Consider the following 57,432-nt stretch of genomic DNA (forward strand, 5'->3'; position numbering starts at 1 on the left):
CCTGCCCGGCTGCCCCCGCTCCCCGCCGGCCCAGAGCCGAGCGAGGGAGAGCACCACGTGACCATCGCGCCAGCCGATCCGGCCTCAGCGCCGAACACGGCCGAGTCCGAAGCCACCGGACCCGCGAGCGACGGACCCGGCACCGCACTGCTGCGGACCCTGACCGACCTCACCGCCGACCTGCCCGACACCGACCCGGGGCGCGTCGCCGCCGCCGCCCTGCGCGGCCGCAACGCCCGGTCGGACGAGGCGGAGCTGCGCTCGCTGGCCACCGAGGCCGCCGCGGGCCTCATCTCCGAGGACCCCGCGTACTCCCGGCTCGCCGCCCGCCTGCTCACCCGGACCATCGCGGACGAGGCCGCCGGCCAGGGCGCCACCTCGTTCTCCGCGTCCGTCGCCGCGGGCCACCGCGAGGGCCTGATCGCGGACCGCACCGCCGCGTTCGTGACGCTGCACGCGGCCGCCCTGAACGCGCTGGTGGAACGGTCCCTCGCGGACGGCGCCGACGACCGCTTCGGCTACTTCGGGCTGCGCACCCTGCACAGCCGCTACCTGCTGCGCCACCCGATCACCCGCCAGGTCGTCGAGACCCCCCAGCACTTCATGCTCCGGGTCGCCGCCGGGCTCGCCGAGGACGACTCCCAGCGGGCCCTGGACGAGGTCGCCGCGCTGTACGGGCTGATGAGCCGGCTGGACTACCTGCCGTCCTCGCCGACGCTCTTCAACTCCGGCACCCGCCACCCGCAGATGTCCTCCTGCTACCTGCTGGACTCGCCGCTGGACGAGCTGGACTCGATCTACGACCGCTACCACCAGGTGGCGCGCCTGTCGAAGCACGCGGGCGGCATCGGCCTCTCGTACTCCCGCATCCGCGCCCGGGGTTCGCTGATCCGCGGCACCAACGGGCACTCCAACGGCATCGTGCCGTTCCTGAAGACGCTGGACGCCTCCGTCGCCGCCGTGAACCAGGGCGGCCGGCGCAAGGGCGCCGCCGCCGTCTACCTGGAGACCTGGCACGCGGACATCGAGGAGTTCCTGGAGCTCCGCGACAACACGGGCGAGGACCAGCGGCGCACGCACAACCTGAACCTGGCGCACTGGATCCCGGACGAGTTCATGCGCCGGGTCGACGCGGACTCCGACTGGTCGCTGTTCTCCCCGGCCGACGTACCCGAGCTGACCGACCTGTGGGGCGACGCGTTCGACGCCGCGTACCGGGCGGCCGAGGCGAAGGGCCTGGCCCGCAAGACCATGCCGGCCCGCGAGCTGTACGGCCGGATGATGCGCACCCTCGCGCAGACCGGCCAGGGCTGGATGACGTTCAAGGACGCCTCCAACCGCACCGCGAACCAGACCGCCGAGCCGGGCAGGGTCGTGCACTCCTCGAACCTGTGCACGGAGATCCTGGAGGTCACCGACGACGGCGAGACGGCCGTCTGCAACCTCGGCTCGGTCAACCTCGGGGCGTTCGTCGAGGGCGGCTCGATCGACTGGGAGCGGCTGGACGCCACCGTCCGCACCGCGGTGACCTTCCTCGACCGGGTCGTCGACATCAACTTCTACCCGACCGAGCAGGCCGGCCGGTCCAACGCCCGCTGGCGGCCGGTGGGTCTGGGCGCCATGGGCCTCCAGGACGTGTTCTTCCAGCTGCGGCTGCCCTTCGACTCCCCCGAGGCCCGCGCGCTCTCCACGAAGATCGCCGAGCGCATCATGCTGGCCGCGTACGAGGCCTCCTGCGACCTGGCCGGGCGGTCCGGCCCGCTGCCCGCCTGGTCCGAGACCCGGGCCGCGCGCGGGGTGCTGCACCCGGACCACTACGACGCGGAGCTGAACTGGCCGGAGCGCTGGGACGCGCTGCGGGCCAGGATCGCGACGACCGGGATGCGCAACTCGCTGCTCCTGGCCATCGCCCCGACCGCGACGATCGCCTCGATCGCGGGGGTCTACGAGTGCATCGAGCCCCAGGTCTCCAACCTCTTCAAGCGGGAGACCCTGAGCGGGGAGTTCCTCCAGGTCAACGGCTATCTGGTGGACGAGCTGAAGCGGCTCGGCGTGTGGGACGCGCGGACGCGTGAGGCGCTGCGCGAGTCGAACGGCTCGGTGCAGGGATTCGCGTGGATCCCGGCGGACGTGCGGGCGCTGTACCGCACCGCGTGGGAGATCCCGCAGCGCGGCCTGATCGACATGGCGGCGGCCCGTACGCCGTTCCTCGACCAGAGCCAGTCGCTGAACCTGTTCCTGGAGACGCCGACCATCGGGAAGCTCTCCTCGATGTACGCGTACGCCTGGAAGCAGGGGCTGAAGACGACGTACTACCTGCGGTCGCGTCCGGCGACCCGGATCGCCCGTGCCGCGTCCGGGACCGCGTCGGCCGCCGCCCCCATCCCCGTACAGCAGGCGCAGGCGCCCGACGCGGACGCCATCGCCTGCTCCCTGGAAAACCCCGAGTCCTGCGAGGCCTGCCAGTAATGACGTCCAACAACGAGAAGAACCTGCTGGACCCGGGCTTCGAGCTGACCCTGCGTCCCATGCGCTACCCGGACTTCTACGAGCGCTACCGGGACGCGATCAAGAACACCTGGCACGTCGAGGAGGTGGACCTCCACTCCGACGTGGCGGACCTCGCCAGGATGACGCCCGCCGAGCAGCACCTGATCGGACGTCTGGTGGCGTTCTTCGCGACCGGTGACTCGATCGTCGCCAACAACCTGGTGCTGACGCTGTACAAGCACATCAACTCCCCGGAGGCGCGGCTGTACCTGTCGCGGCAGCTGTTCGAGGAGGCCGTGCACGTCCAGTTCTATCTGACACTGCTCGACACCTATCTGCCCGACCCGGACGACCGCGCGGCGGCGTTCGCGGCGGTGGAGAACATCCCCTCGATCCGCGAGAAGGCGCAGTTCTGCTTCCGCTGGATGGACTCGGTGGAGAAGATCGACCGGCTGGAGTCGAAGTCCGACCGCCGCCGCTTCCTGCTGAACCTGATCTGCTTCGCGGCGTGCATTGAGGGGCTGTTCTTCTACGGCGCCTTCGCGTACGTGTACTGGTTCCGCTCGCGCGGGCTGCTGCACGGCCTCGCCACCGGGACCAACTGGGTCTTCCGCGACGAGACCATGCACATGAACTTCGCGTTCGAGGTCGTGGACACGGTCCGCAAGGAGGAGCCGGAGCTCTTCGACGACGCCCTCCAGCAGCAGGTCACCGACATGCTGAAGGAGGCCGTCGAGGCGGAGCTGCAGTTCGGCCGCGACCTGTGCGGCGACGGGCTGCCCGGCATGAACACCGAGTCCATGCGCGAGTACCTGGAGTGCGTCGCCGACCAGCGGCTCACCCGGCTCGGCTTCCCGGCGGTGTACGGCTCGCAGAACCCGTTCTCGTTCATGGAGCTCCAGGGCGTCCAGGAGCTCACGAACTTCTTCGAGCGGCGGCCGTCCGCCTACCAGGTGGCCGTCGAGGGTACGGTCGGCTTCGACGACGACTTCTAGGCGGAAGGGCTAGGGCGTGTCCGTAAAGTCCCGTCGTACGCCCGAAGGGCGTGGCCCGCGGCGTCTGGTGCGTGCTCTCGGCGTGCCGGCCGCGATCCCTCGTACTGGACGTACTTGGGATCTCGGCCGGTGCGGCGAGAGTGGGTGCCAGGCGTCGTGGGCCAGACGGGACTTTGCGGACACGCCCTAGATCCTCGCCCAGCTCCTGACGTACGGACGCCGTGCGGCCCCCACCGGCCGCGCGGCGTTTGCCGTTTGCGGTGGGCGGGTGCTCCGGTCCTGTTCCGCTTCGCGCAGCTCGCGGTCGATGCGGCGCTCGCGGGCCATGCCGGCCAGCGCGGGCAGCAGGACGAGGGCGAAAAGAGCGGAAATGCCGAGGAAGTTCAGGAATGTGTTCATGCCTCTACTGTCCTCGTTCCGGAGAAGATGCGGCAGTGGCAGGACTGTCACACAGCATCGAATTACTGCCACACTGGTTCCATGCTGAACAATGTCGCCGCCCTGATGCTCGACGATGTCCACCCCTTCGAACTCGGCGTGCTCTGCGAGGTGTTCGGCCTCGACCGCAGCGACGAGGGCCTGCCGGTGCACGATTTCGCCGTGGTCTCCGCCGAGGGGCCCCGGCTGCGGACGCACGCCGGCTTCACCATCAGCACCCCGTACGGCCTGGACCGGCTGGAGGAGGCCGACCTCGTCGCCGTACCGGCCGGCAGCCGCTTCGGCGAGCGCGAGTTCCCCGAGGAGGTACTGGTCGCCCTGCGCCGGGCCGTGGAGCGGGGGGCCAGGGTGCTCAGCGTCTGCTCGGGGGCGTACCTGCTCGGCGCGGCCGGGCTGCTGGACGGCCGCCGCTGCACCACGCACTGGCGGCACGCCGACGACCTGGCCCGCCGCTTCCCCGAGGCCGTCGTCGAGCCGGACGTGCTGTACGTGGAGGACGGGCCGGTCACCACGTCGGCGGGGACGGCGGCGGGGATCGACGCCTGCCTGCACCTGGTCCGCCAGGCGTACGGGCCGGCCGCCGCCAACACCATCGCCCGCAGGATGGTGGTGCCGCCGCACCGGGACGGCGGGCAGGCGCAGTACATCGAGCGCCCGCTGCCGCGCACCCGCTGCGACACGGTCGGGGACACACTGGCCTGGATGGAGCGCCACCTCGACCAGGAGATGACCGTCGAACAGCTCGCCGCCCAGGCGCACATGTCACCACGCACCTTCGCCCGCCGCTTCCAGCAGGAGACCGGCACCACGCCCTACCGCTGGCTGCTGCGCCAGCGCGTCCTGCTGGCCCAGCACCTGCTGGAGACATCCGACGAAACCATCGACGTCATCGCCGACCGGACCGGCTTCGGGAACGCCGCCGCGCTGCGTCACCAGTTCGTAAGGGCGCTGGACACCACGCCGCAGGCGTACCGCCGCACCTTCCGGGGGCCGTCGGCCGTCGTCGAGGCGGCCTGACACCACGGGGGCTCATCCGATCATTCGTCCAACCGGTCGCGCGGCCTGTCCATGGACCGGGCCCTCGCACGCGCGTCAGGGTCGATGCCATGGACATGCAGAAGGCAAGACGAAGGACCGTCTGGGCCGTGGTGGCCGCGCTCGCCGCCACCCTGCTGCCCTGGCAGACCGCCGCGGCCGACGAGGCACCGGCCGCGCCGCCGGAGGTGCTGCCCACCCTGCGCCAGTGGCAGCCGGACAACGGGGAGTTCGTCCTCAGCGACCGGGCCCGGATCGTGCTGGACGGCGTGCGCGAGCGGCGTACGGCCGACGACGCGGCCCGGTTCGCCGGTGAGCTGGCGGGGAAGGCCCAGGTCTTCCGGGGCCGGGCCCGCGCCGGGGACATCGTGCTGCGCCAGGACGCCTCGCTGAAGGGCGCGCTCGGGGCGGAGGGCTACCGGCTGGAGGTCGGCGACCGGGTCACGGTCACCGCGGCCGCCTCGGCGGGCGTGTTCTACGGCTCGCGCACCGTGCTGCAACTGCTCAACGACGACGGGCGGGCCGCGCGCGGCTCGGCGACCGACGTGCCCGCGTACCGGGAACGCGGGGTCGGGGTCTGCGCCTGCTACATCAACGTCTCGCTGCCCTGGTTCGAGCGGCTGATGAAGGACATGGCGTCCCAGAAGCTCAACCAGCTCTGGATCGAGGCGAAGGTCAGGAGCGACACCGACCCGGAGTCGGCGTTCTGGGGGTACTACACCAAGCCGCAGATCCGCTCGCTCGTCGCGATGGCAGGAAGTACCACATCGACCTGGTGCCGGAGATCAACTCCCCCGGCCACATGGACACCTATCTGGAGAACCACCCCGAACTCCAGCTGAAGGACAAGGACGGCGTCGCCTCCCCGCCCCGGCTGGACATCTCCCGGCCCGAGGCGCTGACGTACTACACGTCCATGGTCGACGAGGCCCTGAAGGTGTGGGACACCCGCACCTGGCACATGGGCGCCGACGAGTACATGATCGGCTCCTCCTACCCGGACTACCCGCAGCTCCAGGCGGCGGCGACCGCGAAGTTCGGCGCGACGGCCACCCCGGACGACCTGTTCGTCGACTTCATCAACCAGGTCAACGCCCATGTGAAGGCCCAGGGCCGCTCGCTGCGGATCTGGAACGACGGGCTGACGGGCCGCAACCCTGCTCGGCGGACTCGCGCACGCAGCGCTGGCAGCTGGACGCCGGGCACGGGACGGTCGTCCTGCGCAACGCGATCTCGCAACTGCGGCTGACCGAGCGGTCGTCGGACGGCGCCGCGGTCCAGACGACGGACGGGACGCCGCTGCGGGCCGTGTCGTGAGCAGCACCGCGTCGTGGGCACACAGTGGGGCCCGCCGGTCGAACCGGCGGGCCCCACCTCGTGGGTCAGATACCGCAGTTGGGCGCCGACCAGTAGTGGCTGGGGCCCTGGTTCACGTGGACGTGGTCGTTGTGGTCCGGGTAGCCCGGGCCGAGGATCCCGTTGAACCCGTGGTTGCGGGCCTCCTTGGCGAGGGTGCAGAACGCGATCCCGCCGAGGTCCGCCGCGTCCCCGTACAGATGGCGGCTGTTGGACGCGCCGCCGACCGCGCTGTTGCAGGACGTCGAGCGGAAACCGCTGTTGATGGTGATCGGCCGGTCACCGAGCGCGTGGCGCAGGGCCTCCAGCTTCCACATGGTGCTCAGCGCGTTTGCCTTGGCCGTGGCCGCCGGGACCGCGCCGCCGGACCAGGTGCTGTTGCAGCGGTTCAGCTCGGCGTACGTGAAGTGCGCCGGGGTGCAGTCGTTGTCCTGGAGGGCGTAGATCTTGGCCTGGGTGGCCGGACCCGCGATGCCGTCGGCGGCCAGGCCGTAGGCCGCCTGGAAGCGCTTGACGGCGGCGGTGGTGGCGGGCCCGTACGAGCCGTCGATGGCGAGGACCGAGTTGTACCCGGGGTATCCGGCGACCCGGATCTGGAGCTGGGTGACGTCGTTGCCGGTGGCACCCGGGCTCAGGGTGCGGGTCCAGGTGTAGCAGCCGTCGGCCTGTGCGGTGCCGGCGGTCACCACGGCCCCGCCCAGAGCAAAAGCCATGGTCATGACAAGACCGAGCAGGAGTCGTGCGGAACGTCTGATCACGGGGGCTCCCTACCGCTGTCGAAGTGGTGGGCACGAGCCTGTCGGACGAGCAAGGGGCGCGTCAACTACGCGTGTAGAAATGGCAGTTGGATTCCCGGAAAACAAGCGCGGACCCGTCCCGGCGTACCGGGACGGACCCGCGCGACCGCGCGTGGCGCCGGGTCAGTCGTTCGGGACGACCTCGTAGCGCGGGGTGTTCTCCGCCATCTGCCGCAGCGCGTCCTTGCGCTCGCGCTTGGAGAGCCGGTCGATGTACAGGTAGCCGTACAGGTGGTCCGTCTCATGCTGGAGGCAGCGCGCGAAGTAGCCCGTGCCGCGCACCCGCACCGGGTTGCCCTTCGCGTCCTGCCCGCGCACCACCGCGTAGTCCGGGCGGGCCAGCTTGGCGTACGCCGTCGGCACGGAGAGGCAGCCCTCACCGGAGTCGTCCAGGACCCGCGCCTCGGGCGGCAGCTCCTCCAGGACCGGGTTGCAGATGGCGCCCACGTGCCGCACACCGTCGTCGTCCGGGCAGTCGTAGACGAAGACCTTGAGGTCCACGCCGATCTGGTTGGCGGCCAGGCCGACGCCCTCCGCCGTCCGCTGGCTCGCGAACATGTCGTCGATCAGCGAGGCCAGCTCGTCGTCGAACTCCGTGACGTCCTTGCACTCCTTGTGCAGGACCGGGTTGCCGACGACCGTGATCGGGCGGGAGGTGCCGCGCTCACGGTGTGCCGTCTCGCGCGCCTCACAGTCCTCGGTGTCGATGAGGAAGCCCTCCTCGTCGACGCTGACCTGCTCGTCCGTCTCCTGCTGCGCCATGTCCGCCGTACGCCTTCCTCAAAACCCGAATCGATGCGCGTACAGCCTACGGGCACCGGTCAGCAGACTTCTTCGAGATCCCGCCACTCGCGGCTGTCCGGGCTGTCCGCCACCCAGCCGTCCAGCAGCCCGCGCACCAGGCCGGCCGGTGCCGCGAGGCCGCACTCGCGCTCCGGCACCCACAGCTCACCGGCCGTGCGGTGGCCCAGCGGGCCCGGATGGCCCGGCTCGCTGTGGTCGTGCGGGTCCAGGTGCTCGCCGTCGCCCTCGTCGCTCTCCATCCGGCTCTCCGAACAGGAGCGGCACAGCAGCCGCACCGACGAGGACCAGTCCTCGGCGGCGAACCCGGCGTCGGAGGCCAGCTGCTCCAGCGCGTCCCGGTCCGCCTCGGTGGCCGCCTCCAGGAGGACCACCCAGGTGGGCACGGGCGACGGGGCCCACAGCTCGATCTCGTCGAACACCGGATAGGACGGGCCCGCCGCGGTGATCCGCTCGCCGTTCGGCACACCGTCGTGCAGCACGACCTCGCCCCAGCGGCGCCCGGAGGACGGCAGCGGGATCGACAGCACCTCTATCCGGGCCGGGTCCAGCCGGCGGCCCCAGACGACCTCGGCCTCGCCCTCCGGCGACAGCCGGACCGCCGCGCTGCCCAGCTCCATGCCGACCGGCTCGTTGCCCGCGGCCGGCGTCTGCCGGCCGCCGCCGGGCACCTTCAGCCCGTACGCCTGCCAGGCACGGCGCGCGAGCGGCCAGTCCTGCAGGGCGGTCGCGGCGATGCCCACGTTCCACCAGTCCGGGGCGCCGGACTCCTTGTCGAGCAGCGCGACGGCCCGCAGTCCGGCGGCCCGCGCCTGCTCCCAGTCGTGCCGGAACTTGTGCAGCAGCGCAAGGTTGAACCACGACTCGGAGAGCCAGGGCTCCAGGTCCGCCGCACGCGTCAGCAGCGCGCCCGCGTCCTCGTACCGGCCGTCGCCGATCAGCGTGAACGCGCGGTCCGTGGCCTGCCGCCAAGAGGCGGACGGCCGATGCCGTACCTTCCCGAAGATCCTCACGATTCCCGCCTGTCCCGACTGGACACCCTCGTTCTACCGCTCTCTTCGCATCCAACCATGCCGGGCCGGACGCCCGCTCATTACCCATCGGTTACCCAAGGGGGACGGGGGTCAGACCGCCCCTGGCCAAGACCCGGGCGAGCGATTCCACCACCTGCGGCTGGTAGTCGTGCCCGGTCCCGAGCCTGAGCTGTTCCAGCGCGCCCAGCGGCCCCGAGAGGCCTTCCCCGCACAGGTCGTCGTATGCGTTCACGGCCCGGACGATCCTGGCGGACAACGGCTGCTCGCGGTAGGGGTCGGCCTGCCGCTCCACCACGACGGCGACCCTGGCGTCCACCCCGGTCTGGCGGACCACCGCCCCGCCGAGCAGCGCGATCCGGCGCTGCTCGGCGGCCGGCAGCAGGGCCGTCGCCCCGTCCGGGACCGGGTCGACCAGTGAGAGCTGGCCGATGTCGTGCATCAGCGCCGCGCACTCCAGGACGGTCAGCTCGGACCCGGTCAGCCCCATCTCGCGCCCGACAGCCGTGCACAGCTCGGCCACCCGGCGGGCGTGGCCGTGCGGGGTGTACCCGGCGATTTCGGTGGAGCGGGCGAGCGAGGCGATGGTCTGCCGGTACGTGGTGCGCACGGCGGCGAACCGGCGGAAGGAGAGCTGGGTGAGCAGCAGCGGTACGCAGAGCACGGGCAGCGCCCACAGCCCGGCGGCGGCGACCCCGAGCGCCATGACCGCGCCGGTCGCGCAGACGGCCGAGCCGATGCCGGTGAGCGCCCGCAGCTCGTCGCGCAGGAACGGGCCGTACGGGGCCGGGGCGGCGCGCGAGCCGCGGGGCAGGGTGCGGGCGCGCAGCAGCAGGGCGGCGAGGACGGCGTCGCACAGGGCGGTCAGCCCGAGCAGCAGGAGCAGGAAGGCCGCGTAGTACGGACCGTCGCCGAACCACCGCTCGCAGAGTCCGGCGTTGTACAGCGGCTGGAAGCAGACCGCCGCGAACGTCACGGTGAGCAGCCGCCGGGCCACCTGGTCGGCGTCCGGTCCGTCGCCCCGCGCCAGCTGCGGCACCGAGGCGACGAGCTGGGCGGCGGCCAGCACGGCGACCACCTGGAGCGCCCCGTGGCTGGTCGGCTCCCCGTCGCTGCGTCCGAGGAGGGCGTACGCGAGGGCCCCGGCGGCCCCGAGCGGCGCGGGCTCCCGCTCCCCCGGCAGGGCGCCCCAGCGGGCCAGCTCGCCGATGGTGACGAGGGCGCCGAAGGCGAGGGCGTGCCCCGGGTCGTGGACGCCGCGCCAGAGGGTGTGCGCGAGCCCGGCGGCGGCGAGCGCGAGGGCGGCGCCGCGCACGCCCAGGGCCGCGGGCCCCGGCCGCGCCCACCTGGGGGTCACCGGGGCCCCTCCCCCTCGGTGCCGTCCGGCCGGGGGCTCAGCGGTGCGGGGACGGGCCCGGCACTTTCCGCGTCCCGGGGCGGCGGCAGCTGCGTGTCGTCGGCGGTCACGGCCCCGAACCAGCCGTGCCGCTCCAGGCCCCGCGCCAGGGCCCGCACCATCCGGGGGTCGAACTGTGTGCCCGCGCACCGCTTCAGCTCCTCCACGGCGACCGGGACCGGCCGCCCGCGCCGGTAGGACCGGGTCGAGGTCATGGCGTCGAAGGCGTCGGCGACGGCGACGACCCGCGCGCACTCGGGGATGCCCCGTCCGGAGAGCCCGTAGGGGTAGCCGCTGCCGTCGAGGCGTTCGTGGTGGTGCAGGATCGCGGCCCGGGCCTCGCCGAGGAAGCCGATGCCCCTGACGATCTCGTGCCCGTACTCGGGGTGCAGCTCGATCACCCGCCGCTCCTCGGGGGTGAGCGGACCGTCCTTGCGCAGGACGCGGGTGGGGACGCCGAGCTTGCCGACGTCGTGCAGGATGCCGGCGAACCGGAGGACCTCGACGCGTTCGCGGTCCATGCCCAGCTCCTGGGCGATGAGGACCGAGGCGCGGCCGACCCGTTCGCTGTGGCCCCGGGTGTAGGTGTCCTTGATGTCGACGGCCTGGACGAGGGCCCTGATGGTGGCCCGGTGCGCGGCGTGCTCGCGGTGGTACTGGGCGAAGACCCAGCCCGAGATGTACATGGGCAGCAGCACGACGAGCGCGGCCGGCGGCCCGTACGAGCTGTTCCACAGGACGGCCATCATCAGCCCGGCGAGGCCGTGCACGAGGTGGGGGCCGAGGGAGCGGGTCAGCAGTCCGCGCCAGGCGCGGCGGGCGGGCAGGTGTTCCGCTACGAGCAGGATCGACCCGTCGAGCAGGGCCAGCACGGCGCTGAAGGCGAGGGTGGCCGCGCAGACCGGCAGCAGGGCGTACGGGAGGTCGGGCGGGCTGCCGGGGGCGGGGCCGCCGAGCGCGGCGGGCCCGCCGAGGAGCGTGTGAACGCGGGCGGCCGCCCAGACGGCGAGGGCGAGCTCCGCGGCGCGCCAGATCCGGCGGGCGGCGGCGGGCGGCTTGTCGACCCGGCCCACGAGGGAGCCGGGCACCGCGACGAGCGCCGCCGCCGGGGGCGGGAGCAGGAGGGCCGCGGTGAGCAGCAGCGGGAAGAACGATCCGGCACCGATCGGCCCCGAGCCGCTGAAGAACGGGAAGCGGCCGGGGAGTTCACAGGCGAGGCAGAGGCCGGCGAGCAGTCCGAGGGTGGCCCAGGGAGTCCCCGCGCCGGGACTCAGGGCGGGTGAGGCGCACAGGGCCGCTCCGAGGGCGACGGCGCCGATATGCGCCCGCACGGCCCCGCGTGTGGCTTTCACCCCGCCCCCCAGCTCCGCTCGTGAAGGGGCCACGCTAACGAGCGGGGCGTCCCGGGCGGGGGCCGATGGGGGCGATTAGCACGTTCGGGTGAAGGTGCGGGGTGCTGCCCCTAGGGCAGAGCACCCCGGGGGGTCATTCCTTCGCTGCGGTCGGCACCTCGGTGCCGGAGACCGTGACGTCCTGGTCCGGCACCGCCTGTCCCGAGCGGATGAGGTCGATGCGGCCCATCACCTTGGAGCGCAGGTCGGCCGGTACGTCGTCCTGACCGCAGCAGCGCTTCACCAGCTTCTTCACGGCCTTCTCCAGGCCGTACTTCTCCAGGCAGGGGGAACACTCGACGAAATGCGCCTCGAACTTGGTGCAGTCGCTGTCGGGCATCTCCCGGTCGAGAAACTCGTAGAGGTGGTCGAGGACCTCTGCGCACTCCGTCTCGTGCGGCTCTCCGCAGCTCATGAGCCCGAGCCTTTCCGATCGTCCGACTCACCGGCGCCGGCGGGGACGAGCCCGCGGTCACGGGCGTAGTCCTCCAGCATGCCGCGCAGTTGACGGCGGCCCCGGTGCAGTCGGGACATCACCGTACCGATGGGAGTCCCCATGATGTCCGCGATCTCCTTGTAGGCAAAGCCCTCGACATCGGCGAGATAGACCGCGATGCGGAACTCCTCCGGGATCGCCTGCAGCGCGGACTTCACGTCAGAGTCGGGCAGGTGGTCGAGGGCCTGCGACTCGGCGGAGCGCAGACCGGTCGACATGTGCGACTCGGCGCGGGCCAGCTGCCAGTCCTCGATCTCCTCGGCGGCGCTGCGCTGGGGTTCGCGCTGCTTCTTGCGGTACGAGTTGATGAAGGTGTTCGTGAGGATGCGGTACATCCACGCCTTGAGGTTGGTGCCCTCACGGAACTGATGGAAGGAGCCGTACGCCTTGGCATACGTCTCCTGGACCAGGTCCTCGGCGTCCGCGGGATTGCGCGTCATGCGCAGGGCGGCCGAGTACATCTGGTCGAGGAAACCGAGGGCGTCGCGCTCGAAACGCGCGTTGCGCTCGGCCGTCGTCTCCTGAGGGCGGCCGTCGTCGGTCCCTGTGTCGGTCCCTGTGACCGGACCCACCTCCTCCAACGCTGGGGCGGAGCCGAAACCGGACCCGCTCGAATCGGAGAATAGTCGACCTTGGTCCGGCGCGGGCTGTCGATCCGTGCCGCCGAGTGACCGCTCCGGGGTGGTCTTGGCCGCGTGAAGGACCGTCCACTCCAGGTCAGCGGTGTTCGAGCGACGCGGGCAGATGGTCGAACCCATGCGACGGACTCCCTCTCCACTTACGACGTTGGCGTACCGATGTCCCTCACAACAGCGGCCCTCCTCGGAGCATTCCCGGGGGTGCGAGGGGCTCGCGTCACGCGAGATCCGCCAGCCACCCGGCCACCGACCCGGTGAGGATCTCCATCGCCTGCTCCTCTGTCGTCCCGGACTTCTTGGGTACGGCGAAGCCGTGGTCGCCGTACGGCACCTCGGTGATCCGGTAGTCGCCGGGCGGGAATTCGGCGGGCTTCCCGAACGGGTCGTTGCCGCCCTGGACGACGAGGGTGGGCACTCCGGAGCCCAGGAGTTCGTCGGCGCGGGTCTTCTCGGGGCGGCCCGGCGGGTGCAGCGGGAAGCTGAGCGCGAGGACGGCCCGGGCGCCGAGCGGGGCCGCGGTGCGGCAGGCCACGCGGGCCCCCGCGCTGCGTCCGCCGGCGACGACCGGCAGTCCGCGGGCGGTCAGGGCCGGCCAGAGCCCGCGCCAGCCGGTGTCCAGCGTCTTCGGGGCGGGTGCGAGCTTCTTGCCGGCGACCCGCCAGGGCTGCTCCACGAGGGCGACGCTCACCCCGTGCGCGGGCAGGGCGGCGCCGATGGCCCTCAGGTCGCGGGCCTCGATGCCGCCGCCCGCGCCGTGGCCGAGGGCGAGCAGGAGGCGCGGGGCGGGGGCGTCCAGCCAGGTGACGCGGGCGGTGCCGGCCTCGGTCTCGAACGTTTCGGTGCGGGGTGTCACGGCGTCGGTGTTCACGGCCCCATCCAACCAACAGGCGGTGTGCGGTGCGGGGATGGCGCGTGGTCCCGGCGCGCGGGGCTCAGAAGAGGGTGCTCACCTCGGGTTCGGCCAGTTCGTCCTTCAGCTCGGGGCCGTTGTTGCGGACGTTGCTGACGGCGGTCGCGACCGGGTAGGCGCGCATCAGGCCGGGCGGCGGCGGCGAGAGCAGGGCGCGCAGCTCCTCCGGGTCGGTGCGGGAGGGGTCCAGCCAGTCGTCCCAGCGGTCCGGGGTGAGCATCAGCGGCATCCGGGGGTGGATGTCGGCGAGCGAGGCCGGTCCTTCGGCGGGGGCGACGGCGAGCGGTGTGGTCTCCGCCTCGGTGGTGATCACGGAGCAGGTGACCCACCAGGCCTGCGGGTGGTCGTCGGGCAGTGTCCGGTCGCGCCAGAACTCGTACAGGCCGGCCATGGCGAAGACCGAGCCGTCGGCGGGCGTCACGAAGTAGGGCTGCTTGCGGGGGCGCTTGCGGCGGCCCTTCTCCTCCAGCTGCCGTTCCTCGGCGCCGGTCACCCACTCGTAATAGCCGTCGGCGGGCAGGATGCAACGCCGGGAGAGGAAGGGGCGGCGGAAGGACGGCTTCTCGTGAACGGTCTCGGCCCGGGCGTTGATCATCCGGGCGGCGCCCTCGGGGTTCTTGGCCCAGGACGGGACGAGCCCCCATTTCAGTGCGCGCATCTGGCGAACCGGGCGCTGGTCGTCCGCGTCCTTCACAGGACGCTCCAGTACGGCGTAGACCTCCTTGGTCGGCGCCACGTTGTAATCGGCCTCCAGCGTCTCGGCCGGTTCCCACTTCTCCACCTGGAAGAGTCCGGTCAGGTCCTCGGGCCGCCGACTCGCTGCATACCGTCCGCACATAAGTGCCAGACTGCCACGACCGCCGTCCCGAACGGACCCCACTTCCGCAAGGAGCCGCCCGCCCCATGGACAGCACCGACCTCGGCAACCTGTGGGACCGCGTCACCGGCACCCAGCCCGCCCCCGAGCAGTGGCTGGTGGTGGTGACCGCGACGGCGGCGCTCATCGCGGTCGTCCCGAACGTCCTGTGGCGGCTGTCGCGGAACACGATCACGATCGCCCACGAGGGCGGCCACGGCCTGGTCGCCCTGCTCACCGGCCGGCAGCTCTCGGGCATCCGGCTCCACTCGGACACCAGCGGGCTCACGGTGAGCCGGGGCAAGCCGACCGGCATCGGCATGGTCCTGACCGCAGCGGCGGGCTACACCGCGCCCTCGCTGCTGGGGCTCGGCGGCGCGTGGCTGCTGGTGGACGGCCGGATCACGCTGCTGCTGTGGGTGGCCACGGCCCTGCTCGCGGCGATGCTGGTGATGATCCGCAATGTGTACGGGGCGCTGACGGTGATCCTCACCGGTTCGCTCTTCCTGCTGGTGTCCTGGCTGGCCTCGCCGGCCTGGCAGTCGTTGTTCGCGTACAGCGTGGTGTGGTTCCTGCTGCTGGGCGGCGTACGTCCGGTGTTCGAGCTCCAGTCGAAGCGGCGGCACGGCGGGGCACCGGATTCGGACGCGGACCAGCTGTCCCGGCTGACCGACGTCCCGGCGGCGCTGTGGCTGTTCCTCTTCCACGCGGTCTCGCTGTGCTCCCTGATCGGCGGCGGACGCTGGCTGCTGGGGCTGTGACCGGGCTCACTTCCCCCGAAACCTCTAAAGTGAGCGCATGACCGAAAGTGCCGTGCACCCCGCCCTCTGGCCCGCCCCCTTCGCCGGCGGGGCCGTCGACGCGACCGTTACCGTGCCCGGTTCCAAGTCGGTCACCAACCGCGCCCTGGTGCTCGCCGCGCTCTCCTCGGAGCCGGGCTGGCTGCGCCGCCCGCTGCGGTCCCGCGACACCCTGCTGATGGCGGACGCGCTGCGCGCGATGGGCGTACGCATCGAGGAGACGGTGTCCTCCAGCTCCGCCGCGACGGGCGCGGCCGCCGGTCCGGAGGCGGCGGGTGAGGCGTGGCGGGTCATCCCGGCCCCGCTGCACGGTCCGGTGACCGTGGACGTCGGCAACGCCGGTACGGTCATGCGCTTCCTGCCCCCGGTCGCCGCGCTCGCCGACGGCCCCGTCCGCTTCGACGGCGACCCCCGCTCCTACGAGCGCCCGCTGACCGGGGTGATCGACGCGCTGCGGGTCCTGGGCGCCCGGATCGACGACGACTCCCGGGGATCGCTGCCGATGACCGTGCACGGCAGCGGCGCACTGGACGGCGGGCCGGTCGCGATCGACGCCTCCTCGTCCTCCCAGTTCGTCTCGGCGCTGCTGCTGTCCGCGCCGCGCTTCAACCAGGGCGTGGAGGTACGCCACACCGGCGACCGGCTCCCCTCCATGCCGCACATCCGGATGACCGTCGACATGCTGCGGGCCGTCGGAGCGCAGGTGGACGAGCCGGAGACCGGCGGCGAGCCCAACGTGTGGCGGGTCTCCCCCTCCGCGCTCCTCGGCCGCGACCTGACCGTCGAGCCGGACCTGTCCAACGCCCAGCCGTTCCTCGCGGCGGCGCTGGTCACCGGTGGCCGGGTGACGATCCCGGACTGGCCGCTGCGCACCACGCAGCCCGGTGACGCGCTGCGCGAGATCTTCACCGCGATGGGCGGCAGCTGCGAACTGACCGAGCACGGGCTGATTTTCACGGGCTCGGGCCGCGTCCACGGCATCGACGTGGACCTCGGCGAGGTCGGCGAGCTGACCCCCGGCATCGCCGCCGTCGCGGCCCTGGCAGACTCCCCCTCCACGCTGAGCGGCATCGCCCACCTGCGGCTGCACGAGACGGACCGGCTCGCCGCGCTCACCAAGGAGATCAACGAGCTCGGCGGCGACGTCACCGAGACGGCGGACGGCCTGCACATCCGCCCGCGACCGCTGCACGGCGGTATTTTCCATACGTACAACGACCACCGGATGGCCACCGCGGGGTCGATCATCGGCCTTGCCGTCCCCGGAGTGGAGATCGAGAACGTGGCGACGACCGCCAAGACCCTGCCCGACTTCCCGCAGATGTGGACCGGAATGCTCGGGGCCTGAGACATGCGCCGCTACGGCAAGAACCCCGACGAGGACGACATCCGCGTCCGTCCCAACCGCAAGGGCAACCGCCCGCGCACCCACATCCGGCCCAAGCACGAGGACGCCGAGGACGGCATGGTCCTCACCGTGGACCGGGGCCGCCTCACCGTCCTCGTCGGCGACCGCACGATCGTCGCGATGAAGGCCCGCGAGCTGGGCCGCAAGGCCGCGGTGGTCGGCGACACCGTCTCGCTGGTCGGCGACCTGTCCGGCGACAAGGACACCCTCGCCCGGATCGTCCGCATCGGCGAGCGCCGCTCGGTGCTGCGCCGCACGGCGGACGACGACGACCCGTTCGAGCGGGTGGTCGTGGCCAACGCGGACCAGCTGGCGATCGTCACCGCGCTGGCCGATCCGGAACCCCGCCCGCGCATGATCGACCGGTGTCTGGTCGCCGCGTACGACGGCGGGCTCTCCCCGCTCCTGGTGCTGACCAAGTCCGACCTGGCGTCCCCGGACAAGCTGTTGGGCGCGTACACCCCGCTGGGGGTGCCGTTCGTCGTGACCAGCCGCGAGGAGCTGGAGAACGGGGACGCGGCCGACCGGGTCCGCGAGCAGCTCGACGGCCGGGTGACCGCGTTCGTCGGGCACTCGGGCGTCGGCAAGACCACCCTGGTCAACGCGTTGGTCCCGAAGGAGAAGCGGCGTACCACCGGGGTCGTCAACTCGGTCACCGGACGGGGCAGGCACACGACCACCTCGGCGCTGGCCCTGCCGCTGCCCGGCTACCGGGGCTGGGTGATCGACACCCCCGGCGTGCGCTCGTTCGGGCTGAACCACATCGACCCCTCGCGGGTCATCAATGCCTTCCCGGACCTCCAGCCGGGCACCGAGGAGTGCCCGCGCGGCTGCACCCACGACAGCCACGAACCGGAATGCGCGCTGGACGCCTGGGTGGCGGCGGGGCACGCGGACCCGGCGCGGCTCGACTCGCTGCGCAGGCTGCTGTCCACGCGCAATCGCCGCGAGGACGACTGATCTCCGGGCGGGCCGGGCACGTTTGCGATCACTCGCTTCCGGTAAGTGCATAATCACGCCCAGCGGCACCGGCTCCCGCCGGGCGGTCACCGATGCGGAGGGTGCGGACGATGGCGTGGCTGCTGGTGGTGGTCGCGGGACTTCTGGAGACCGGTTTCGCGGTCTGCCTGAAGCTCTCGCACGGCTTCACCCGGCTGTGGCCGACTGTCGCGTTCTGCGTCTTCGCGCTCGGCAGCTTCGGCCTGCTGACCCTCTCGCTGAAGAAGCTCGACGTGGGGCCCGCGTACGCCGTGTGGACCGGCATCGGCGCGGCGGGGACGGCCATCTACGGCATGGTGTTCCTCGGAGACATCGTCTCCACGCTCAAGCTGGTGTCGATCTCGCTGGTGATCCTCGGCGTGATCGGCCTCCAGCTCTCCGGGTCCGCGCACTGACCGCGCTCCGGGCCCGTGTGGCCCGGGTCTCCGGCGGGTCGATACTGTGACGGCATGCCCGATTACCACGATGATCTGCGCCTGGCCCATGTACTGGCGGACGCCGCCGACGCGGTGACGATGGACCGGTTCAAGGCTCTGGACCTCAAGGTCGAGACCAAGCCGGACATGACGCCGGTGAGCGAGGCCGACAAGGCCGCCGAGGAGCTGATCCGGGGTCACCTGCAGCGGGCGCGCCCGCGCGACGCGATCCTGGGCGAGGAGTACGGGATCGAGGGCTCGGGGCCGCGGCGCTGGGTGATCGACCCGATCGACGGCACCAAGAACTACGTGCGAGGCGTGCCGGTCTGGGCGACGCTGATCTCGTTGATGGAGGCGGGCGAACAGGGCTTCCAGCCGGTCATGGGGGTCGTGTCGGCGCCCGCGCTGAACCGGCGCTGGTGGGCGGCGAAGGGCGCGGGGGCGTACACCGGGCGCAGCCTGACCTCGGCGACCCGGCTCCGGGTCTCCCAGGTGGAGCGGATCGCGGACGCCTCACTCGCGTACTCCTCGCTCACCGGCTGGGAGGAGCAGGGCCGGCTCGACGGGTTCCTGGACCTGACCCGCGCCTGCTGGCGCACCCGGGGTTACGGGGACTTCTGGCCCTACATGATGGTCGCCGAGGGGTCCGTGGACATCTGCGCGGAGCCGGAGCTCTCGCTGTGGGACATGGCGGCGAACGCCATCATCGTCCAGGAGGCGGGCGGCAGGTTCACCAGTCTGGACGGTGTGGACGGGCCGGGCGGCGGGAACGCGGCGGCGTCGAACGGCGCACTCCACCGCGAGCTGCTGGGGTATCTGAACCAGCGTTACTGAGTGCGCTCCGCCGGTCGGGCGGCGTCACAGCATTCGAGGGGCGTGCGGCCGGTCCGCGCGCCCCTCCACTGATCTTCGCGACCCCTTGCCGGGCCATCACATCGGTGCGACTCTGAGACCTCCCCCACTTGTGAACTTGTGAATCGGCACACGCGGCCGGTTCCCCGAGGAGGTGGCTCTCTTCATGCTCGTCCGTGACGCCATGAGCACGGTGGTCCTGACCATCGGCCCCGACCACACCCTGCGCCAGGCCGCCCGGCTGATGTCGGCCCGCCGGATCGGAGCGGCCGTCGTCCACGACCCGGACACCTGCGGGCTCGGCATCCTCACCGAGCGCGACATCCTCGACGCCGTCGGATCGGGCCAGGACCCCGACACCGAGACGGCGTCCGCCCACACCACCACCGACGTGGTCTTCGCCGCGCCCTCCTGGACGCTCGAAGAGGCCGCGGCGGCCATGACGCACGGCGGCTTCCGGCATCTGATCGTGCTCGACGACGACGGGCCGGTCGGCGTCGTCTCCGTACGCGACATCATCCGCTGCTGGTCCCCGGCCCGCCGCCGCCCGGCCGAACTGGTCGGCTGACCGGCCCCGCACGCACGACCGGCCCGGCCCCCGGGTGCGGGGCCGGGCCGGTACGGCCGAGGGGACTCAGGCGCGCAGCGCCTGCACGGCCGCCTCCAGCCGCTTGCCGAAGTCCTCGTCGGCACGGCGGAAGTTACCGATCGCGCGCTCGGCGATGTCCTCGCGCGAGACCTTGGCGATGAACCCGGAGAGATTGTCGACCAGCCGGGTCTTCTCGTCCTCGGTCAGGAGCCGGTAGAGGTTCCCGGCCTGCACGAAGTCGTCGTCCTCGGCGTGGCGCGGGGTCTCGTGGCTGCCCGTGGCGCCCGCGACGGGCACGGCGCCCCACAGCGGCCGGCCCGTCTCGGCGGGGCCGCCGAAGCTGTTCGGCTCGTAGTTCTTCGCGCCCTTGTGGCGGCCGTCGTACAGGTAGCCGTCCCGGCTGTTGGTCCGCGCCTCGGTGGCGTGCGGGCGGTTCACCGGCAGGTGGTCGGCGTTGATGCCGACGCGGTAGCGGTGGGCGTCGCCGTACGCGAAGAGACGGCCCTGGAGCATCTTGTCCGGGGACGGGCCGATGCCGGGCACGAAGTGCGCCGGGCTGAAGATCGACTGCTCGACCTCGGCGAAGATGTTCTCCGGGTTGCGGTTGAGCTCCAGCTTGCCGATCTCGACCGGCGGGTAGTCCGCGTGCGGCCACACCTTGGTGAGGTCGAACGGGTTGAATCGGTACGTCGCCGCCTCGGCCGCCGGCATGATCTGCACCTGCACCGTCCAGGACGGGAAGTCACCGCGCTCGATGGACTCGCGCAGGTCGCGCTGGTGGCTGTCCGGGTCCACACCGGAGAGGCGGACGGCCTCCTCGGTGGTGAGGTTCTTGATGCCCTGGTCGGTCTTGAAGTGGTACTTGACCCAGAAGACCTCTCCGGCCTCGTTCTGCCACTGGTAGGTGTGCGAGCCGAAGCCGTCCATGTGGCGGTACGAGGCGGGGATGCCGCGGTCACCGAAGAGCCAGGTCACCTGGTGGGTGGACTCGGGCGACAGCCCCCAGAAGTCCCAGACGTTGTCCGCCTCCTGGGAGCCGGTGTACGGGTCGCGCTTCTGGGTGTGGATGAAGTCGGGGAACTTGATGGCGTCCCGGATGAAGAAGACCGGGGTGTTGTTGCCGACGAGGTCGTAGTTGCCGTCCTCGGTGTAGAACTTCAGCGCGAAGCCGCGCGGGTCCCGTGCGGCGTCGGCCGAACCGAGGTTGCCCGCGACGGTGGAGAAGCGGAGGAACGTCTCGGTCTGCTTGCCGACCTCGGAGAGGAACTTCGCCCGCGTCCACTGCGACACGTCACGGGTCAGCGTGAACGTCCCGTACGCGCCGGCGCCGCGGGCGTGCACCACGCGCTCCGGAATGCGCTCGCGGTTGAAGTGCGCGAGCTTCTCCATCAGCAGCTGGTCCTGCACCAGGACAGGGCCGCCGACGCCGGCGGTCTCGCTGTTCTGGTTGTCGGCAACCGGTGCGCCGGCCTCCGTGGTGAGCGGTCCCTGCGTCACGTGCGCCTCCTGCGTCGTATTCGCACGTCATGCCTTCATGCCGTGCGCGGCGCCCGCCTTTCCTGTCCTCGGCCGGTCGCCGTAAGCGATCCTACATTGGACAAAGTCCAAGTCAAATGAGCATCCAAAGTCGCACCTATTCAAGACCTGGCTCGTGCGCTGCTAGAATGGCGCCCATGAGTGACCTGCTGGAACGACTTCGAGGACGCGGCTGGCGCATGACCGCGCAGCGGCGCGTCGTGGCCGAGGTCCTCGACGGGGACCATGTGCACCTGACCGCCGACGAGGTTCACGCCCGGGCGGTGGCCAAGCTGCCCGAGATCTCCCGCGCCACGGTCTACAACACGCTGGGCGAGATGGTGAGCCTCGGCGAGGTCATCGAGGTCTCCACCGACCGCCGCGCCAAGCGCTACGACCCCAACGCGCACCGCGCCCACCACCACCTGGTGTGCGCCCGGTGCGGCGCCATCCGCGACGTGCACCCGTCGGGCGACCCGCTGGCGGACCTGCCGGCCGGCGAGCGCTTCGGCTTCACGATCTCCGGCGTGGAACTGACCTACCGGGGCATCTGCCCGGACTGCGCCGCGGCGGCCTGACCGCCGAGCAGCGAACCGCCCCCTCGGGGGCGGTTTTCGCGTGCGCACACGACACACAAGACCGAGGGCCGGATCTTCGAAAAGATCCGGCCCTCGGCGTTCAGTAGCGGGGACAGGATTTGAACCTGCGACCTCTGGGTTATGAGCCCAGCGAGCTACCGAGCTGCTCCACCCCGCGTCGTTGTGTGCACAACCCTACGGGACGGCTCGGACCAGCGCAAATTCGTTTGGGCGGCCCGCGCCGTAGAGCCGAGGCCGAGCGCCATGAGCATCCCGGGAACCTGGCAGTGGCGGCCCCCCGGCCGACATCCCGGAGGCCCTGCCGCGGCGGCCCGGCCGAAGGCTCGGGTCCCGGAGCCGGCGCCGGACGCACGGAGCATCCCGGAACCTTGCAGTGGCGGCCCCCGGCCGCCCACCGCGTCCTACGCCGTCAGCTCCTGGTGCAGCGCCTCGCGCAGCCGCGCCGCGCGCTCCGCGACCTCCGCCGGGCCCAGCTCGACCGCCCGCGCGCACCAGCGCTGCCCCTCGGTCAGCTCACCGCGGCGCGCGGCGAGCAGGGCGAGCCGCAGCGCCGCTCGCCCGTGCCCGTCGGCGGCGGCGCGGGTCCACCACAGGGCGGCCTCGCGCTCGCTGCCCTCGCGGGCGAGGAGCAGGCCGAGGTTGAACGCCCCGTTGCGGCTGCCGGACTCGGCCGCCTCCCGGTACCAGCGGCCGGCGCTCTCCACGTCCCCGCGCGAGGCGGCGAGCATGCCGACGCGGACCTGGGCGCGGCGATGCCCCTGCTCGGCGGCCCGCTCGTACCACTCCTCGCACTCGCTCTTCTCCGGCAGCGGCTCGCCCAGGGCGGGCGGTCCGGGCGGCGGCTGCCGGGCGTCGAGCAGCCCGGCCAGCCGGAAGGCCGCCTCCGCGCTGCCGCCGCCCGCCGCACAGCGCAAATGCCGCTCGGCTTCCCGCTCCTCGCCGTGGTGCAGGAGCGCCATGCCGACCTGGAGCGCCGCCTCGGTGTGCCCGGCAGCCGCGGCCCGCTCGTACCAGAGCAGAGCGGTGCGATCATCGTCGCGGCCCGCGTAGAGGATGCCGAGGTTGAAAGCGGCGTCGACGCTGCCCGCCTCGGCCGCCTTGGAGAACCAGGGCTCGGCGCCGGCCGGGTCGCCGGCCTGGAGCAGGAGCACCGCGAGCGCGTTGGCGGCCTCGCGGTGACCCGCGTAAGCGGCGCGGCGGTACCACTGCTCGGCCTGGGCGGTCCGGTCCTGGGCGGCGCAGAGCAGCCCGAGGTTGTACGCCCCGTTGACGTCGCCCGCGTCCATCGCCGCCCGGTACCAGCGCTCGGCGGTCTGCTGCTCGCCCCGGGCCGCGTGCAGCGCGCCGAGGGCGTTCGCGGCGTTGCCGTCGCCGTCCTGGGCGGCGCGCAGCCACCAGACGGCGGCGCTCTCCCGGTCGCCCGCGTCGCGCAGCAGGAAGCCGAGCGCGCAGGCGGCCCGGGCCTCACCGGCCTTGGCGGAGATGAGGTACCAGCGCCCGGCCTCCTTGAGCTCGCCGCGCTGTTCGAGGATGGCACCCAGGTGCAGGGCGGCACGCCGGTGTCCGCGCGCGGCGGCCTGCCGGTACCACTGCTCGGCCTCGCCGGTGCGGGAGGGCTCCGGGCCGGCGACCGGGCCGTCGCACTCGGCGGTGCGACGGGGCGCGGCCGGCTCCGCACCGGTGCGGGGGCCCAGGCCGGGGCGCCCGAACACCTCGTACGCGGCATCGGCGGCGTTGCGCTCCAGCAGGCGCGCCAGCCGGTAGGCCGCCTCGCGGTGGCCCTGCTCGGCGGCGGCGCGCAGCCAGCGCTCGGCGCCGACGTCGCTGCGGTGCTCCAGGAGGTCGGCGAGGGCGTACGCGCCGAGCGCGTGGCCCTGCTCCGCGGACTGGCGCAGCCAGTACTCCGCGGCGGGCTCGTCCCCGCGCTCGCGGAAGTGGCGGCCCAGGGCGTGCGCCGCGGCGGCGGAGCCGGCCACGGCGGCGGTGCGCCACCAGCCGGCCGCCTCGTCGGGGTAGCCGCGCTGGTGAAGCAGGACACCCAGGTTGTTGGCGGCGGCCCGGTCGCCGTCGGCGGTGGCCCCCCGCAGATAGGGCTCGGCGCCGGCGAGGTCACCCCGGCGCAGGAGCAGCGCGCCGAGCACGCTCATCGACGCGGTGTCCCCGGCGTCGGCGGCACTGCGGTGACGCGCCTCGCTCTCGGCGCCGTCCGCGCTCGCCTCGGTCTCCGCCCCCTCGGCGTTCTCCACACCGGCGGCGGTCTCGAAAGTCTCTGCGGTCTCGACGCTCGCGGCACTCTCCGCGTTCTCAGAGGTCTGGGTGCTCTCGGAAGGCTGGGTGCTCTCGTAGCCCTGGGTGCTCTCGATGGTGACGTTGTACTGCGCGGCGGCAGCGCCGAACACCACATCCGCCATCTTTTCCGCCGGATGGACGTGACCCCGCGCAAACCGCCCTGTCTTCAACAGAGTTGCCCTGTCCCCCATAAATACCATCGTCGCACCGCCTGTAACCCGCGTACACCTGGTATATCGCGGTCAGTGAGGTCACTTCAGCGTTTTGTCGACATGCCCACAGAGAGACAAGTCAAACACGTCCCCGGCCAACTCGTGCCCCTCGAACCGCACTTCACGCCCACCACATGAAAAAGTCACAGCGGCACGACGAAGGCCCGGATCCCCTGGAGGATCCGGGCCTTCGTCTTTCAGTAGCGGGGACAGGATTTGAACCTGCGACCTCTGGGTTATGAGCCCAGCGAGCTACCGAGCTGCTCCACCCCGCGTCGTTGTGTTCAAACCGTACCACGACGCGAGGGTGGAGCTTTACCGGGTTACTCAGCCCCCGCCCTCATCGCCCGCCTTGTCCGAAGCGGTGGATTTGTCGCCCTTATCGGCCTTGTCGGCGCCGTCGGTCTTCTTGTCGCCACCGTCGGACTTGCCGTCGTCGGACTTGCCGTCGTCGGCGGCCTTGGACTGGGCCGCCGCCGCGCGCTGCAGGGCGTCCTGGAGATCGGTCTGGGCCTTGCCGTAGGCCGCCCAGTCCTGCTTCTTCAGGGCCGCCTCGCCCTCCGTGTACGCCTTCTGCGCGTCGGCGATGGCCTTCTTGAGCGCGGCGTCACCGGTGGCCGGCGGCTGGCTCGTGTCCGGCGGCTCGGTGGTGTCGCCCGGTGGCTCGCTCGTATCGGAACCCTCGGCGCCGAAGACGGCGTTGAGCGCCTCACCGAGACTGTTCTCGAAGACGATCTTCGAACCGTAGGAGGCGGCCACCTTGCGCAGCAGCGGGTAGTTCTGCGTGCCACCGCGCGTGTAGACCGGCTCTATGTAGAGGAAGCCCCCTTCGAGAGGCACGGTCAGCAGGTTGCCGTACTCGATGTCGGAGTCGGTGCCCTTGAGGTTTCTCACGAACTCGGCGACGTCGTCGTTGCCGTTGAGCTCACTCTGTACCTGGCCGGGGCCCTTCACCGCACCGGTGACTCTCAGCAGCCTTATCGTGCCGTAGTCCTTGCTGGCCGCGTCGGCGTCCACCGCCATGAACGCCCCGAGGTCGGGCCGTCCCTTCGGGGTGAACGTCGTGGTCAGCGAGAACTTCTGAGCCGTCTGACCCGGCATCTTTATGCTCAGGTAGTACGGCGGGACGGAGCCGGACTCCTTGTTGGTCGGGTCGTCCGGGACCTGCCAGGCGTCACTGCCGCTGTAGAACTGCGCGGGGCTCGTGACGTGATAGCGGGTCAGCAGCTCGCGCTGCACCTTGAACAGGTCCTGCGGGTAGCGCAGGTGGTCCATCAGGTCCTGCGGGATGTCCGCCCTGGACTTCACGGTCCCGGGGAACGCCTTGCGCCAGGTCTTGAGGACCGGGTCCTTGGTGTCCCACTCGTACAGCGTGACGGTGCCGTCGTACGCGTCGACGGTGGCCTTCACCGAGTTGCGGATGTAGTTGACCTGGTTCTGCTGGGCGACGACCGCGCGCTGGTTGGTGGTCAGCGAGTCGGCCGTGGTGTCGCCGAGCGTGGTGCGCGAGGCGTACGGGTAGCCGTTGGTCGTCGTGTAGGCGTCGACGACCCACTGGATCCGCTTGTTCACCACGGCCGGGTAGGCGTCGCCGTCGATGGTGAGCCAGGGGGCCACCGCCTCGACGCGCTCCTTGGGCGTGCGGTTGTAGAGGATCCGCGAACCGTCGCCGATGGCTCCCGAGTACAGGATCTGCGGCTCGCTGAACGCGACCGCGTACGCGGCGCGGTTGAACGCGTTGGAGAGGCTGACCCCGCTCTTGCCCTTGTAGCTGGTGGTCTTCTCGCCGTCCTCCTCGTAGTCGAGCTCCTTCTGGGGCCCGCCGACGATGGAGTACTGCTCGGTCTTCTCGCCGTAGTAGATCTCCTGCTGGTACGTGCCCAGGTCGCCGGTGGTCGGCAGCCCGGACTCGGTGAAGTCGGGAGACCCCTTCGGGTTCTGACCGGTCGTGGTCCCCCGGGCGGCGATGGCGCCGTAGCCGTGGGTGTACGTGAAGTGGTCGTTGATCCAGTTGCGCTTGGGGATGCCCTGGATGTTGAGCTCGCGCAGACCGATGACCGTGTCCTGCTCCTTGCCGGACGCGTCCTTGTACCGGTCGACGTCCAGCGTCTTGGGGAACTGGTAGTAGTTCCTCTTCTGCTGGAGCTGCTGGAAGGCCGGCGAGACGACGTTGGGGTCCATCACGCGGTAGCTCGCCGCGTCGTTCGCCGCCGCCCGGAGCTTGGTGTCGTCGTCCTCGGTGGACTTGCCCGTGTAGTCCGAGACCTGCGCGTCGTCGATGTCGTACGCGTCGCGCGTGGCCTCGATGTTCTTCCGGATGAACGGCGCTTCCTTGGCCTGCTCGTTCGGCTGGACCTGGAACTTCTGCACGATCGCCGGGTAGAGGCCGCCGATCAGGATGGCCGAGAGGACCATGAGACCGAAGCCGATGACCGGCAGCTGCCAGGTGCGCCGCCAGAGCGTCGCGAAGAACAGCACGGCGCAGATCGCGGCGATGCAGAACAGGATCGTCTTCGCCGGCAGGTAGGCGTTGGCGTCGACGTACCGCAGGCCCGTCCAGTTGTCCGTGGCCTTGAAGTCACTGGACTTCACGGCCAGGCCGTAGCGGTCCAGCCAGTACGCCACGGCCTTCAGCGCGACGAAGACGCCGAGCAGCACCGAGAGGTGGCCGGTGGCCGCGCCCGTCGCCCGCGCGCCGGGACTGGTGACGCGAAGCCCGCCGTACAGGTAGTGGGTCAGGGCGGCGGCGATCAGCGAGAGCACCGTCGCCGCGAAGCCGAAGCCCAGCAGGAAGCGGTACCAGGGCAGGTCGAAGGCGTAGAAGGACACGTCCAGGTGGAACTGGGGGTCCTTCTGGCCGAACGACACGCCGTTCACGTACATCAGCCAGGTGCGCCACTGGCCCGAAGCCGAGGCCCCGGCGATCAGACCGACGAGCGCGGTGACCGCGAGCAGCACCCATTTCTTGTACGGGGCGAGGCTCATCCGGTAGCGGTCCAGGCTCTGCTGCTCCAGCGACATCGCGCTCAGCGGCGGCCGGAGCCGGTGCGCGAGCCAGATGTTCAGACCGACGGCCACGGCCATCAGCAGTCCGAAGACGAGGAACAGTCCGATCTTGGTCCACAGGGTGGTGGTGAAGACGGACGAATAAGCGACCGACCTGTACCAGAGCCAGTCCGTCCAGAACCCGGCGAACATGACGAACGCCATGGCGAGAATCGCCAGGACGCCCAGTGTCATGAGCAGGGTTCGGGCGCGCCGGGACGGGCGGCCGACTCTGATCCGTGGCCCGGTCGGGCCTCCGCCGCGGTCCGGCATCTGGAAAGCCAACGTGCGCACCTCGAAGTTCGCGGGTCGTGTGGAGCGGGCCCAGCGATCGTAGAGCCCATCCCTTCAACTTACTGATGCTTTACCTAGTTCCCGTTCCCGGGGCGGAAGGAGGCAGGATGTTGTCCATGCCCAACGTTTCCCCCTCAGGCCCCCCGATGGCCGCGAGCCCGCTCACCGTGGCGGTGCTCGAAATCGACGAGTACATCTCCAACCTCGGCTGGGACCAGCCGGCCCGGCTCTTCGCCCTGGTCGACACCGCGCGGCTGCGGGTCCAGGAGCCCGGCCTCGCCGCCCAGCTCGGCCTCGAGGACGACGGCGCCAAGGCCGCCGCGCTGACCCCCATCGAGCAGGAGGAGCTGCCCGCCGGTACGGCGCTGGACGAGTTCCTCGCCACGATCGCCTGGCCCGACGCGGTCGTCGGGTGCGCGATGACGGTGGAGCGGCTGATGCTGCCGCCGTCCGCCGAGGCGTCCGTGCCGGACGGGCTCGACGACAAGCGGCTGACCGAGTGGGTCGCCCAGCACCCCGACCGGCAGGAGGTGCGGATGACGGTGGCCGTCCTGCGGGACGGGGCGCGCGAGTCGGCCGTACGCCTGCGGGAGAAGGACTCGGCGAGCGAGGTGCTGACCGGGGCCGGTCTGGTGCCGGGGCTGGCCGAGGCGCTGGCCGCCACCTTCGAGTCCTGACCGTCCGCTCCGGCCCGTGGGGGTGCGGTCAGCCTGCCGAGCAGCTCGGCAGTCCGGCCGTGTCCCCCGCGCGGAGCTCGTCCAGCGACTTCTTGGCGTCGTCGATGGTCTTGACGCGGATCAGGGTGAGCCCGTCGGGGGTGTCGGACGCGGCGGCCGCGCAGTTCTCGTCGGGGGTGAGGAAGTAGCGGGCGCCGGCGTCGCGCGCGCCGACCAGCTTCATGGTGATCCCGCCGATCGGGCCGACCTTGCCGGCGTCATCGATGGTGCCGGTACCGGCGATGAACTTGCCGCCCGTCAGCTGTCCCGGGGTCAGCTTGTCGACGATGCCCAGGGAGAACATCAGCCCCGCGCTCGGGCCGCCCACGTCGGCGAGCTTGATGTCGATGTCGAACGGGAAGGTGTGGTCCGTCCCCGCCTGGATGCCGACGATCGCGCGGTCCTCGTCGGGGGCCTTCACGGTGGAGAGAGTGATCTTCTCGGTGCCCTCGGGCTCCTTGCCGGCCTTCTCCGCCGCCGCGGCGGTCCTGGCCGGGACGACCGTGAAGGTGACCTTCTGGCCGGGCTTGTGCTTGGTGACCAGCTTCGCGACGTCCTCGGGCTTCTCGACCGCGGTGCCGTCGACGTTCTTGATGATGTCGCCCGCGTGCAGCTTGCCCTGGGAAGGGCTGTCCTTGACGACGGTGGAGACCACGACGCGCGAGGTGACGGGGATGTTCAGCTCCTTGAGGGCCGCGACCTTGGCGCTCTCCTGCGACTGGCTGAACTCCTCGGCGTTCTCCTGCGTCGACTCCTCCTCCGTCTTGCCGTCCGGGTAGAGGGTGTCGTGCGGTACGACGACGCTGTCGTGGCCGAGCCATCCGGCGACGGCCTCGACGAGGTTCATGTTGTAGTCCGCGCCGGTGACCCGGACCGTCGTCATGTTGAGGTTGCCCGACGTCTTGTACGTCTTGTGGCCGGTGATCCGCAGGACGGGGTCGCCCTCGACGTCGCCGAGCGTGTTCACGGTCGGGCCGGGAGACATCTCCGAGTACGGCACTTTGATCAGCACGCCTGCGCAGAGCAGCGCGATGAGGATCAGCGTGGAGGCGAGCATCGTCGCGGTGCGGCGTGGCATGGAACGACAGTACGGGAAGGGTCTGTCAGTGCACCGCCGGGGCCGGTCCGTACGGGGCCCGGGACGGGGGAGCGGAGGGCGGCGGAAACGGCCTCAGACGTTCGATATCTGCTCGACCGGCTCGGAACCGGAGTGGGACTTCTCCATGGCTTCGCGGAACCGCGCGTACCCGGCGAGTTCGGTGACGTCCCCGGCCGTGCGGTTTCGGGCGGCCCAGCCTCCCCATATCGCAGCGCCGAACGCGGCGAAAACCGGAATCAACAACCAGGCGAGCGCTGCCATGCCGTCCTCCCTACCCCTGAGCGGTCGTGTCCGACCGATCAGCAGATTAACCATCTGGAAAAACAACGCTCGTGGCAGGGGTGCGGTTACGCAAATCGGGGCGGACGGCCGCCGTTCCGGTTTGCGCTCAGCAGGCTCCGACCCATTCGTCGGTGCCGTCCGAGAAACGCTGGTGCTTCCAGATCGGAACCTCGTGCTTGAGGTCGTCGATGAGCTTGCGGCTGGCCGCGAAGGCCTCCGCGCGGTGGGGGCAGGAGACCGCCACGACCACTGCGATGTCGCCCACCCGCAGTTCACCCACCCGGTGGACGGCGGCCAGTGCCCGGACCGGGAAGTCGGCGACGACCTTCTCCGCGACCCGGCGCAGCTCGTCGGCGGCCGAGGGGTGGCACGAATAGCCGAGGCCGTCGACGTCCTGCCCGCCGTCGTGGTCGCGCACGGTGCCGACGAAGAGCGTGGTGCCGCCCGCGGCGTCGTCGCCGACCGCCCGGAAGACCTCGTCCACCGACAGCGGCGTGTCACGGATGTCCAGCAGCCTGATCGGGTCCTGCGCCGTCTGCTCGCCGGGGTGGTCGTACGTGAGTGCCATGACCCCCATCGTGCCGTACCGCGCCGACAGGACGGAATTGCCGATTCACCCGGCGGGCCGCGCCCCGCCTTGGAGCCTCCTACAGCCCCGGCCACCCGATGGGACGCTCAGATGCGGCGGCGGGCCTTGCGGGCGCGGCGCACCAGGGCCGCGGTGCCGAGGAGGGCGACGGTCGCACCGGCGGCACCGGCCGCGGTGGCGTCCTTGCGGCCGAGGCGGCGGCCGGCGACGGTGTGGCGCCCCTCCACCTCCTCCAGGAGCGCGGCGAGCACCTCCTCGTTGGTCCAGCCCGGGCGCCAGCCCGCGTCGTGCAGCCGGCTCACGCTGACCACCCAGGGGTGCATGGTGTACGCGAGGTCGCCCGCGGGCGAGGGGGTCAGGCCGATCCGGTGAAGCCGGGCCGCGGCGCCGAGCGCGACGGCGGAGGGCAGCTCCATACGGCGCACCCCGCTCAGCTCCTCGACCTCCTCCTGTTCCAGCCAGCCGTCGCAGCCGACCGCGAACTCCCCGTCGATCTTCTCCAGGGCGGCGTACTCCAGCGCCGTGACCAGGTCCTCGACGTGGCAGAACTGCCAGGCGGGCCGGGAACCGGCGACCACCAGCAGCCGGGGCGACTCGAAGTAGCGGGTCAGCGCGGTGTCCGTGCCGCCGACGAGCACGGCGGGGCGCACGACGGTGACCTGCAGCCCGGGGTGGGCGCGCGGTGCGCGGCGGCCCAGCCGTTCGATCTCCAGCAGGTCGCCGACACCGGTGGCCTCGGCGGTGGCCCGCAGCTCGGCGTCCTCGGCGAGCGGGAGGTCGTTGTCGGGCAGCGCCCCGTAGACCATCGCGGAGGTGCACAGGACGACGCGGTGGACACCGGCGGCCGCTGCGGCGGTCAGCACGGTCTGGGTGCCGCGCACGTTGTAGGCGGTGCGCGCGGCGGGGTCGGTCTCCAGGTCGAGGTCGAGCGCCAGGTGGACCACGACGTCGGCGCCGCGCAGCTTCTCGGCGATGGCGGGATCGCGGACGTCGAGCAGGTGCCAGGTCGCGTCGGAGACCTCGCCCCGGCGCTCGTCGATGGCGATGACCTGCTTGATCTCGTCGGAGGCCGCGAGGCGTGCGGTGAGCAGCTCACCGACGCCCGTCGCGGCTCCGGTGACGGCCACGACGGGGCCGCGGCTTCTGGGGCGGCCGGGGACGGACTTCTTCTCGGGTGACGGGTCGGCCAGGTTTCGCGCTGCGCGAACCTGCGGATCCGGGGAACTCACCGGGCGCCTCCAGCGGTTGTCTTCAGTACGTACCCGCGTGACACGTACGTACCAGGTGGCGTCCATCCTGCCGCAGGCCCGGAGCAGGCGGAGCACTGAGGCCCTGAGCGGACTTGGTGTCTACGCTGGATGGAGATGTCGGGCAGTCGCCGTCGGTTCCCACCGGCGGCCCTACGAGCCGAGGAAACCCGTGAGTGACACCCCATTCGGATTCGGCCTTCCGCCGGAGGAGCCGGACGACGGCGACCAGGGCAAGAAGAACGACCCCACCGGAGGTGGGCAGGGTTCGGGCGGTCCGGCGAACCCGTTCGGCTTCGGCCCCGGCGCGGGCGGTGACAACCCCTTCGCCGCCATGTTCGGCTCGATGAACCCGAACGACCTGGGCGCAGCGTTCCAGCAGCTCGGCCAGATGCTGAGCTACGAGGGCGGACCCGTCAACTGGGACATGGCCAAGCAGATCGCCCGCCAGACGGTGTCGCAGGGCACACCGGACGGCTCGAAGGACGCGAGCGTGGGCCCGGCCGAGCGCGGCGCGGTCGACGAGGCGCTGCGGCTCGCCGACCTCTGGCTGGACGGGGTGACGTCGATGCCCTCCGGCGCCATCTCCAGCGTGGCCTGGAGCCGTGCGGAGTGGGTGGAGGCGACGCTCCCGGCCTGGCAGCAGCTGGTGGACCCGGTCGCCGAGCGCGTGGGCCTCGCCATGGGCGATGTCCTGCCCGAGGAGATGCAGGCGATGGCGGGCCCGCTGATCGGCATGATGCGGTCGATGGGCGGCGCGATGTTCGGCCAGCAGATCGGGCAGGCCGTCGGCGTGCTGGCGGGCGAAGTGGTCGGCTCGACCGACATCGGGCTGCCGCTGGGCCCTGCGGGCCGCGCCGCGCTCCTCCCGCTGAACGTGGAGCGGTTCGGCAAGGACCTGAGCGTCCCGCAGGACGAGGTGCGCCTCTATCTGGCCCTGCGCGAGGCCGCCCACCAGCGGCTCTTCGCCCATGTGCCGTGGCTCCGCTCGCACCTCTTCGGTGCCGTCGAGGGCTACGCGCGCGGCATCAAGGTCGACACCAGCAAGCTGGAGGACGTGGTCGGCCAGTTCGACCCCTCGCAGCCCGAGCAGCTGCAGGAGGCCCTTCAGCAGGGCATGTTCCAGCCGGAGGAGACCCCGGAGCAGAAGGCGGCCCTGGCCCGCCTGGAGACGGCTCTCGCGCTGGTCGAGGGCTGGGTCGACGCGGTGGTGCACGCGGCGGCGAAGTCCCGGCTGACCTCGGCCGACGCGCTGCGCGAGACGATGCGCAGGCGCCGCGCCTCCGGTGGCCCCGCCGAGCAGACCTTCGCCACGCTGATCGGCCTCCAGCTGCGTCCGCGCCGGCTGCGGGACGCGTCGCGGCTGTGGGCCTCGCTCACGGACGCCCGCGGTCTTGAGGGGCGCGACGCGCTCTGGGAGCACCCCGACATGCTCCCGACCGCTCACGACCTGGACGACCCGGACGGCTTCGTCCACCACGAGCAGCTGGACTTCTCCGAGCTGGACAAGATGCTCGGCGAGGCGGCGAACGGCCCGCAGAAGCCCTCCCCCGGGGCCGACGCGGCGGACGACGGCACCGAGGACGAGGGCGACCGGAAGACCGACGGCAAGGACGACACCGACAAGTGAGCCTGCACGACGACGCCGTCCTCGAACTGAAGGGGTACGGGGCCGGAGCCGGCCCCGGCCAGAACGAGCTGCGTGACACGTATCTGGAGCACCTGGCGCGCCACCCGGACGGTATGTGGAAGTCCTGCGAGGCCGGGCACCTCACGGCGAGCGCCCTGGTTGTGGACCCGGAGCGCGGCCGGGTGCTGCTCACCCTGCACCGGAAGCTGCGGATGTGGTTGCAGATGGGCGGCCACTGCGAGCCGGGTGACGCCTCGCTGGCGGCCGCCGCGCTGCGGGAGGCGACGGAGGAATCCGGTATCACCGGGCTGACCCTGCTGGCGGGCGGGCCGGTGATCCTGGACCGGCACCGGATCCCGGCGCCGTGCCACTGGCACCTGGACGTGCAGTACGCGGCCCTGGCCCCGGCTGGCGCGACGGAGAACATCAGCGAGGAGTCCCTCGAACTGCGCTGGTTCGCCTACGACGAGGTGGCCGAGGTCGCCGACGCCTCGGTGATCCGGCTGATGGAGCGTACGCGAGCGGCGCTCGACGGCCGCCGGTAACCGCCTGTGGGACCACAGCGGTAAGGGGCGGCCTCCATAGAGGCCGCCCCTTACCGTCGGTGTGTGGCTCAGTTCCAGGAGTTGTTCTGGTTCTGGCCGTGCGCCCCGTGCTGGCCCATGCCGTACTGGGCGGCGAGGCCCTGTCCGATCTGGGCGTTCTGCGGCGGCATCAGCTCGCTCGGCTGCACCAGGGCGAAGCCCTGCCCGAGGAAGCTGAGCTCCCAGCCCTCGCCGGTGTTGCCGCGCCGGCGGAAGACGCCCGACGAGTGCGTCTGGGCCTGCATCTGCACCCGCAGTGAGCTGGACCAGGCGACGATGGCGTCGGCGTCCGCGCTGACGTACTTGTCGGGCGTGACCTGCATCATCAGCGGCTGGCCCGAGGTCATCAGAGCGACCTTGCCGGTGCCGGAGATGTTGAGCTGGTACTTGCCGGTGCCCGAGATGCCGTACTGGCTGTCCACGGCGATGACCTCGGTGTGCAGCGAGGAGTCCAGCGCCAGGACGTAGGAGCTGTCCACGGTCAGGCCGTCGCGGTCGACGTCCACGACGTGGATGTACTGCGCCAGGTTGGCGAGGTAGACGGTGCCCTGCCCGGAGCAGCGCATCAGGTCCAGGCCCTCGCCCGTGTAGGCGCGGGCGCTGCGCTGGGCGTTCGACTGGTACTCGCCGTCGAACTCCATCAGCCCCTGGTAGGCGACCATGGCGCCCTTGCGGGCGAGGACATCGTCGTGGCCGGTCAGCGCGACCCGCAGGAGCTGCGGGTTCTGGATGGCGTAGCGCTCGTGGGACTGCTGTTCCGTGAGGCCGAAAAGCGAACTCTGCATGATGTGTTCTCCCTCCCCGTCAGTGCCGGACGCGCAGCCGGTCGGTGCTGTCCTCGCTCGGCTGCACGACGACGATCCCCTGGCCGGAGAAGGCCATCTGGAACGCCTCGCCGCTGCCCCGCCCGATGAGCGAGGACGCCTTGAAGCTGCGCTTGCCCTTCACCTTGAGGTTCGGGGACCAGGCGACCAGGGCGTCCGGGTCGACGTACGTCTCGTCCTCGCCGCGTCCGCAGTCGACGACGATCGGCGTGCCGCGCGAGGTGATCGCGACCCAGCCGGTGCCGGAGATGCAGACGTTCCACAGGCCCTGGCCGGCGAACTTGGCGAGGCCCTTGACCCGCTCGACGCCCCAGGTGAGGTGGCCGTCGAAGGCGAGGACGTTGGTGCCGTTGACCGAGAGGGAGTCGTTGTTGAGGTTGACGACGACGACGTCGGCGCCGTAGTCGGCGAGGTAGAGCAGCCCGTCGCCGGTGCACTTCATCAGCGGCGCGCCCTCGCCGGTGATCCACTGCGAGGCGATCTGACGGACGGCCGGCGGGTTGGGTTCGTACTGGATGAAGCCCTCGTACGCGACCATCGATCCGGTGCGCGCGTAGAGGTCCTGGCCGGTCGCCATGGCGACCTTCAGCATGGAATGGCCGTGGTTCTCCATCCGTGCCGTGACGGGGGTCGGGGCGTAGCCCGCGAGTTGCTGGTTCATGACGGGCTCCCTCAGACCTCGTAGGGCTGGACGACGATGAAGTTGCCGGGTGCGCCCCGGAACTGGAGGTTCACGGTCTCGCCGCTGTGTCCGGGGTAGGCGTTGCGGCGCAGCCGGACCTGGCTGGAGACGATCACCTGCGACGCGGACGACCAGGCCACGACTGCGTTGCAGTCGGCGAAGGTGGTCGGGGTGACCGGCAGGACCACGGGGGTTCCGTGGGTCTTGACGACGACGGTGCCGGTGCCCTGGAACTGCATCGTGAACAGGGCGCCGCCGGGGATGCCGTGGCCCTCGATCCGGCGGACCTCGTACTGGAGGCTCTCGTCGAAGGCGAGCACGTTCTCCGCGGAGACGCAGATGCCGTCGCCCTGGAGTTCGATCGCGTGCAGATGGGAGCCTTCCTCGGCGAGGAAGACCTGCCCGCGGCCCGTACAGCGCATCAGCTGCATTTCCTGGCCGGTGGCGTTGCCCACCATGCGGCCTGCGAAACCGGCGCCCTTGTAGCTGAAGTCGACCTTGCCCTGGTACATCACCATGCTGCCCTGCCGGGCCAGGACGCCCGTGCCGCCCATGGTGAGGTCGACGCGCATGAGCTGCTGGTTCTGCGGGGTCCAGCGCTGACCGGTCGCGGTCTCCTTGTACGGCTGGAGTGCGGCCTGCAGCCCTGCACCGGCGGCCTGGGGCACACCACCGGGCATGCCCTGTCCGCCCGGCGGCATGCCCGGGGGCTGCTGACCGTACGGGGACGGCGGCTGCTGTCCGTAGGGCGCGGGAGCCTGGCCGGGGACCTGCCCGAACTGCGGCTGGTGTGGCTGCTGCCCGAACTGCGGCTGCTGGGGCTGGGCGGGCTGCCCGTACGGGGCCGGCGGTGCGGGCGGCGGGGGCACAGTGCCGCCGGGCGGGGTCATCGGCGCGATGATCGTCGGCGCGGCGTGCATCTGCTGCTGCGGGGTCGGCGCCGGGGCGGGAGCCGACGGCGGGGTCCCGAAGGACGGCGCGGGCTGCGGCGCGGCCGGGGCACCGAACGAAGGGGCCGGGGCGGCCTGGGCGGGCGGAGCGAACGACGGGGCGGCTGCCTGCGGCGGCGCAGCGGCCGGCGTCTCCTCGGCGACCTCGCCGCCGAAGTTCTTCAGCAGCGCCTCCAGACCGCCGTCGAAGCCCTGGCCCACCGCGGCGAAGCGCCAGACGTCCTTGAGGTAGAAGTCACCCAGCATGACCGCGCGCTCGGTGCTGAACTCCGAGCCGTTGAACGCGTACCTGACGACTTCATCGCCGCCCGCCACGATCCGGATGTACCCGGGCCCGACCTGCGACATCTGACCGGCACCGTCGACCGTCGCGGTGAACGAGAGCTTGTGGATGTTCGCCGGAACGCGGTCCAGGGTGACACGGAACGACTCGGTGTCACCGCTCTGGGCACCGAGGAGCTGAATCGACTCCTCGGGGGATTTCGGCTGATTGAAAAAGATGAAATACCGGTCGTCGGAGAGCTGCTCATTGGCATCGAGCCCGAAGCAGCTGATGTCAAAGCTCAGCCCCGGGCCGGCGATCTGCACACCTACGTACAGGTCCGTCCCCGGCGTGAGATCGCTGATCTTGGCCTTGTGGCCGCGTTGGAATTCCCTGGCCATGCGTAACGACCGTCCCCCATCCGGAAGGTGAATGCGTCGCGTCAGGCTATCCGCAAACTCCGGCATCGGGCGAAGCCGGTACAGACCCGGTACAGAAACACCGGACTCCGCTCACCCGGCGCCACCACGCGTCACTCGCCGCGCGCGGCAGGCAGGTGCGGCAGCCGGTCGGCCGCCACCACCCCCTCCAGATATCCGCGGGCCCGCTCGGTACGGGGGTATGCGTCCAGCAGGCGCCAGAACCGCGGCCCGTGCCCGGGCACCAGGAGATGCGCCAGCTCATGGACGAGCACGTAGTCCACGACGTATTCCGGCATGCCCTGCAGCCTGTGCGACAGCCGGATGCTGCCCTCGGCCGGGGTGCAGGAGCCCCATCGGGTGTTCTGGTTGGTCACCCACCGCACGGAGGCGGGCCTGGCCCGGCCCTCGAAGTACTGGGCGGACAGGCGCTCCGCCCGCTCGGCCAGCTCGGTGTCGCCGAGGACGCGCTTGCTCTCCTGAGCGGCGAGCTTGTCGAGCATCACGCTCACCCAGCGCTGCTCCTCGGCCTCGGACATCCGGGCGGGGATCAGCACGATGGTGCGGTCGCCCTCGCGATAGGCGGAGACCGTTCTGCTGCGGCGGGCGCTCCTGCGGACCTCGACCGCGCTCGTCGCCGGGGCGCGGCGGGCAGGGTTCGCATCGCGCCGGCGGGCTCCGGCGCCGGGCACGGCAGGCTCCCCGGCGAGGCCGGGCGACTGGTCGGCGGGCACGCCACGACGTTACCCGCTGTGCGTACGGGAAGTCCCGCCCCTGGGACGGTTCTCCATGATCGGCCCCACGCCTTGCACCATTTGAACGACTAATACCCACGCCTGTGGATAACTTTCCGCGCGCCTCGCCGGACCGCTGCATTCTGGCAAAGGAACTCGCACAGGAGTCACAGCCACACAGACGGGGGGAAGCCGTGCATCCAATGTTGAAACCAGCGCTGCGCCGCGCATGGCGGGGTGGGGACACCGTGCAATTCGGAGTGACACCCGCGCATGCGGTGAAGGTCGGTCCGATGGATATCGCGACGGGTTGTTTCCTCGAACTGCTCGACGGCACCAGAGGTATGCCCCTGCTGCGCCAGGAGGCCAGGGCGCTGGACCTGAGCGAGCGTCATGTGGACGCGCTGGTGATGCGTCTGCTGGACGCGGGGCTGGTGGACGACGTACGGGCGGGCGGCCCGGAGGCCGACGCCCTGCGCGACCGGGCGGACACCCTGGAGCGCCACCGCCCCGACCTTGCGTCGCTCTCCGTGGTGCATCCCGAGCCCGGCGGAGGGCTGCGCAGACTCGCGGCCCGGCGCTCGATGCGGGTGCAGGTCCGGGGCGCCGGGCGGGTCGGCGCGGCCGTCGCGGCGGTGCTCTCCGGAGCCGGAGTGGGACGGGTCGAGGTGCTGGACGGCGGATGTACGGAGCCGGGTGATGTGGCGCCCGGCGGACTCCCCGCCTCCGCCGTCGGGGAGCGCAGGGACATGGCGGCGCGGCAGCTGGTCCGCCGCGCCGCCCCCGGGCCGGGACCGCGCGCGCCGGGGGCGGCGGGCGGTGGTCAGGCAGGGCGGGAGCCGGGTCTGTCGCTGGTCGTGGTCGCCCCGCGCGACGGCTTCTCCGGGTACGTCCCCGATCCGGGCACCGCCGAGCCGTGGATCTCCTCGGGCACCCCTCATCTGTATGCGGGCGTGATGGAGGCCACCGGCTTCGTCGGGCCCCTGGTCCTGCCCGGCGGGACGGCGTGCGCCGGCTGCGTGCACCTGAACCGGCGGGACCGGGACCAGCAGTGGCCGCGCATGCTGGCGCAGTGGCAGTCCGGCCGGCGCGGTGCCGTGCAGGCGTGCGACCTGGGCCTGGCCACGGCGGTGGCAGGTCTCGCGGCCTCGCACGCGCTGGCCTTCCTGGACGGCGAGCTGCCTTCCAGCGCCGGTGCCCGGTGGGAGGCGGCGCTGCCGCTGTTGGACTGGAGGTCGGAGCGGATCGGCGCCCACCTCGACTGTTCCTGTGGGGCCGCCGGTCACACTGAGGGGGTCCGCGCCTCCGGGGCCGGCGCGGCGCACGACACAATGGCCGGGTAACCGCCGCACGCAGCGCGGCAGTCTGGGAATTGGAGGGGCATATGTCTGATCTTCCCCGGAAGGCGGTCACCCGTACCGCCAAGCTGGCCGCGCTGCCTTTGGGGTTCGCCGGCCGCGCCACCTGGGGCCTGGGCAAGCGCATCGGCGGGAAGTCGGCGGAGCTGGTGGCACGTGAGGTGCAACAACGCACGGCTGATCAGCTCTTCAAGGTCCTCGGGGAGCTGAAGGGCGGGGCGATGAAGCTCGGCCAGGCCCTGTCCGTCTTCGAGTCCGCGCTGCCCGAGGAGGTCGCGGGCCCCTACCGTGCGGCGCTCACCAAGCTCCAGGAGGCCGCCCCGCCCATGCCGAGCGGCACGGTGCACGCGGTGCTGGCGGAGCGGCTCGGCGAGGACTGGCGGGAGTTGTTCCTGACGTTCGACGACACGCCGTCGGCCGCCGCGTCGATCGGCCAGGTGCACCGGGCGGTGTGGCACGACGGCCGGGACGTGGCCGTGAAGGTGCAGTACCCGGGCGCGGGCGAGGCCCTGCTCTCGGACCTGACCCAGCTCAGCCGGTTCGCCCGGCTGCTGGGTCCGCTGATCCCGGGCATGGACATCAAGCCGCTCATCACGGAGCTGCGCGACCGGGTGTCGGAGGAGCTGGACTACGAGCAGGAAGCGCGGTCCCAGCAGGAGCACGCCGAGGAGTTCGCGGACGATCCCGATGTCGTGGTCCCCGGGGTGGTCCACCAGTCGGCGCAAGTGCTGGTCACCGAGTGGATCGACGGTGTCCCGCTGGCCGACGTGATCGCCGGCGGCACGGCCGAGCAGCGCGACCGGGCCGGCCAGCTCCTCGCCCGGTTCCTCTTCTCGGGCCCGGCGCGCACGGGGCTGCTGCACGCCGACCCGCACCCGGGCAACTTCCGGCTGCTGCCCCCGGAGGCGGAGGCGTCCGGCGAGGAGGGCGACGAGGGTGTGGAGGCGGCCCGGTGGCGTCTCGGCGTCCTCGACTTCGGGACGGTGGACCGGCTGCCGGGCGGGCTGCCGCAGCCCATCGGGGACGCGTTGCGGCTGACGCTCGGGGGTGACGCCGACGGGGTCTACGAGATGCTGCGGGCGGAGGGGTTCGTCAAGGACTCGATCGACCTGGAGCCGGACGCGGTGCTGGACTACCTGCTGCCCATCATCGAGCCGGCCGCGGTGGAGGAGTTCACGTTCAGCCGGAGCTGGCTGCGCCGGCAGGCCGCCCGGATAGCCGACCCGCGCTCCCCCGCCCACCAGTTGGGCAAGCAGTTGAACCTGCCGCCCTCCTATCTGCTGATACACCGGGTGACCCTCAGCACGATCGGAGTGCTGTGCCAGCTGGGCGCCACGGTCCGGCTCCGCGACGAGCTCGAATCATGGCTCCCGGGGTTCCTGCCGCCGGAGGACATGGAGACGGAGGGCCGGGACCCGGTGGAGGGCGTGGACCCGGTGGAAGACGTGGACCCGGACCACGCGGACCCGGACCACGTACCACCGGCGCCGAGGTCCGCCGAGACGGTGGACGCCGGCTAGCCCGGCCCCGGACCGGCCCCCGGGGGCGGCCCCGGACCCAAAAGGCCCCCGGGGCCGGTCCGTCGGACGGATCGGCCCCGGGGGCGGGGTACTGCTGTGTGGGTGACACCGGGGAGGCGCGGCCCGCCGGGCGCAGAGAGCGGCTGCGCCCGGGCGGTGGCTTCCGTGGGCCGGCCGGCGGCTCAGTGCATGACGGCCATGGCCAGCGCGCGGCGGGCGCGCATGGAGGCGCGCTCGGCACGGCGCTGCATCCGCCGGGCGGAGACCAGGCGCACGGCCTGACGTTCCGCTTCGGCCTCGTGCAGGCGGTCGTGCATATGCGCACGGGCCAGGGCTTCTGGGATGAGTTGCATTTCGCGGGTCCTGTTCTGACGCGAGTCGTTCGCGCCGATGATGGTGACGTCCGGGGTCGCGGAGCCGGCGGGCTCGGCCGTGGGGGTGGGGATGGTCATTGGTGCCTGGTTTCGGGGGTCGTGGGTCAGGGGACGGTCGATGGTTCCGATGCGCTTCATGGGCTTGGGGGCCGGGACCCCCAGGTCGGCGGTCACGCCGCGACCGGGTTCTTGCGCGGACGGCCACGGGGCCGCTTCCGGGCGACGACGACGCCCTGGATGAAGAGCTCGCCACCCCAGACGCCCCAGGGCTCGCGGCGCTCCTTGGCACCGGCGAGACATGCCTCGACGAGCGGGCAGGTGCGGCAGAGGGACTTGGCGTACTCGACGTCGGCCGGGGACTCGGCGAAGAAGACCTCCGGGTCGTAGGCGCGGCAGGGGACGGGTACGCCGAGGTTCTCGATGGCGTCGTCGAGCGCGGTGAGCGCGGTGAGGGGGGTCAAGGTGGAGTCCTCCGTGGAGCCGGGCGGGGAGATCGTGTCGGAAGGCGGTACGGACGGGGCGTGCGCTTCGAGTTGCACGGTGGTGGTGTCCTCGTCTGGTCGTTTCCGGCCTGTTGGCCGGGGGGCGGCTGGTACCAGGTCCTGCTTGTCCCGAGGCTCCTTCGTGCTGTCTCGTCCGTTGGGACAAAACAAAAGGGCCGCGGATCCCGAGTGGGGTTCCGCGGCCCTGAAGGCGCCGGCCTGATGCTGGATCAGGCTGGATCACTCCAGGGTTCAGGCCCACGGAAGGCCCACATCGTGTGGTGGTGCTTCGTCTGCTCGGTGACGCCGGCTTCCGCTCCCGCACCGACGGCCGCAAAGGCATAGGCCTGGGCCTGTCCCTTCGCTACTGCTGCCACCGGTGCCTGGGTCGGTCGCTCATTGCGCTCCCGCACGGGAAGGCCGGCCAGGGACATCGGAATGACGGCGGAGACGCCGGACACACCGGTGGCGCGCAGGGAGGACTTCGGGGAGCGGGCGAGAAGGCCGAGCGAGCAGGCGGAGACGACCGAGAGATCGGTCATTTTGTTGGTCTCGATGATGCTGATCACTTCAATCGCCTCCTCTCGGCGTCTCGGGGGACCGGCGGGCCGGTCCTGCGTATTCGGATAAGTACAGCACGGAGCCAGGGCTTCAGAGAAGCCGCTGTTTCCGTGGTTAAGAACCTATGGTGATGACTGGGGCGGGCGCAAACTATTTTTTCGACGAGTTTTTCTCACACCTCGTCGGTGGCCGCCACCTCGACCTCACGCCCGTCCCCACCTGCGCAGATGTCCAGAACGGCGGCGCCGAAGCGGCCCAGCTTCCGCGCGCCGACCCCTGCGATCCCGGCCAGTTCCCCCTCGGTGGAGGGCACCGCCTCCGCGATGGCCATCAGCGTCCGGTCGGTGAAGACGCAGTAGGCGGGCTGGCCGATCTCCCGGGCGCGGACCGCCCGCCAGTCGTGGAGCCGCTCGTACAGCGCCTCGTCCATGTCGGACGGGCAGTCGTCGCAGCGCATCAGCTTCATCTCGCCGGCGTCCGTCAGCGTCTTCCCGCAGACCCGGCACCGGGCGGGCCCCCGGGGCTTGCGACGGGCCACCGGCCGCCCGTCGCCGCCGGCGCCTCCCGCACCGCCGCCACCGCTCCAGACGCCCGCACCTCCCGCGCCGCCCGCCGCGCCCCGGCCGCCGGGGGCCGTGGAGCCGGGGCGGAGGCCGTTCAGGAAGCGGGTCGGCCGGCGCCCGGGCCGGCTGCCGGGCGACCGGGACAGCGACCACGACAGAGCGAGGTGGAGACGGGCCCGGGTGACGCCGACGTACAGCAGCCGGCGCTCCTCCTCGATCTGCTCGTCCGTCTTGGCGTAGGTGATCGGCATCATGCCCTCGGTCAGCCCGACCAGGAACACCGCGTCCCACTCCAGGCCCTTCGCCGAGTGCAGCGACGCCAGGGTGACGCCCTGGACCGTGGGGGCGTGCTGGGCGGCGGCCCGCTCGTCCAGCTCGGCGACCAGGTCGGAGAGGGTCGCCCCCGGCCTGGCCCGCTCGAAGTCCTCCGCGAGCCGCACCAGGGCGGCCAGGGACTCCCAGCGGTCGCGCACCGCGCCGGAGCCGGCCGGCGGCTCGCTGCGCCAGCCCTTCGTGGAGAGCACCGCCCGCACCTCGGCGGGAAGCCCCTCCGCGTGGTCCAGGAGCGGGTCGTTGCCGCCCGCCCGGGCCGCGCCGCGCAGGGCGACGCCCGCCTCGCGCACCTCCGCGCGCTCGAAGAACCGCTCGGCGCCCCGGAGCTGGTAGGGCACGCCCGCGTCCGCGAGAGCCTGTTCGTAGATCTCGGACTGGGCGTTGATCCGGTAGAGCACCGCGATCTCGCCGGCCGGGACACCCGCGGCGATCAGGTCGCGGATGCGGCGGGCGGTGCCCTCGGCCTCGCCGGGCTCGTCCGCATACTCGACGAAGGCGGGCTCGGGGCCGCCCTCGCGCTGCGAGACCAGGTCGAGGCGGTGCTCGGCCGCCCGGCCGGTTGCCTGGGCGAGCAGCCCGTTGGCCAGGTGGACCACCTGCGGGGTGGAGCGGTAGTCGCGGACGAGCTTGACGACGGTGGCCGCCGGGTGACGGGTGCGGAAGTTGAGCAGGTGGTCGGGGGTCGCGCCGGTGAAGGAGTAGATCGTCTGGCCGGCGTCGCCGACGACGCAGAGGCTGTCCCGGTCGCCGAGCCAGAGGTCGAGGAGCCGCTGCTGGAGCGGGCTCACGTCCTGGTACTCGTCGACCACGAAGTGCTGGTACTGGCGGCGGACGTGGTCGGCGATGTCGTGCCGGTCCTGGAGGATGCCGACGGTCAGGAGCAGCACGTCCTCGAAGTCGATCACCGTGCGCTCGCGCTTCAGCTCCTCGTAGGTCTCGTAGACCTTGGCGACCTCCGCCGGGTCGCGCGGGGCGTCCCGCTGGGCCTTGGCGACCACGGCCGGGTAGTCGGCGGGGACGGTCTGGGTGACCTTGGCCCACTCGATCTCGCTCGTGACGTCGCGCAGTTCGTTGCGGTCGAGACGCAGGCCGCAGCGGGCCGCCGCCTCGGCGACCAGCTGGACCTTGCGCTCCAGGAGCCGGGGCAGGTCGCCACCGACTGCTTTCGGCCAGAAGTACTGGAGCTGGCGCAGCGCCGCGGAGTGGAAGGTCCGCGCCTGCACTCCGCCGGCGCCCAGCTGGCGCAGCCGGCCGCGCATCTCGCCGGCCGCCCGGTTGGTGAACGTGACGGCCAGGACGCTCGACGGCTGGAGTATGCCCGCGCGCACCCCGTAGGCGATGCGGTGCGTGATGGCGCGCGTCTTGCCCGTACCGGCTCCGGCCAGCACGCACACCGGTCCCCGCAGGGCCGTCGCGACCTCGCGCTGCTCGGGGTCGAGCCCGTCGAGGACGGCGTCCGCGGTGTCCGGGACCCGGGGGAAGAGGGTGGAGTGCGTTGCTGAGGTCACCCCGCCATGCTGCCAGGTCGTACGAGGCGGGTGCGGCGGTTGTCCACAGGGGTGACGTATCCGTCGTACTAATGCCGAGGGCGCCAAACCACCACGCCGGGGGCGCCGGACCGCCGCGCCGGGGACGCCGGATCGGGCCCGCGAGGCCCGTCCCCGTAAGGCCCCCGGCGCCGGGAATGGCGGCCGGGCCCCGTACGTTCACCTGACGTGCGGCACCGCACGCCCCGCCCCCGTGTGACACACGAGACGTGACGCAGGGGCCTGACGGGCGTGACGGAACTGCCGGGACCGATGAGAAGACAGAGGAGCGCGAAAACATGCCGGGCACTGTGACGATGTACAGCACCACGTGGTGCGGCTACTGCCGTCGGCTGAAGGGGCAGATGGACCGCGAGGGCATCGCCTACAGCGAAATCAACATCGAGCAGGACCCGGAGTCGGCGGCCTTCGTCGAGAAGGCCAATGGCGGAAACCAGACGGTCCCGACCGTGCTGGTGGTCCCCGCCGGCGGCGGCGAGGACGTCGTCATGACGAACCCGAGCCTCGCCCAGGTGAAGCAGGCCCTCGGGGTCTGATCGCCCAGGATTTCCGGCACTCCCCGCCCCCTCCGGTCAGCTCACCGGTGGGGGCGGGGTCGTGTCCGGGGCCGGTCAGATGCCCGCGCGGACCGGCTTCGGGAGGGGCTTGCCGTACCAGAGCTCGATCAGGCGGGAGGCGATCGAGATACCGAACGGGGGCAGGATCTCGCCCGACTCGAACGCGGCGGTCAGCTCCTCGCGGGAGAACCAGCGCGCCTCCTCGATCTCCTCGCCGTCCACGTTGATGTCGAACGTCGTGGCGCGGGCCATGAAGCCCAGCATCAGGCTGGACGGGAACGGCCAGGGCTGGCTGGCGACGTACTCGACCTCGCCGACCGTGATACCGGCCTCCTCGAAGACCTCGCGGGCCACGGACTGCTCGATCGACTCGCCCGGCTCGACGAATCCGGCGAGCGTGGAGAAGCGTCCCTCGGGCCAGTGGACCTGGCGGCCGAGCAGGGCCCGGTCCCGGTCGTCGGTGACGAGCATGATGACCGCCGGGTCGGTGCGCGGGTAGTGCTCGGCGCCGCAGGCCGGGCAGCGGCGGATGTGGCCGGCCGCCGCGATGACCGTGCGCTCGCCGCAGCGGGAGCAGAAGCGGTGCAGCCGCTGCCAGTTCTCCAGGGCCACCGCGTGCACCATCAGGCCGGCGTCGCGGGGGCCGAGCAGCAGGCCCGCCTCGCGCAGCCCCGCCGGGCGGGCGGACTGGTCCATGCGGCCCGGCAGCGAGTCCTTCTGGAGCGCGAAGTAGCTGACGCCGTCCGCGTCCGTGCCGAGGAAGTAGCGGTGGGTCTCGGTGACGGGGGCCTCGAATGCGGGCGTCATCACGAGTTCGGTGCCGTCGTCGGTGTCGTCGATCAGCACCTGGCCCCCGGAGACCACGAAGACCCGGGTCGTCGGGTGGCTCCACGCGGCGGACAGCCATGCCTCGTCGAGGCGGTGGTGTGCCGCGCGGTCGATGCCGCTCGGCGCGGTCAGACCGATGGGCCGGTCTGCGGTGGCGTTGTCGAAGGTGCTCACAGGTGCTTCCTACTCCCCCGGGATGGATCGGGCGTTCAGAGAGTTCAGCGGAGGGCGGCCGCCAGGTCGCTCCAGAGATGGGCGGCGGTCTCGACGCCCTTGAACAGCAGGTCCAGCTCGACCTTCTCGTCGGGGGCGTGCCAGCCGTCGGACGGTACGGAGATGCCGAGGAAGAGGACGGGGGCGCCGAGCACGTCCTGGAGGTCGGCGGCGGGTCCCGAACCCCCTTCCCGGGTGAAGAGGACCTTCGTGCCGAAGGCCCGGCCCATGGCCCGGACCACGGCCTGGAGCGCCGGGTGGTCCAGGGGCGTCAGACAGGGCCGGGTGGCGGGGAGGAAGGTGATCCGGTGGCTGATTCCGGCCGGGATACGGGCCTCGGCCCAGGCCCGTACGACCTGCTGGATGTGGTCGGGGTCCTGGCCGGCCACCAGCCGGAAGCTGATCTTGGCGCGGGCGGACGAGGGGATGATCGTCTTGCTGCCGGCGCCCTGGTAGCCGCCGCCGATGCCGTTGACCTCGGCGGTCGGGCGGGCCCAGATCCGCTCCAGCGTGGAGTACCCCGCCTCGCCGGAGGCGGCCCGGGACCTGGCGGTGCGCAGCCATTCGGCCTCGTCGAACGGCAGCTCGGCGAAGAGGGCGCGTTCGGTGTCGGTGAGTTCGGCCACGCCGTCGTAGAAGCCGGGGACGGCGATCCGTCCGTCCGCGTCGTGGAGTGCGGCGACCAGGCGGGCGATCTCGGTGGCCGGGTTGGGTACGGCGCCGCCGAACGAGCCCGAGTGGATGTCCTGGCCCGGTCCGTGCAGCTCGATCTCGCACTCGGCGAGGCCGCGCATCCCGGTGCAGACGGTCGGCGTGGTCTCGTTCCACATGCCGGTGTCGGAGACGATCACCGCGTCGGCGGCGAGCCGGTCGGCGTACCGCTCGACCAGGTCGCGGAAGTGCGGGGAGCCCGACTCCTCCTCGCCCTCGACGATCAGCTTCAGGTGGACGGCGGGGGCGGTGCGGCCGGTGGCGGCGAGGTGGGCCCGGACGCCGAGGGTGTGGAAGAACACCTGCCCCTTGTCGTCGGCCGCGCCGCGTCCGTACATCCGGCCGTCGCGGATCACCGGCTCGAAGGGCTCGGTGCTCCAGCCGTCCTCGCGGGCGGCGGGCTGCACGTCGTGGTGTCCGTACACGAGGACCGCGGGAGCCGCCGGGTCGTCGGAGGGCCACTCGGCGAAGACGGCGGGCGCCCCGCCCGTCTCCCAGATCTCGGCGACCGGGAAGCCGGTCTCCTTCAGCTTGGCCGACAGCCACTCGGCGCTGCGCCGTACGTCCCCCTCGTGCTCCGGCTGGGCGGATACGGAGGGGATGCGCAGCCACTCGGCGAGGTCGTCGAGGAAGGCCGTGCGGTGCTGCTCGGTGTACGTACGGACGGCGCTGTCCGGGGTGTCGCTCATGACCTTCAGCTTATCCGTCCGACGGAAGTGGCTCGTCCAGGAGGATGCGCTCCAGCTCCGGACGGCCCGGCAGGGAGGCCGGGCGCACGGCCTCGCCGCTGCGGACGAAGAGGAAGGTGGCGGTGACGTCGCTCAGCGGCAGCCCGTGCAGTTCGGCCCAGGCCAGCCGGTAGACGGCGAGCTGGAGCGGGTCGGCGGTGTGGGTGCGGCTGGTCTTCCAGTCGACGATCTCGTACGTGTCCCCCGTGCGGTAGACGGCGTCGATACGGCCCCGGATCACCCGGCCCGCCAGCGTGATCTGGAACGGCGTCTCCACGCGGTACGGGGTGCGGCGGGCGTACGGGGTCCGCTCGAATGCCTCCTTCAGCTCGGCGAGGTCGCGCTCGTCGGCGATGTCGGCGTCGCTCTCGTCGCCGCCGGGCAGCTCGTCGGGGCCGAGCATGGGCAGCGGCAGCTCCTCGAACCGGGACTCCACCCAGGCGTGGAAGCGGGTGCCCCGGCGGGCGGCCGGCTGCGGCGGGCGGGGCATGGGCCGGGCCAGCTCCCGGGCGAAGGCGTCCGGGTCGTCGGCGAGGCGCAGCAGCTGGGTCGCGGAGAGCGAGGCGGGGACGAGGACGTCGCGCACGGTGGCGCGGGCCCGGCGCAGCTCCCCGGCCAGCGCCTCCAGGTCCCGGTCCCAGGAGGCGAGGGTGCGCGTCTCCTCGGGGGTGAGGCGGGCCGGGGTGCGGGGGGCGGGGACCTCCGGGGGCTCGGGCCGGGCCAGCAGCTCCATGACCGTGTCCGCGGCGGCCCTGCGGCGGGCCAGCGCGCCGGGGTCCAGCGGGAGCGGCCAGGCGTGGTCGGCGGAGGCGTCGGCCAGGGCCGGGTTCTCGTCGGTCCCGGGGGGCTCGTCCGCCCACGCCTCGATCTCGCCGTACCCGGCGGCGCAGTGCTCGTACAGCGCGTGCAGGAAGGCGGACGGGCCGCGGGGCTTCTTCTGGGTGGGGCCCCACCAGTGGCCGGAGCCGAGGAGCAGCGAGCGGGGGCGTGTGAAGGTGACGTAGCCGAGGCGCAGCTCCTCCGTGTGCTGGTGCTCCTTCATCTCCTCCTTGAAGCCCTTCAGGCCCTTGGCGTCGTAGCTGTGGAGGGCGGGAAGGGTGGCCGTGTCGCCGCGCAGGGCGTGCGGGAGGACCTTGGCCTGGGAGGTCCAGGCGTCCCGGGACTGGCCGCTGGGGAACTGGCCGCCGACGAGGCCGGGCACGGCGACGACGTCCCACTCAAGGCCCTTGGACTTGTGGGCGGTGAGGACCTTGACGGTGTTCTCGCCGCCGGGCAGCGCGTTGTCCAGGCCCTTCTCGTACTGGGCGGCGGTGCGCAGGAAGCCGAGGAAGGCGAGCAGCGTGGCCTCGCCGTCGACGGCGGCGAAGCGGGCGGCGATGTCGAGGAAGTTGCCGAGGGTCTCGCGGCGTCGGGCGGCCAGGGCCTGCGGGGACGCGGAGAGCTCGACCTCCAGGCCGGTGGTGGCGAGGACGCGGTGCAGGACGTCCATCAGGGGGTCGGCGAGCGAGCGGCGCAGGTCGCGCAGTTCGGCGGCGAGGCGGGCGAAGCGGATCCGGGCCTCGGTGGAGAACGGAAGCCGGTCGTCCTCCTCGCCGCCCGCGTCCAGGAAGGTGTCCAGGGCGTCGGCGAGGGAGATCACCTCGGCCGGGTCGATCCCTTCGACGGCCTCGGCGAGCCTGCGGTCGGGGTCGTGGTCCTCGTCGCTGTGGGTGGCGCGGTGGACGAGGAGGCGGGCGCGGCGGCCGAGGAGGGCCAGGTCGCGGGGGCCGATCCGCCAGCGGGGGCCGGTGAGCAGGCGGACCAGGGCGGCGTTGGCCCCGGGGTCCTGGAGGACCTCGCAGACGGCGACGAGGTCGGCGACCTCGGGGAGGTGGAGCAGCCCGGCGAGGCCGACGACCTCGACCGGGATGTCGCGGGCGACCAGGGCGGCCTGGATCTCCGGGAAGTCGCCGGCGGTGCGGCACAGGACGGCGATCTCACCGGGCGCCTTGCCGGTGCGCACGAGGTGGGCGATCGAGTCCGCGAGCCAGGCGGTCTCCTCGGCATGGGTGGGCAGCAGGGCGCAGCGGACGAGGCCGTCGCGCTCGGCGCCGGGGGCGGGGCGCAGCGCCTCGACGCCCTCGTGCATGGCGCGCAGGGGGGCCGCGAGCCCGTTGGCGAGGTGGAGGAGGCGGCCGCCGCTGCGGCGGTTCTCGCTCAGCGCGTAGCGGGTGGCGGGGGTGCCGTCGGCGTGCGGGAAGTGGTGCGGGAAGTCGTCGAGGTTGGCGACGGAGGCGCCGCGCCAGCCGTAGATGGCCTGGCAGGGGTCGCCGACGGCGGTGACGGCGTGCCCGGTCGGCTCGCCGGTGCCGGGGGTGCTGCCGAAGAGAGCGGAGAGCAGGAGGCGCTGGGCGACGGAGGTGTCCTGGTATTCGTCGAGCAGGACGACCCGGTACTCGTCGCGCAGTATCGCGCCGACCTCGGGGCGGGTGAGGGCCAGCTCGGCGGAGAGGGCGATCTGGTCGCCGAAGTCGAGGAGGTCGCGGCTCCGCTTGGCCTCGCGGTAGCGCCGGGTCAGCGCGAGCAGTTCGCGGCGGGCCTCGGCGGTCTCGGGGATCTTGCGCAGTTCGGCGTTGCTGAGCTTGGCGGTCTCCAGCGTGCGGAGCAGTTCGGTGTCGTACGCGTCGAGCTGTTCGGGGCGTACGAGGTGCTCGGCCAGCTCGGCGTCGAGGGCGAGCAGATCGCTGACGAGGGTGGGGAAGGACCTGGTCAGGGCGGGGTAGGGGCCGGGGGCCTCGCGCAGCACGCGGGCCGCGAGCTGGTAGCGGGTGGCGTCGGCGAGGAGGCGGATGCCCGGCTCGAGCCCGATGCGCAGTCCGTGCTCGGTCAGCAGCCGCCCCGCGAAGGCGTGGTACGTGGAAATGCTGGGCTCGCCCGGGGGGTTGTCCGGGTCGATCACGTCCGGGTCGGTGACTCCGGCGGCGACGAGTGCCTTGCGTACGCGCTCCGCCAGCTCACCGGCCGCCTTGTTGGTGAAGGTGAGCCCGAGGACCTGCTCGGGGGCGACCTGACCGGTGCCGACCAGCCACACCACGCGGGCGGCCATCACCGTGGTCTTCCCCGACCCGGCTCCGGCCACGATCACCTGAGGGGCGGGCGGCGCGGTGATGCAGGCCGTCTGCTCCGGGGTGAAGGGAATGCCGAGGAGCTCCTTGAGCTGCTCGGGATCGGTGAGGCGCGGGGACACTCCACAGAGGCTAACCGGCGCCACCGACAACCCGCGAAGCCGGACGAAGCCGGGCACCCTCGGCAGCCTGCAAAGCCATGCGCACCCGGCGTGCCGGGCGCCCGCCGGCAGCGCGGGCCACCGCCCGGAGAGGCCGAGAAGTGCCTCCCGCCGGTGCAACGAGCGGTCTAGGTTGTCAATGATCGTTCAGGACCGCCGCCGCTCACATCCGACGCCTTTCTGCACGCATCGCGCGGCACGCCGTCCTACACGGCACCGGCGCACGCCGGCCCGCGCGCACCGCCCATCCCGACGAGGACGCTCCTGTGAACGCCGACGCTCCCGGTCCCGCCGACCTGGACACCACCGCCGAGCTCCGTAAGCGCATCGACACGACGAAGGCGCACCCCGCTCGGGTCTACGACGTCTTCCTCGGCGGCAAGGACAACTACCCGGCCGACCGCGAGGCCGCGGCCATGGCGCTGGCCGCCAATCCGCGCGGCTACCTCACCGTGCGGCACAACCGGGACTTCATGCGGCGCGCGGTGACCCTCGCGGCGCACGACGGCATCCGGCAGTTCCTGGACATCGGCACCGGGCTGCCGACACAGGCGAATGTGCACCAGATCGCGCAGGGCATCGCGGCCGAGTCCCGCGTGGTCTACGTCGACAACGACCCGGTGGTCCTGGTGCACGCTCAGGCCCTGCTCACCAGCGGTCCCGAGGGCCGTACCGACTACATCGAGGCGGACCTGCGGGACCCGGACCGCATCCTGGAGGCCGCCCGCCGCACCCTCGACTTCGACCGGCCGGTCACCCTGGTCCTGGCGGCCGTGACCCACTTCATCGAGGACGAGACGGCCTACCCGGTCGTGAAGCGGCTCGTGGACGCGCTCGCCCCCGGCAGCGTCCTCGTCCTGAGCAACGTCGGCTCGGACCTCAACCAGGAGCAGGTCGGCAGCATCACGAAGGGTTTCAAGGACCGCGGCTTCGCCATGGTGCGCCGGTCGTACGCCCAGATGGAGCGCTTCGTCACCGACAACGGCCTGGAGCTGCTCGACCCCGGCATCGTCCCCGTGCACCGCTGGCGTCCCGAGCGGGTCGTCGACCTGCCGGAGGCCGAGGACCCCGACCCCGAGTTCGTGGCGGGCCTGGACGAGCTGGACCGTACGCGCTACCAGGACATCAACGACGTCACCGACGCCGATGTCAGTGTCTACGGCCTGGTGGCCCGCAAGCACTGATCACTCGACGACGTGCCGCCCCTCCGGCTGCGCGCTGCACGACGCCTTGAAGGCGCAGTGCCCGCAGTGCTGGCCGGTCGAGGGGGTGAACCGTTCGTCCAGTACGCGGCCCGCGGCGGTCGCCAGCAGGTCGGAGACCCACTCTGAGTCCGGCGGCGCCTGCGCCTGGACCTTGGGCGCGGCGTCGCCGCCCTCCTTCTTGGGGGCGGCCTGGCGCAGCTGTACGAGTTCGGCACCGCCCGGCTCGGGCCGCGTACCGCCGAAGGCGTCGTCGACCGCCCCTTCCCGTACCGCCAGCTGGTAAACGGCGAGCTGGGGGTGGTGCTGCACCTCGTCCTTCGTCGGGGCCTGCTTGCCGGTCTTGAAGTCGACGACGTAGGCCCGGTCCTCGGCGTCCCGCTCGACGCGGTCCATGGAGCCCCGGATACGCACCTCGTACTCTCCCGCCTCCAGCGTCACGTCGAAGTCGTGCTCACTGGCGACGGGTGTGCGGCCGGCCCGGTCCATGACGTGCCAGCGCAGGAAGCGTTCGAGGGCTGCGCGTGCCTGGTCCTTCTCCTGGTGCGACTTCCAGGGGGCGTCGAAGACGAGTCCGTCCCAGACCGAGTCGAGGCGTTCCATGAGGACGGCCAGATCGGCGGGCGTACGGCCGGAGGCGACCTCGTCGGCCAGGACGTGGACGACGTTGCCGAAGCCCTGGGCGGCGGTCGCCGGCTCGTCGGCCTTCACCTCGCGGCCCAGGAACCACTGGAGCGCGCAGGTGTTGGCGAGCTGGTCGAGCGCGCTGCCGGAGAGGGTGACGGGCTGGTCCCGGTCGCGCAGCGGTACCGCCGAGCGGGTCGGCTCGTACAGGCCCCACCAGCGGTACGGGTGGGCGGCGGGCACGAGCGGCCGGTCGTCCTCGTCGCTGAGCGCCGCCAGCCGGGCCAGGCGCCGGGCGGCCTCCTCGCGCAGCGCGTCCGACGCGGCGGGGTCCACGGTGGTGGCGCGCAGCTCTGCGACGAGCGCGGCGACGGACAGCGGGCGGCGCGGGCGCCCGGTGACGTCCCGGGGTTCGACGCCCAGCTCGGCGAGGAAGCGCGAGGGCTGGTCGCCGTCGTCGGCGGGGGCCTTGACCGCGGTGACGACCAGGCGCTCGCGGGCGCGGGTCGCCGCCACGTAGAACAGCCGCCGCTCCTCCGCGAGGAGGGCGCCGGGAGTCAGGGGTTCGGCGAGGCCGTCGCGGCCGATCCGGTCCGCTTCGAGCAGCGAGCCGCGGCGGCGCAGGTCCGGCCAGAGCCCCTCCTGCACGCCCGCGACGACGACGAGCCGCCACTCCAGGCCCTTGGAGCGGTGAGCGGTCATCAGCCGGACGGCGTCGGGGCGGACCGCGCGCCGGGAGAGGGTGTCGGCCGCGATGTCCTGGGCGTCGACCTCCTCCAGGAAGTTCAGCGCACCCCGGCCGCCGGTGCGCTCCTCGGCACGGGCGGCGGTGTCGAACAGGGCGCAGACCGCGTCGAGGTCGCGGTCCGCGTTGCGCCCGGCGGCGCCCCCGCGCAGGGCCGCGCGCTCCAGCCGGTCCGGCCACGGGGTGCCGGACCACAGCGCCCACAGAGCCTCCTCGGCGGTGCCGCCGGCCTCCAGCAGTTCGCGCGCGGTACGCAGCAGAGCGCCCAGACGCTGGGCGCCCCGGGCGTACGACGGGTCGTGCGTCACCAGCCGCTCCGGCTCGGCGAGCGCACGGGCCAGCAGCTCGCCGGAGGGCGCGGGCACGCGGTTGCCCGCGGCGCGCTCCTCGTCCCGCAGTGCGCGGCCGAGGCGCCGCAGATCGGCGGCGTCCATCGCGCCGAGGGGCGAGGAGAGCAGGGTGAGCGCGGTCTCGGTACCGAGCCACGGCGCGGGGCCGTCGGGAGCCTTGGCGTCCACGGGAGCCTTGGCGTCCACGGGAGCCGCCGGGGTCTCGGGAGCTTTGGCGGCCTCGGGAGCCACCGGGGTCTCGGGAGCCTTGGCGTCCTCGGGGGCCGCCGGGGTTTCGGGAGCCTCAGCCGCCCCACCCCCCAGCGCCGCCGCCGCCACCGCGCGCAGCGCCGTCAGGAGGGGGCCCACCGCCGGCTCGTGGCGCAGGGCCAGGTCGTCGCCGTCCACCTCCAGCGGGACGCCCGCCGAGATCAGGGCCCGGCGCAGGGAGGGCAGCGTGCGGCCGCCGGCCCGGACGAGCACCGCCATCTCGGACCATGGCACCCCGTCCTCCAGGTGCGCCCGGCGCAGCAGGTCCGCGATGTTGTCCAGCTCCGTGGAGGCGGTCGGGTAGGTGTACGCCTCCACGCTGCCGCCCTCGCGGACCGCGCGCAGTTCGCGGTGGGCGCGGACCTTCGCCGACGGCAGCCGGGTGAGCGGCATCCGCCGGGTCAGCAGCCGGGTGGCGTCGAGCAGCCGGTCGCCGGAACGGCGCGAGGTCGTGAGGACGCCGACCGGGGCCGGGGCCCCGTCCGCGCGCCGGAACATCTCGGGGAAGTCGAGGATGCCGTTCACATCGGCGCCCCGGAACGCGTAGATCGACTGGTCCGGGTCACCGAAGGCGATCAGGTCGCGTCCGCCGCCGCCTCCCGGTGCGCTCCCCCGGTTGCCGGCCAGCGCGTGCAGCAGCCGCACCTGGGCGGGGTCGGTGTCCTGGTACTCGTCGACGAGGACCGCGTCGTACTTCTCGGCCAGCAGCGCCGACACCTCGGGGCGCTCCGCGAGCAGCACCGCGCGGTGCACCAGCTCCGCGTAGTCGAGCACGCCCTGGGCGTCCAGCACGTCGAGGTACTCGGCGAGGAAGCGGGCGGCGGCGCCCCAGTCGGGCCGGCCGGTGCTCCGGGCGAAGTCGGCGAGGGAGTCGGGGCCGAGGCCCAGCTCACGGCTGCGGGCGAGCACCGCGCGTACCTCGTCGGCGAAGCCGCGCGTGGTCAGGCAGGCGCGCAGCTCGTCGGGCCAGCGGATGTGCGGGCGCCCCTCCTTCTCCAGGTCGAGCTGGCCGGCCAGCAGGTCGCGGACGGTCACGTCCTGCTCGGGGCCGGAGAGCAGCCGCAGCGGGTCCGCGAAGAGGTCGGCGTCCTGGTGGGCGCGGACGAGGGCGTAACAGAAGGAGTGGAAGGTGGTGGCCTGCGGTCCCCGGGCGGCGCCGAGCCGGGCGGCCATCCGGTCGCGCAGTTCGACGGCGGCCTTGCGGCTGAAGGTGAGGATCAGCAGGCGGGCCGGGTCGGTGCCCTTGGCGATGCGCGCGGCGACGGCCTCGACGAGCGTGGTGGTCTTGCCCGTACCGGGTCCGGCGAGGACCAGGAGCGGTCCGCCGGGGTGATCAACCACCGCGCGCTGCGCCGCGTCCAGGAGAGGGGGCTCCACCGAACCCGGCAGGGTACGCACCAGCCGGTACGGGCCCGTGGTCCCCGGCCGTGCGTGACGGTGGGGACTGGTGGTGGAGGAGGTGCTCACGTGGGTTCGCCGGTCCTGAGGGGTGTACGGGTGGTGAGGGCGCGCTGTCGCCCGCGAACTGAAGACGCTACTCCGGCACGCCCCCGGAATGCGCCGGGACGGCTGCGGAGCGCGTCACGTTCTCCGGGTTCCGGGGCCCCGGCCGATGCGGCGACGCCCCCGGACCGGCCGGCCCCCGCGGCCCGTCGGCGCCCGCGCCGACCCGGCTCCGCCCGATCCGCCGTCCGATGGCCGAAGCTGTCAGGTGTGAGCTCCCCCACCGCCGCCGGCCGCCTCCGCCGGGCCGCCCGTCACCCCGTCCCACCGCGCGCGCCGCATGTCCAGGCGCGGGAGGTGGCCCTCCGCGCTCGCGGGGACCTCGCGCAGCGGGGTGCTCTCCGCGCGGTAGTGGTCCAGGGCGCGCAGCTCGTGGCCGGGCAGCAGCTTGCCGTCGGAGCGCACCACGCGCCACCACGGCACCGCGCTCCCGTACAGCGCCATGGCCCGGCCGACCTGGCGCGGGCCGCCCTCCTCCAGCCACTCCGCGACATCGCCGTACGTCATGACGCGGCCGGGCGGGATCAGTTCGGCGACGTCGAGCACGCGCTCCGCGTACTCCGGCAGCGCGTCGCCCGTCGGGTGTTCGCTCATCCGCCCCATCCTGCCGTACCCCACCGACACTCCCCTTCGGGCCGTGTCCGCGCGCACACGCAGCGTGCGCGCGGCGGGAAAGTTGCGTATCTTGCGCTTCGCACGCCCCCGCATCGCACCCTGATGCCCCCTTGCGCCCGTCGGCCGTGCCACCATCATGCGGGCGGTGACCGGTGATACGAGAACACGAAGACCAATCAGAGGCGACGAAGGAGCAGGGCGTGCAGCCACCGAAGGCGGCCGACGACGCCTCCGATGCCGAGCCGCGTCCGGACAGTGACCGGCGGCGGCCGGAGACGGACGCGGAGTACCCGGCAGGTTCGACGCTCGCCACCTCCGACGAGGCGCTGACCGAGCGCGTCTCCGGGGACGAACCCCTGCTGCCCGCCCGTGTGCACCGCCCCTCCGACCTGATGCGCCTGCTCATCGGGGTGCTGGCGGTCGTCGTGCTGTTCTCCGTCGCCGCCTTCGCCCACGGCACGACCACCGGCCTCGAACAGGACATCAACAAGGGCACGGGCCAGGCTCCCGACCTGCTGATCAAGCTGGCCGGGCTGGTCTCCAGCATCGCCGTGCTGCTCGTCCCGGTCGCCTTCGCCATCGAGCGGCTGATCAAACGCGACGGGCTGCGCATCGCGGACGGGGTGCTGGCCGCGGTCCTGGCGCACGGCGTGACGCTCGCCACGGACCTCTGGGTCGCCAAGGCCGCCTCCGGAACGTTGCGGGACGCGCTGACCCAGCCGCAGCCAGGTGACGCGGTCACCGACCCCGTACACGGCTACCTCGCCCCTGTGATCGCGTACATGACCGCCGTCGGCATGGCGAGACGGCCGCGCTGGCGGGTCGTGCTGTGGATGGTGTTGCTGCTGGACGCCTTCGCGATGCTGGTCGGCGGCTACACGACCCCGTTCTCCATCGTGCTGACGGTGCTCATCGGCTGGACGGTGGCGTACGGCACGCTGTACGCGGTCGGCTCGCCGAACGTCCGCCCGACCGGCCAGCACCTGATGGCCGGCCTGCGGCACGTCGGCTTCCGGCCGGTCACCGCGATGCGTGCCGAGGAGGCGCCCGACGCCGGCGACCAGAGCGACCGGGGGCGCCGCTATCTGGTGTCCCTGGAGGACGGGCCACCGCTCGACGTGACCGTCGTCGACCGCGAGCAGCAGGCCCAGGGCTTCTTCTACCGGGTGTGGCGACGGCTCACCCTGCGCGGCATCACCCAGCGGCGGTCCATCCAGTCGCTGCGCCAGGCCCTGGAGCAGGAGGCGCTGCTCGCGTACGCGGCCATCGCCGCCGGTGCCAACGCGCCCAAGCTCATCGCCACCTCCGAGCTGGGCCCGGACGCCGTGATGCTGGTCTACGAGCACATCGGCGGCCGGTCCCTGGACGCCCTGGAGGACGCCGAGATCACCGACGACGTGGTGCGCGGTGCCTGGGAGCAGGTGAAGGCGCTCCAGTC

At 72.2% G+C, this 57,432-nt stretch carries 50 protein-coding genes and 2 tRNA genes (1 of these 52 only partly in view); 20 read left to right on the plus strand and 32 right to left on the minus strand.

Annotated features, from left to right (window positions below; all coding sequences use genetic code 11):
* The first annotated feature begins 57 nt into the window (after positions 1–57).
* Together BLW14_RS10035 and BLW14_RS10040 are read left to right on the plus strand one after the other, a co-directional pair.
* Positions 58–2,469 (plus strand): ribonucleoside-diphosphate reductase subunit alpha, encoded by a 2,412-nt coding sequence (locus BLW14_RS10035; RefSeq protein WP_093706377.1) that lies wholly within the window; start codon positions 58–60, stop codon positions 2,467–2,469.
* Positions 2,469–3,485 carry a ribonucleotide-diphosphate reductase subunit beta gene (locus BLW14_RS10040; protein WP_093706379.1) on the plus strand — a complete coding sequence of 339 codons (1,017 nt, stop codon included), beginning with the start codon at positions 2,469–2,471 and terminating at the stop codon, positions 3,483–3,485. Before BLW14_RS10035 ends, BLW14_RS10040 begins: the two co-directional genes overlap by 1 nt.
* A gap of 186 nt (positions 3,486–3,671) precedes the next feature.
* Here BLW14_RS10040 and BLW14_RS10050 read toward each other — a convergent pair whose 3' ends face one another.
* On the minus strand, positions 3,672–3,884 hold the full coding sequence (locus BLW14_RS10050) for a hypothetical protein (RefSeq protein ID WP_093706381.1): 213 nt from the start codon (positions 3,882–3,884) through the stop codon (positions 3,672–3,674).
* A gap of 81 nt (positions 3,885–3,965) precedes the next feature.
* Here BLW14_RS10050 and BLW14_RS10055 point away from each other — a divergent pair, with 81 nt between their 5' ends.
* The 3 genes from BLW14_RS10055 (at position 3,966) to BLW14_RS35085 (ending at position 6,207) form a co-directional block, all read left to right on the plus strand.
* On the plus strand, positions 3,966–4,940 hold the full coding sequence (locus tag BLW14_RS10055) for a GlxA family transcriptional regulator (RefSeq protein ID WP_093706383.1): 975 nt from the start codon (positions 3,966–3,968) through the stop codon (positions 4,938–4,940).
* Between the two features lie 89 nt (positions 4,941–5,029).
* On the plus strand, positions 5,030–5,800 hold the full coding sequence (locus BLW14_RS35080; protein ID WP_256332729.1) for a glycoside hydrolase family 20 zincin-like fold domain-containing protein: 771 nt from the start codon (positions 5,030–5,032) through the stop codon (positions 5,798–5,800).
* Complete coding sequence (locus tag BLW14_RS35085) at positions 5,761–6,207, plus strand: family 20 glycosylhydrolase (protein WP_256332730.1); 447 nt, start codon at positions 5,761–5,763, stop codon at positions 6,205–6,207. The genes BLW14_RS35080 and BLW14_RS35085 overlap by 40 nt, the downstream gene beginning before the upstream one ends.
* Positions 6,208–6,340: 133 nt before the next feature.
* On the opposite strand, the gene BLW14_RS10065 is transcribed toward BLW14_RS35085, so the two are convergent.
* From BLW14_RS10065 to BLW14_RS10105, 9 genes are all read right to left on the minus strand, one after another.
* Positions 6,341–7,072, minus strand: coding sequence for a D-Ala-D-Ala carboxypeptidase family metallohydrolase (locus BLW14_RS10065; protein ID WP_177153939.1), 732 nt, complete (start codon positions 7,070–7,072; stop codon positions 6,341–6,343).
* Between the two features lie 162 nt (positions 7,073–7,234).
* Positions 7,235–7,873 carry a peptide deformylase gene (gene def, locus BLW14_RS10070; protein ID WP_093706387.1) on the minus strand — a complete coding sequence of 213 codons (639 nt, stop codon included), beginning with the start codon at positions 7,871–7,873 and terminating at the stop codon, positions 7,235–7,237.
* A gap of 59 nt (positions 7,874–7,932) precedes the next feature.
* Positions 7,933–8,925, minus strand: a complete 993-nt coding sequence (locus BLW14_RS10075; RefSeq protein ID WP_093706389.1) for a tetratricopeptide repeat protein — start codon at positions 8,923–8,925, stop codon at positions 7,933–7,935.
* Positions 8,926–9,016: 91 nt separating this feature from the next.
* Complete coding sequence (locus BLW14_RS10080; RefSeq protein ID WP_177153940.1) at positions 9,017–10,300, minus strand: HD-GYP domain-containing protein; 1,284 nt, start codon at positions 10,298–10,300, stop codon at positions 9,017–9,019.
* Complete coding sequence (locus BLW14_RS10085) at positions 10,297–11,691, minus strand: HD-GYP domain-containing protein (protein WP_093706391.1); 1,395 nt, start codon at positions 11,689–11,691, stop codon at positions 10,297–10,299. The genes BLW14_RS10080 and BLW14_RS10085 overlap by 4 nt, the downstream gene beginning before the upstream one ends.
* A gap of 133 nt (positions 11,692–11,824) precedes the next feature.
* Positions 11,825–12,145: a mycothiol system anti-sigma-R factor gene (gene rsrA, locus BLW14_RS10090; RefSeq protein WP_018521020.1), complete on the minus strand. Its 321-nt coding sequence runs from the start codon at positions 12,143–12,145 to the stop codon at positions 11,825–11,827.
* Positions 12,142–12,798: a sigma-70 family RNA polymerase sigma factor gene (locus BLW14_RS10095; RefSeq protein ID WP_018105559.1), complete on the minus strand. Its 657-nt coding sequence runs from the start codon at positions 12,796–12,798 to the stop codon at positions 12,142–12,144. The genes rsrA and BLW14_RS10095 overlap by 4 nt, the downstream gene beginning before the upstream one ends.
* A gap of 283 nt (positions 12,799–13,081) precedes the next feature.
* A complete protein-coding gene (locus BLW14_RS10100) occupies positions 13,082–13,732 on the minus strand; it encodes an alpha/beta hydrolase family protein (RefSeq protein ID WP_093706395.1) in 651 nt (216 codons plus the stop codon).
* Between the two features lie 64 nt (positions 13,733–13,796).
* Positions 13,797–14,612 carry an SOS response-associated peptidase gene (locus BLW14_RS10105; RefSeq protein WP_093706397.1) on the minus strand — a complete coding sequence of 272 codons (816 nt, stop codon included), beginning with the start codon at positions 14,610–14,612 and terminating at the stop codon, positions 13,797–13,799.
* Positions 14,613–14,677: 65 nt separating this feature from the next.
* Between BLW14_RS10105 and BLW14_RS10110 the strand changes: the two genes are divergently transcribed.
* The 6 genes from BLW14_RS10110 to BLW14_RS10135 all read left to right on the plus strand — a co-directional run bounded on the left by BLW14_RS10110 (position 14,678) and on the right by BLW14_RS10135 (position 19,673).
* Complete coding sequence (locus tag BLW14_RS10110; protein WP_093706399.1) at positions 14,678–15,391, plus strand: M50 family metallopeptidase; 714 nt, start codon at positions 14,678–14,680, stop codon at positions 15,389–15,391.
* 37 nt (positions 15,392–15,428) lie between these two features.
* On the plus strand, positions 15,429–16,778 hold the full coding sequence (gene aroA / locus BLW14_RS10115; RefSeq protein WP_093706401.1) for a 3-phosphoshikimate 1-carboxyvinyltransferase: 1,350 nt from the start codon (positions 15,429–15,431) through the stop codon (positions 16,776–16,778).
* Positions 16,779–16,781: 3 nt separating this feature from the next.
* Entirely contained in the window at positions 16,782–17,798 is a 1,017-nt protein-coding gene (gene rsgA / locus BLW14_RS10120) for a ribosome small subunit-dependent GTPase A (protein ID WP_093706403.1), read from the plus strand.
* A gap of 110 nt (positions 17,799–17,908) precedes the next feature.
* Positions 17,909–18,232, plus strand: coding sequence for a DMT family transporter (locus BLW14_RS10125; protein WP_093706405.1), 324 nt, complete (start codon positions 17,909–17,911; stop codon positions 18,230–18,232).
* A gap of 54 nt (positions 18,233–18,286) precedes the next feature.
* A complete protein-coding gene (gene hisN / locus BLW14_RS10130) occupies positions 18,287–19,087 on the plus strand; it encodes a histidinol-phosphatase (protein ID WP_093706407.1) in 801 nt (266 codons plus the stop codon).
* Positions 19,088–19,271: 184 nt separating this feature from the next.
* Positions 19,272–19,673: a CBS domain-containing protein gene (locus tag BLW14_RS10135; RefSeq protein WP_093710690.1), complete on the plus strand. Its 402-nt coding sequence runs from the start codon at positions 19,272–19,274 to the stop codon at positions 19,671–19,673.
* 66 nt (positions 19,674–19,739) lie between these two features.
* Here the strand turns inward: BLW14_RS10135 and BLW14_RS10140 are convergent, their stop codons facing one another.
* Complete coding sequence (locus tag BLW14_RS10140) at positions 19,740–21,191, minus strand: catalase (RefSeq protein ID WP_093706409.1); 1,452 nt, start codon at positions 21,189–21,191, stop codon at positions 19,740–19,742.
* 176 nt (positions 21,192–21,367) lie between these two features.
* On the opposite strand from BLW14_RS10140, the gene BLW14_RS10145 reads away from it, so the two are divergent.
* Positions 21,368–21,787, plus strand: a complete 420-nt coding sequence (locus BLW14_RS10145) for a Fur family transcriptional regulator (RefSeq protein ID WP_026242534.1) — start codon at positions 21,368–21,370, stop codon at positions 21,785–21,787.
* A 104-nt stretch (positions 21,788–21,891) separates the two neighbouring features.
* Here BLW14_RS10145 and BLW14_RS10150 read toward each other — a convergent pair.
* The 4 genes from BLW14_RS10150 to BLW14_RS10165 form a co-directional block, all read right to left on the minus strand.
* Positions 21,892–21,965, minus strand: a tRNA-Met gene (locus BLW14_RS10150).
* A 244-nt stretch (positions 21,966–22,209) separates the two neighbouring features.
* Entirely contained in the window at positions 22,210–24,219 is a 2,010-nt protein-coding gene (locus tag BLW14_RS10155; protein WP_093706411.1) for a tetratricopeptide repeat protein, read from the minus strand.
* Between the two features lie 291 nt (positions 24,220–24,510).
* Positions 24,511–24,584 (minus strand) — tRNA-Met (locus tag BLW14_RS10160).
* 52 nt (positions 24,585–24,636) lie between these two features.
* The gene (locus BLW14_RS10165) at positions 24,637–27,627 is read right to left on the minus strand and encodes a UPF0182 family membrane protein (protein ID WP_177154208.1); all 2,991 of its coding nucleotides are present in this window, start codon (positions 27,625–27,627) and stop codon (positions 24,637–24,639) included.
* 128 nt (positions 27,628–27,755) lie between these two features.
* Here BLW14_RS10165 and BLW14_RS10170 point away from each other — a divergent pair, with 128 nt between their 5' ends.
* Positions 27,756–28,325, plus strand: coding sequence for a PPA1309 family protein (locus BLW14_RS10170; protein ID WP_256332731.1), 570 nt, complete (start codon positions 27,756–27,758; stop codon positions 28,323–28,325).
* 28 nt (positions 28,326–28,353) lie between these two features.
* On the opposite strand, the gene BLW14_RS10175 is transcribed toward BLW14_RS10170, so the two are convergent.
* The 4 genes from BLW14_RS10175 to BLW14_RS10190 all read right to left on the minus strand — a co-directional run bounded on the left by BLW14_RS10175 (position 28,354) and on the right by BLW14_RS10190 (position 31,563).
* Positions 28,354–29,442, minus strand: a complete 1,089-nt coding sequence (locus BLW14_RS10175) for a YlbL family protein (protein WP_093706417.1) — start codon at positions 29,440–29,442, stop codon at positions 28,354–28,356.
* A gap of 93 nt (positions 29,443–29,535) precedes the next feature.
* Positions 29,536–29,724: a hypothetical protein gene (locus BLW14_RS10180; protein ID WP_093706419.1), complete on the minus strand. Its 189-nt coding sequence runs from the start codon at positions 29,722–29,724 to the stop codon at positions 29,536–29,538.
* Positions 29,725–29,851: 127 nt separating this feature from the next.
* A complete protein-coding gene (locus tag BLW14_RS10185; protein WP_026242536.1) occupies positions 29,852–30,313 on the minus strand; it encodes a molybdenum cofactor biosynthesis protein MoaE in 462 nt (153 codons plus the stop codon).
* Between the two features lie 107 nt (positions 30,314–30,420).
* Entirely contained in the window at positions 30,421–31,563 is a 1,143-nt protein-coding gene (locus tag BLW14_RS10190) for an SDR family oxidoreductase (protein WP_026242537.1), read from the minus strand.
* A gap of 190 nt (positions 31,564–31,753) precedes the next feature.
* Between BLW14_RS10190 and BLW14_RS10195 the strand changes: the two genes are divergently transcribed.
* Positions 31,754–33,211 carry a zinc-dependent metalloprotease gene (locus BLW14_RS10195; protein ID WP_093706421.1) on the plus strand — a complete coding sequence of 486 codons (1,458 nt, stop codon included), beginning with the start codon at positions 31,754–31,756 and terminating at the stop codon, positions 33,209–33,211.
* Positions 33,208–33,756, plus strand: a complete 549-nt coding sequence (locus BLW14_RS10200; protein WP_093706423.1) for an NUDIX hydrolase — start codon at positions 33,208–33,210, stop codon at positions 33,754–33,756. Before BLW14_RS10195 ends, BLW14_RS10200 begins: the two co-directional genes overlap by 4 nt.
* Positions 33,757–33,824: 68 nt before the next feature.
* Here the strand turns inward: BLW14_RS10200 and BLW14_RS10205 are convergent, their stop codons facing one another.
* The 4 genes from BLW14_RS10205 to BLW14_RS10220 all read right to left on the minus strand — a co-directional run bounded on the left by BLW14_RS10205 (position 33,825) and on the right by BLW14_RS10220 (position 37,624).
* Positions 33,825–34,580, minus strand: coding sequence for an AIM24 family protein (locus BLW14_RS10205; RefSeq protein ID WP_093706425.1), 756 nt, complete (start codon positions 34,578–34,580; stop codon positions 33,825–33,827).
* A gap of 19 nt (positions 34,581–34,599) precedes the next feature.
* Complete coding sequence (locus BLW14_RS10210; RefSeq protein ID WP_093706427.1) at positions 34,600–35,280, minus strand: AIM24 family protein; 681 nt, start codon at positions 35,278–35,280, stop codon at positions 34,600–34,602.
* A gap of 11 nt (positions 35,281–35,291) precedes the next feature.
* Complete coding sequence (locus tag BLW14_RS10215) at positions 35,292–36,914, minus strand: TerD family protein (RefSeq protein WP_093706429.1); 1,623 nt, start codon at positions 36,912–36,914, stop codon at positions 35,292–35,294.
* 131 nt (positions 36,915–37,045) lie between these two features.
* The gene (locus tag BLW14_RS10220) at positions 37,046–37,624 is read right to left on the minus strand and encodes a M48 metallopeptidase family protein (protein ID WP_371128118.1); all 579 of its coding nucleotides are present in this window, start codon (positions 37,622–37,624) and stop codon (positions 37,046–37,048) included.
* A gap of 236 nt (positions 37,625–37,860) precedes the next feature.
* On the opposite strand from BLW14_RS10220, the gene BLW14_RS10225 reads away from it, so the two are divergent.
* On the plus strand, positions 37,861–39,009 hold the full coding sequence (locus BLW14_RS10225) for a ThiF family adenylyltransferase (protein WP_143052001.1): 1,149 nt from the start codon (positions 37,861–37,863) through the stop codon (positions 39,007–39,009).
* 41 nt (positions 39,010–39,050) lie between these two features.
* Positions 39,051–40,544, plus strand: coding sequence for an ABC1 kinase family protein (locus BLW14_RS10230; RefSeq protein WP_093706435.1), 1,494 nt, complete (start codon positions 39,051–39,053; stop codon positions 40,542–40,544).
* A gap of 182 nt (positions 40,545–40,726) precedes the next feature.
* Here BLW14_RS10230 and BLW14_RS10235 read toward each other — a convergent pair whose 3' ends face one another.
* From BLW14_RS10235 to BLW14_RS10250, 4 genes are all read right to left on the minus strand, one after another.
* The gene (locus BLW14_RS10235; RefSeq protein WP_093710691.1) at positions 40,727–41,056 is read right to left on the minus strand and encodes a hypothetical protein; all 330 of its coding nucleotides are present in this window, start codon (positions 41,054–41,056) and stop codon (positions 40,727–40,729) included.
* Positions 41,057–41,088: 32 nt separating this feature from the next.
* The gene (locus tag BLW14_RS10240; protein WP_093706437.1) at positions 41,089–41,457 is read right to left on the minus strand and encodes a WhiB family transcriptional regulator; all 369 of its coding nucleotides are present in this window, start codon (positions 41,455–41,457) and stop codon (positions 41,089–41,091) included.
* A 173-nt stretch (positions 41,458–41,630) separates the two neighbouring features.
* Positions 41,631–41,969: a hypothetical protein gene (locus BLW14_RS10245; protein WP_093706439.1), complete on the minus strand. Its 339-nt coding sequence runs from the start codon at positions 41,967–41,969 to the stop codon at positions 41,631–41,633.
* 164 nt (positions 41,970–42,133) lie between these two features.
* Positions 42,134–44,365 carry an ATP-dependent DNA helicase UvrD2 gene (locus tag BLW14_RS10250; RefSeq protein ID WP_093706441.1) on the minus strand — a complete coding sequence of 744 codons (2,232 nt, stop codon included), beginning with the start codon at positions 44,363–44,365 and terminating at the stop codon, positions 42,134–42,136.
* A 317-nt stretch (positions 44,366–44,682) separates the two neighbouring features.
* On the opposite strand from BLW14_RS10250, the gene BLW14_RS10255 reads away from it, so the two are divergent.
* Positions 44,683–44,940, plus strand: coding sequence for a glutaredoxin domain-containing protein (locus tag BLW14_RS10255; RefSeq protein WP_018520850.1), 258 nt, complete (start codon positions 44,683–44,685; stop codon positions 44,938–44,940).
* Between the two features lie 75 nt (positions 44,941–45,015).
* On the opposite strand, the gene nudC is transcribed toward BLW14_RS10255, so the two are convergent.
* The 3 genes from nudC to BLW14_RS10270 are packed head-to-tail and all read right to left on the minus strand — an operon-like array spanning position 45,016 to position 50,667.
* Positions 45,016–45,963 carry an NAD(+) diphosphatase gene (gene nudC / locus BLW14_RS10260; protein ID WP_018520851.1) on the minus strand — a complete coding sequence of 316 codons (948 nt, stop codon included), beginning with the start codon at positions 45,961–45,963 and terminating at the stop codon, positions 45,016–45,018.
* Between the two features lie 44 nt (positions 45,964–46,007).
* Positions 46,008–47,402, minus strand: a complete 1,395-nt coding sequence (locus BLW14_RS10265) for a dipeptidase (protein ID WP_093706442.1) — start codon at positions 47,400–47,402, stop codon at positions 46,008–46,010.
* 10 nt (positions 47,403–47,412) lie between these two features.
* Positions 47,413–50,667, minus strand: a complete 3,255-nt coding sequence (locus BLW14_RS10270; protein WP_093706444.1) for an ATP-dependent DNA helicase — start codon at positions 50,665–50,667, stop codon at positions 47,413–47,415.
* A 305-nt stretch (positions 50,668–50,972) separates the two neighbouring features.
* Here BLW14_RS10270 and BLW14_RS10275 point away from each other — a divergent pair, with 305 nt between their 5' ends.
* The gene (locus BLW14_RS10275; protein ID WP_093706446.1) at positions 50,973–51,890 is read left to right on the plus strand and encodes an SAM-dependent methyltransferase; all 918 of its coding nucleotides are present in this window, start codon (positions 50,973–50,975) and stop codon (positions 51,888–51,890) included.
* Here the strand turns inward: BLW14_RS10275 and BLW14_RS10280 are convergent, their stop codons facing one another.
* Together BLW14_RS10280 and BLW14_RS10285 are read right to left on the minus strand one after the other, a co-directional pair.
* On the minus strand, positions 51,891–55,343 hold the full coding sequence (locus BLW14_RS10280; RefSeq protein WP_093706448.1) for an ATP-dependent helicase: 3,453 nt from the start codon (positions 55,341–55,343) through the stop codon (positions 51,891–51,893). It abuts the gene before it with no gap.
* Positions 55,344–55,583: 240 nt separating this feature from the next.
* Complete coding sequence (locus BLW14_RS10285; protein ID WP_093706450.1) at positions 55,584–55,973, minus strand: MGMT family protein; 390 nt, start codon at positions 55,971–55,973, stop codon at positions 55,584–55,586.
* Between the two features lie 221 nt (positions 55,974–56,194).
* On the opposite strand from BLW14_RS10285, the gene BLW14_RS10290 reads away from it, so the two are divergent.
* Positions 56,195–57,432 carry the start of a lysylphosphatidylglycerol synthase domain-containing protein gene (locus BLW14_RS10290; RefSeq protein ID WP_093706452.1) on the plus strand. The gene runs 1,480 nt beyond the window's last position, so only the first 1,238 of its 2,718 coding nucleotides appear in the window; it begins with the start codon at positions 56,195–56,197; the stop codon falls past the right edge of the window.

Source organism: Streptomyces sp. 2131.1 (assembly GCF_900105515.1).
Classification (GTDB): domain Bacteria; phylum Actinomycetota; class Actinomycetes; order Streptomycetales; family Streptomycetaceae; genus Streptomyces; species Streptomyces drozdowiczii.

Coding starts and splice junctions, on each gene's coding strand:
- BLW14_RS10040 (WP_093706379.1), top strand. CDS start 2,469: ATGACGTCCAACAACGAGAAGAACCTGCTGGACCCGGGCTTCGAGCTG.
- BLW14_RS10050 (WP_093706381.1), bottom strand. CDS start 3,884: ATGAACACATTCCTGAACTTCCTCGGCATTTCCGCTCTTTTCGCCCTC.
- BLW14_RS10055 (WP_093706383.1), top strand. CDS start 3,966: ATGCTGAACAATGTCGCCGCCCTGATGCTCGACGATGTCCACCCCTTC.
- BLW14_RS35080 (WP_256332729.1), top strand. CDS start 5,030: ATGGACATGCAGAAGGCAAGACGAAGGACCGTCTGGGCCGTGGTGGCC.
- BLW14_RS35085 (WP_256332730.1), top strand. CDS start 5,761: ATGGACACCTATCTGGAGAACCACCCCGAACTCCAGCTGAAGGACAAG.
- def (WP_093706387.1), bottom strand. CDS start 7,873: ATGGCGCAGCAGGAGACGGACGAGCAGGTCAGCGTCGACGAGGAGGGC.
- rsrA (WP_018521020.1), bottom strand. CDS start 12,145: ATGAGCTGCGGAGAGCCGCACGAGACGGAGTGCGCAGAGGTCCTCGAC.
- BLW14_RS10105 (WP_093706397.1), bottom strand. CDS start 14,612: ATGTGCGGACGGTATGCAGCGAGTCGGCGGCCCGAGGACCTGACCGGA.
- BLW14_RS10110 (WP_093706399.1), top strand. CDS start 14,678: ATGGACAGCACCGACCTCGGCAACCTGTGGGACCGCGTCACCGGCACC.
- aroA (WP_093706401.1), top strand. CDS start 15,429: ATGACCGAAAGTGCCGTGCACCCCGCCCTCTGGCCCGCCCCCTTCGCC.
- rsgA (WP_093706403.1), top strand. CDS start 16,782: ATGCGCCGCTACGGCAAGAACCCCGACGAGGACGACATCCGCGTCCGT.
- BLW14_RS10125 (WP_093706405.1), top strand. CDS start 17,909: ATGGCGTGGCTGCTGGTGGTGGTCGCGGGACTTCTGGAGACCGGTTTC.
- hisN (WP_093706407.1), top strand. CDS start 18,287: ATGCCCGATTACCACGATGATCTGCGCCTGGCCCATGTACTGGCGGAC.
- BLW14_RS10135 (WP_093710690.1), top strand. CDS start 19,272: ATGCTCGTCCGTGACGCCATGAGCACGGTGGTCCTGACCATCGGCCCC.
- BLW14_RS10145 (WP_026242534.1), top strand. CDS start 21,368: ATGAGTGACCTGCTGGAACGACTTCGAGGACGCGGCTGGCGCATGACC.
- BLW14_RS10155 (WP_093706411.1), bottom strand. CDS start 24,219: ATGGCGGATGTGGTGTTCGGCGCTGCCGCCGCGCAGTACAACGTCACC.
- BLW14_RS10165 (WP_177154208.1), bottom strand. CDS start 27,627: ATGCCGGACCGCGGCGGAGGCCCGACCGGGCCACGGATCAGAGTCGGC.
- BLW14_RS10170 (WP_256332731.1), top strand. CDS start 27,756: ATGTTGTCCATGCCCAACGTTTCCCCCTCAGGCCCCCCGATGGCCGCG.
- BLW14_RS10175 (WP_093706417.1), bottom strand. CDS start 29,442: ATGCCACGCCGCACCGCGACGATGCTCGCCTCCACGCTGATCCTCATC.
- BLW14_RS10180 (WP_093706419.1), bottom strand. CDS start 29,724: ATGGCAGCGCTCGCCTGGTTGTTGATTCCGGTTTTCGCCGCGTTCGGC.
- BLW14_RS10185 (WP_026242536.1), bottom strand. CDS start 30,313: ATGGCACTCACGTACGACCACCCCGGCGAGCAGACGGCGCAGGACCCG.
- BLW14_RS10205 (WP_093706425.1), bottom strand. CDS start 34,580: ATGCAGAGTTCGCTTTTCGGCCTCACGGAACAGCAGTCCCACGAGCGC.
- BLW14_RS10210 (WP_093706427.1), bottom strand. CDS start 35,280: ATGAACCAGCAACTCGCGGGCTACGCCCCGACCCCCGTCACGGCACGG.
- BLW14_RS10215 (WP_093706429.1), bottom strand. CDS start 36,914: ATGGCCAGGGAATTCCAACGCGGCCACAAGGCCAAGATCAGCGATCTC.
- BLW14_RS10230 (WP_093706435.1), top strand. CDS start 39,051: ATGTCTGATCTTCCCCGGAAGGCGGTCACCCGTACCGCCAAGCTGGCC.
- BLW14_RS10235 (WP_093710691.1), bottom strand. CDS start 41,056: ATGAAGCGCATCGGAACCATCGACCGTCCCCTGACCCACGACCCCCGA.
- BLW14_RS10255 (WP_018520850.1), top strand. CDS start 44,683: ATGCCGGGCACTGTGACGATGTACAGCACCACGTGGTGCGGCTACTGC.
- BLW14_RS10265 (WP_093706442.1), bottom strand. CDS start 47,402: ATGAGCGACACCCCGGACAGCGCCGTCCGTACGTACACCGAGCAGCAC.
- BLW14_RS10285 (WP_093706450.1), bottom strand. CDS start 55,973: ATGAGCGAACACCCGACGGGCGACGCGCTGCCGGAGTACGCGGAGCGC.